A 55,052-nucleotide genomic window follows, 5' to 3' on the forward strand; every position below is an offset into this window, starting at 1 on the left:
GATCGCGGGCCTGAAGGTGGACCGCATCATCAACGAGCCCACCGCCGCCGCGCTGGCCTACGGCCTCGACAAGGGCGACACTGAGCAGACCGTGCTCGTCTTCGACCTCGGTGGTGGCACGTTCGACGTGTCGCTGCTCGAGATCGCCGACGGCGTCTTCGAGGTCAAGGCCACCAAGGGCGATAACCGCCTGGGTGGCGACGACTGGGATTCCATCGTCGTGGACTGGCTCGTCACGCAGTTCAAGAACAAGAACGGCGTGGACCTGTCCAAGGACAAGATGGCCCGCCAGCGTCTGCAGGAGGCCGCCGAGCGCGCCAAGATCGAGCTGAGCTCCGCGTCGGAGACCGCCATCAACCTGCCCTACATCACCGCCTCGGCGGAGGGCCCGCTGCACCTCGACGAGAAGCTGACCCGCTCGGAGTTCCAGCGCATGACCCAGCCGCTGCTGGACCGCTGCCGCGCCCCGTTCAACGCCGTCATCTCCGACGCCAAGACCTCCGTCGACAAGATCGACACGGTCCTCCTCGTCGGTGGCTCCACCCGCATGCCGGCCGTCGCGGACCTGGTCAAGGAACTGACCGGTGGCAAGGAGCCCAACAAGGGCGTCAACCCGGACGAGGTCGTCGCACTGGGCGCCTCGCTGCAGGCCGGCGTGCTGAAGGGCGAGGTCAAGGACGTGCTGCTCCTCGACGTGACCCCGCTGTCGCTGGGCATCGAGACCAAGGGTGGCGTGATGACCAAGATCATCGAGCGCAACACCACCATCCCCACCAAGCGCTCCGAGGTGTTCACCACCGCTGAGGACAGCCAGCCGTCGGTGATGATCCAGGTCTACCAGGGCGAGCGTGAGTTCGCCCGCGACAACAAGTCGCTCGGCAACTTCGAACTGACCGGCATCCTGCCCGCACCGCGGTCCGTGCCCCAGATCGAGGTCACCTTCGACATCGACGCCAACGGCATCGTGCACGTCAACGCCAAGGACCTCGCCACCAGCAAGGAGCAGTCCATGACGGTGACCGGCGGTTCCGCCCTGGCCAAGGACGACATCGAGCGCATGGTCAAGGACGCCGAGTCGCACGCCGAAGAGGACCGCAAGCGCCGCGAGGCCGTCGACATGCGCAACGAGGGCGACGCCCTGGTGTTCCGCACCGAGAAGCTCCTCACCGAGCACGACGAGACCATCGGCGAGGACGTGAAGGCGCCGGTCGTGGAGGCCACCAACGCGCTGAAGGAGGCCCTGAAGGGCGAGGACGACGACGTGGTCAAGGCCGCGATCGACGACCTCAACACGAAGGCCGCCGCGATGGGTCAGGCGATCTACGCCGCCGCCCAGGCCAAGGCGCAGGAGTCCGCTCCGGCCGACGGCGGGGCCGCTGACGCCACGCCCGAGGGCGAAGAGGACGTCGTCGAGGCGGAGATCGTCGACGAGGAGAACGACAAGTGACCGATTCGCAGTTCACTCCGGACAGCGACGCAGTGGGCGAGGCCGTCGAGGAGACGGCCTCGCCCACGGGCGCACCTGAAGCCCCCGTCGAGTTCGAAGCCGTTGACGCTCCTGACCGTGTCGCCGAGCTCGAGGAACTCGTGGCGGAGCGCACGACGGATCTTCAGCGCCTCGGCGCCGAGTACGTCAACTACAAGAAGCGCGTGGACCGCGACCGCGACCTGGCCCGCCAGGCCGGCATCGAATCAGTCCTGACGGACTTCATGCCCGTGCTGGACTCGATCGCCCTCGCCAGGGAGCACGGCGACATCGACGGCGGTTTCCGCATGGTCGCCGACGAGCTGGAGAAGGTCATGGCCAAGCACGGCCTGGTGTCGTTCGGTGAGGTGGGCGAGGAGTTCGACCCCAACCGCCACGACGCCCTCATGGCGGTCCAGCTGGACGAGCCGGTCACGGTCACCACCGTGTCGCAGGTCATGCAGCAGGGCTATCAGCTCAAGGGGCGGGTCGTGCGCCCGGCACGCGTCGCCGTCGCCAACCCGTAATGCCGTGCATGGGCCTGCCCTCGCGACGACGTCGCAGGGCAGGCCACCCGGCCCGTGGAGGAACAACCATGCACCCTCATTCAGAAAGGAGATGATCGGGAAGTGAGTACCAAGGACTGGCTCGAGAAGGACTACTACAAGGTTCTCGGCGTCTCCAAGAACGCGTCGCCGGACGAGATCAAGAAGGCCTTCCGTCAGATCGCCCGCGACAACCACCCTGACCAGAACCCGGGCGACAGCGCCGCCCTGGCCCGGTTCAAGGAGGCCTCTGAGGCCAACGCGGTGCTGTCGGACACGGAGAAGCGCAAGGAATACGACGAGGCCCGCAGCCTGTTCGGCGGCGGCTTCCGGTTCAACCGGCCCGGGCAGCCCGGCGGCGGTGCGTCGCCGTCGTTCGAGGACCTGTTCCGCAACGCGGGCCAGGGTACCGGGCAGCAGGGCTTCGGTGACCTGTTCGGCGGCCTGTTCAGCGGAGGCGCCGGGGCCACCCGTCGCGCCACGCAGCGCGGCCCCCGTCGCGGCGCCGACATCGAGGGCGACGTGACCATCAGCTTCGAGCAGGCCGTCGAGGGCGCCACGGTGACCATGCGGACGGTCTCGGATCAGCCGTGTCCGTCGTGCCGGGGTACCGGCGCGAAGGCCGGCACCCTGCCGCGGGTGTGCCCGTCCTGTGAGGGTTCGGGCATGCAGTCGTCGCAGGCCGGCGGCGTGTTCCACATGAGCGAACCGTGCACCGACTGCCTCGGTCGCGGCCTCATCGTCGACACCCCCTGCCCGGACTGCGCCGGTTCCGGCCGTGGGAAGTCCACCAAGACGATGAACGTGCGGATCCCCGCCGGCGTCGAGGACGGGCAGCGCATCCGGCTCAAGGGCAAGGGCGCGGCCGGTGAGAACGGCGGCGCGCCGGGAGACCTGTACGTCAGCGTGCACGTCACCCCGCACAAGTTGTTCGGACGCAGCGGCCCCAACCTCACACTGGACGTGCCGGTGACGTTCACCGAGGCGTCGCTGGGCGCCGACATCCAGATCCCCACCATGCAGGGGCAGCGCGTGAAGCTGCGGATCCCGCCGTCGACGCCCAACGGGCGCACGATGCGGGTGCGTGGCCGCGGCGCGCGGAAGCCGGACGGCTCGCAGGGTGACCTGCTGGTGACCATCAAGGTCGAGGTGCCGGACGACCTGAGCGCGGAGGCCAAGGCCGCACTGCTGGAATACGCCGAGAAGGCCCACGAGGTCAACCCTCGCGAGTCGCTGTTCGGAGGGTGATGACCGATGAGCCAGCATCTGCAGCCCTTTGACCCCGACGCGGCGGTCTTCCCCGTTTCGGTGGCCGCGTCGCTGGCCGACATGCACGCGCAGACCCTGCGCGGCTACGACCGGCTCGGCCTCGTCGTCCCCCAGCGGGCGCGGGGCCGTGGCCGGCGTTATTCGTTGCGCGACATCGCGAAACTGCGGCACGTGCAGTACCTGTCGCAGACCGAGGGCATCAACCTTGAGGGCATCCGTCGCATCCTCGCGCTGGAGGAGCAGGTTGACGGCATGCGTGACCAGGTGGAGCGCCTGAGCGAACTGGTCCGGCGCATCCAGAGCGACGAACTCGCCGCGCGGGTGTTCACCGCGGAGTCGTCGGGGCGCGTGCACCAGGGCCGGTACCGGCCGCAGCGTCGGCTGGCGCTGCCGCCGTCCGCCACCTGACGACGCGGCGGTGGCAGAACCGCCGGATTGGCTCGGGCCGCCGTCGTTGTGGCGGTTGTGGCCAGCCCGCCCGTAGCGCCGAACTCTCGCCCACCTCCGCGTCGGGTGCCCTGCCGAGCGCAGCCATCCAGCGCCTGGGCCTCCAGCGGGTGACCGACGCCGGCCCGAGGTCTCTGCGCGTCACCCGCTGACCGGCGTCCGGCTCAGAAGCCCAGCCGGCGCGCGACCTCACGAATGTGGTCCGCGCTGTCGCGCAGGCGCTGGAGTTCCCCGTCGGTGAGAGGCAGCTCAAGCGCCCGGCCCACACCCTTGCCGTCGACGATGTGCGGCACCGACATGCACACGTCCGAGATCCCCTGCCAGTTCTCGAGGTACGACGACACCGGCAGCACCCGGTGCTCGTCACGCAGCACGGCCTGGATGATGCGCGTGCCCGCCAACCCGATGGCGTAGTTGGTGGCGCCCTTCCCCTCGATCACCTCGTAGGCCGCGCCGACGACCTGCTCGGCGATGCGTTCGCGCACCTCGCGGCTCAACTGGCCGGTCTGCTCCTCCCACTGCTTCAGCGGCACGCCGCCGATGGTGGCGGTGCTCCACAGCGGGGTCTCGGTGTCCCCGTGTTCGCCAGCGATGTAGGCGTGCACATTGGTCACAGAGACGGCGCACTCGGCGGCGATGAGCCACCGCAGCCGCGACGAGTCGAGCACCGTGCCGGAGCCCATCAGCTGGTTGCGGGGGAGACCCGAGATCTTGAGCGCCGCCTGGGTGGTGACGTCGACGGGGTTGGTCACCATGATGAACACCGCGTCGGGCGACTGCTCCACCAGCGGCGGGATGAGCGACTTCATCATCCCGACGGTCTTCGCAGCGAGGTCCATCCGGGTCTCGCCGGGCTGCTGCTTCGCACCCGCCGCGACGACCACCACGTCGGACTTGGCCGTCACCGCGACATCGTCGGAGCCCTCGACGGTGACGTGGGGAGGCAGGAACTGGCTCCCGTGGGCGAGGTCCAGGGCCTCGGCCTTGACCTTGGTGGCACTCAGGTCGTGCAGCGCCACGTGCGTCGCCGCCCCCTTGATCAACGCCGCGTACGCCAGGGAGGTACCGACGGCGCCCGCGCCGACGACTGACAGTTTCGTGCCTCGCATCTTCATACCCACATCTTGCCCACAACTCCAAGACACCGCGTGCGGGACGGGCCCGAATCTGGATCTGGGTCGGTCAGGGACCCCACATCCAGATGTGGCGCCGTCGGCGCTCCGGAACGGCCCGCGGCCCATCCTCAGGGGTGAGTAGGGGGCTTTTGGGGGAGCTAACCCCTCGTGGCGGCGCCCTTTACGTTGCACACTAGATAAGGAACGCACGAGATCCAGGAGGGTCCCATGACCGAGCATTTCAACGACCGACCGGACGACCAGACCCAGGGCGAGCGCTTCGCCGACGAACCCACCTACACCTACGACGCCACTGAGGCCGCGTCCAGCCAGGAGTGGGGGGCCGAATACGGCACCACCGGCACCACCGGCACGACCGACGCCCCCGACGCGTCCACCAGCGACGCGTGGGGCCAGCAGCACACCGCCGTCGACGGCGCCGAGCAGCAGCACCGGAGCCCGGAGCAGTTGGGCGACAACCTGCGCAAGGCGGCCGAGGAGACGGCCTACGCCGCCGTCGGTTTCGTGGGCCTGATGGCCGACAAGGCCAAGGAGTTCTACGAGGAGCAGAAGAAGCAGTACGTCGAATCCCACCCCGAAGCCGATTCGGAGGCGGGTGCGAAGAACGTCCTGGCCCAGCTGCGCGAGCAGCTCGACAAGTTCATGGACGAGATCAACCGCGGCTTCCGCGACCTCGCCGAGCGCGGCCGCGCCTCCGGCAAAGAGCCGGGCACGCACGACGCGGCAGATCAGTCGGACGAGAACAACAAGGATTACACCATCTGATGCGGTGACAGCACCCGATCAGGCGACACCGAAGCGGCCGGCACCCCAGGGGTGCCGGCCGCTTGGCTGTGCAGTCAACTCATCCGCTGAAGGTTGCTGATGACAATTGGGTGTAGTCGGCGGACTCCAGGATGGCCGTCGTCACGCCGCCGTCGCGCTGCACTGCCAGGCGGGTGGCGAGGCTGGGATCAGGCAGGGAGCCGAGGAGTTCGTCGACGGCGGGGGCCAGATCCCCTGCCGGCGGGAGCGGTGCCGGCTCCGGCACTGGGCCGTCAGAGGGCAGCGGATGGGACGCGACGCTGGTGCTCGCCGCGTCCAGGCCGCGACTCCACTGGTAGATCCTGGCTGTGTCGACACCGCGCACGGAGACGACGGCCGAGCCTTCCTCCGCGTCGATCTCGACGGACAGGACTTCGTCGGTGAGGCCCGCGCGCCCGATCTCGGACCAGACCTGGGTGAGAGCGGCTCCGGAGATGGGTTCGGTGATCGGCTCCAACTGCTCGCCGTCGAGGAAGACGCTGCCCTGCCCGTCGCACTGGGCTTCGGCCACCGCGATGCCCGGTGACAGGGCCCGCACCGCGACGCGGGCAGCACCGTCGCACGCGTCGATCTGCGCCTCGGCCAGCTCGATGCTGTCGTCCAGGGGGAAGTCGTCCCTCGGCACCGTGATGGGCGCGGCGGGATCCGCGAGGCTGGATCCCTCAGTGGGGTAGAGCTTCTGCGTCTCGGGCGGCTGCCCGCCGACGACCTCGAGGCGCCACTCATCGGTCACCGTGAACCCGGCGGGCCTCGCGGTGGCGCCGATGTACTCCCGCAGCAGGTCTGTGGACTCCGCACGCTCGTCGGCGGCCAGGGTGCAGCCCGCGAGGGCCAACACGCCGACGGCGGCCCAGGCCGCCCGCCTAGCCGAAGTACTCATTGAAGAGGGAGTCTGCCTGGGAGGTGGAGGAGGCTTCGTTGTCCAGGTAGTTGCGCGCGGTCTGCCGCAGCGAATCGCGCATGGATTCAGCGGCGGCGCGGCCTCCGTCGATGGCAGTGGTGATGCTGTCTGCCAGCCCGTTGAGCGACGACGACTCGGCGGCCGAGAAGTGGGGCATGTCGATCATGATGACCGGCAGCCGCGACGCGCCTGAAGCGGTGCTGTGCAGCGTCGACATCTGGGTGGCCAGGTCGTCCCAGTAGGCGACCTGCGACTGGAACCACTCGGCGTTGGTGCGCACCTCGTCGTTGCCGGTGGAGCCCGGCTGGTCCAGGTCGCGCGACACGTTGCGGGGCGACGGCCAGGTGCCGCCCGGCCCGATGCCCGTCAGGTCGTTCTCCAGGAGCCCCACCTGGACGACGGAGGAGATGGCCGCCGACAACTGCCTGCCCTGCTCCTGCACGCGGTCGTAGAAGAGCTGTCGCTGGTCCATGACGAGCTGTGCGAAATCCTCCACCGCGCCGATGAAGCTACCGATCGTCGGCTCCATGATGGCGATCTTGATGGCGTCGAGGTAGAGCTGTTCCTGCTGCTGGGCCAGGTTCGTCAGGTTCGCGATGGAGTCTGTGACGTTGCCGAGATACGTCGTGGTGTTGGACACCAGCCCGCCGGCGACGCCGCGCGTGGTCTCCGCGGCGGTGCGCTGGCTGCCGATGGACGCGTCGTAGCCCGCCGCGTTCCCGCTCACCCACGGCTCACCGTTGGACGGGATCTCGTTGGTGTTGGCCGGGTAGTAGACGCCCTCGAACGAGGCGTCGATGCTGAACCAGTCGAGGAGGAAGCCGCCCACGTCTGTGGGGATGCTGACCAGCTTGTCCTTGCGGCTCGTCTGCGCGGTGCAGGTGGTGTCGTAGCCGGACTCGGCCTCGGCCAGCGCGTCCATCGCCTCGCCCTGGCGCTCGTGGTCACTGGTGCGGATGTTGTGCCAGAACAGGTTCCAGCCCGACGGGCGGGTCTCGCTGTAGTAGCCACCGGAGGGGCAGAACGGCCAGCTCTCGCAGCGGTACTCCTTGAACTCGCCGACGAGCGCCCTGGACGCCTCCATCTCGGCGAGGACGAGTTCGGCCTGCAGCTCGTAGGCGTCCTGCAGGTCTTCGGTCATCTGGGTGATCAGATCCAGCGTTGCCTGGGGGCTCATGGGATGTCTCCGTCCTATTTCTCGACGAGGTAGCGGCGCGCTGCCGCGTAGTGGGAATGGGCGTCTGCGATGTCGGCGTCCTCGGCGGCGGGCTGCACCAGCGGCTTCGGCAGGACCGCCAGGATCTCGTCGGCGAGGGCCTGCAGGCTGGCCTTCGCCGCCCACTCGGGGTTGATCTGGAGCCCGTGGAAGCGGCCGGCGGTCAGGAAGACCTCCACCCTGTCGTGCGGGGTGCCCAACACCTCTTCGCGGCGACGGTCCACCTCACCGGCGCGGAGCCGGGCGAGGTAGCGACGCATGGCTGCGCGGCCCGCGCGCATCTCGGCGAGATACGAGGGGATGGACGAGAGGGGGAGGTGCACCTCCGGCAGGGCCGACGGTGCTGCGGCCTCGAGGGGCGGCAGTGCCCGGCGGATGAGGGCCGAGATCGTCTCGGCCAACTCTCGGGGAATGAACCGGTCTCTCCATGAGGCGCTGATGCGGAGTGAGACCACCTCCAGCCCCTCCACGGTGATCTCGATGGCCCCGGACTCATCCGTGATGACGGTTTCCTGCACGCTACCTCCCCGATCTGCCTGTGCAGCCTACGGTCGCACGGGGTCATCAGAGCAGGCGCGCACCCAGGTGGACCCAGACGACGAAGCGGCCGGCACCCCGTGGGGGTACCGGCCGCTTCGTCGGGTGCGGATCAGATCATCGGGGTGGTGTGCCAGATGTGCTGCAGGTAGTCGCGCATCGAGCGGTCCGAGCTGAAGAAGCCGGTGCGCGCCACGTTCAGGATGGCGGAGCGGGTCCAGGCCTCCTGGTCGGCGTAACGCTCCTCGACGCGGGCCTGTGCATCCACGTAGCTCTGGAAATCTGCCAGCGCCATGAACCGGTCCTGGTTGATGAGGTTCAGCACCACGGAGTCGAAGATGTGCCCGTTGCCGCCGGAGAAGTGACCCGACAGGATCAGGTTCAGGGCGTCGCGCAGGTTGGCGTTGGCCTCGTAGTACTCCGTGGGGTTGTAGCCCTTGGCGCCCAGGTCTGCCACCTCCGGCTCGGACATGCCGAACAGGAAGAAGTGCTCGTCGCCGACCAGTTGGCGGATCTCGACGTTGGCGCCGTCGTCCGTGCCGATGGTGAGGGCGCCGTTGAGCGCGAACTTCATGTTGCCGGTACCCGAGGCCTCCATGCCGGCGAGCGAGATCTGCTCCGAGAGGTCTGCCGCCGGGATGAGCTTCTCCGCCAGGGTGACGTTGTAGTTGGCCGGGAAGGCGACCTTCAGGCGACCCTCGAGGCGCGCGTCGTTGTTGACGACCTCTGCCACCTTGTTGATCAGGTGGATGGTGTCCTTGGCCATGCGGTAGCCGGGGGCGGCCTTGGCGCCGAACAGGACGGTGCGCGGGGTCACCTCCGCGGCGGTGATCTTGCCGCTGATGACCTGCTCGTAGAGCGACACGATGTGCAGGACCTTGAGCGACTGGCGCTTGTACTCGTGCAGGCGCTTTACCATGACGTCGAGCATGTGGCCCTCGGGCAGGTCGATGCCGTCGCGCACCTTCAGCAGGCGCGTGAGGCGGCCCTTGTTCCACGCCTTGACCTCACGGAAGCGGGCCTTGAAGTCCTCGTCCTCCGCGTAGGGCTCCAGCTCGCGGAGCCGTTCGAGGTCCGTGACCCAGCCGCTGCCCAGGGTGTCGTTGAGCAGGTCGGCGAACTTGTAGTTGGCCATCCGCACGAAGCGACGGGGGGTCACGCCGTTGGTGACGTTGGTGAACTTGTCCGGCCACAGGTCCGCGAAATCCTTGAGCACCTTGTCGCGCAGCAGCTGCGAGTGCAGCGCGGCCACGCCGTTGATCTTGGTGGCGGCGACGGCGGCCAGGTGGGCCATCCGGACCCCGCGCTCGTCGCCCTCGACGATCAGCGACATGCGGCGGGCGCGGATCTCGTCATCCGGGAAGGCGGCGCGCACCTCGCCCATGAGGTTCTCGTTGATCTGGTAGATGATCTCCAGGTGACGGGGCAGCAGGCGGCCGAGCAACTCGGTGGACCACACCTCGAGCGCCTCGGGCAGCAGGGTGTGGCAGGTGTAGGCGAAGCACCTGCTGGCGATCTCCCACGCCTCGTCCCAGTCGAAGCCCTCTTCGTCGATGAGGATGCGCAGGAGTTCGGGCACCGCGATGACGGGGTGCGTGTCGTTGAGCTGGAAGATGATCCGCTCAGGCAGGTTGTGCAGGTCGAAGTCTTCTTCGAGGCCGTCCAGGAAGTCGCGCAGCGAGGCGGCGACGAAGAAGTACTGCTGCTGGAGGCGCAGTTCCTTGCCCTGGGGCGTGGAATCCTCGGGGTAGAGGACCTTCGAGATGTTCTCCGCGAGGGTCTGGGCGCGGACGGCCTGGGCGTAGTCGCCGGAGTTGAAGATCTGCAGGTCGAACGCCTTGGTGGCCGACGCGCTCCACAGGCGCAGCGTGTTGACGCGGCCGTTGAGGTAGCCGGGCACCATGTAGTTGTACGGCACGGCGAGCACGTTCCAGGCCGGCACCCAGCGGCACCGCTCCTCGCCGTCGTCGTCCGTGTAGCGCTCGGTGTGGCCACCGAAGTTGACCACGACGGAGGCCTCGGGGTGCGGGAACTCCCACGGCGCGCCCAGCGCGAGCCAGGTGTCGGGCTGCTCCACCTGGCGGCCGTCGACGAAGGTCTGGCGGAAGATGCCGTACTCGTAGCGGATGCCGTAACCGACGCAGGGCACGTTCATGGTGGCGAGGGAGTCGATGAAGCAGGCGGCGAGGCGGCCGAGGCCACCGTTGCCCAGCCCAGGCTCGATCTCCTGCGCGCGCAGCGTGGGCAGGTCCAGGCCGCACTGGGCCAGGCCCTCCAAGGCGATGTCGTGCAGGTCCGAGGCGAGCAGCGCGTTGTTGAGCTGGCTGCCCAGCAGGTACTCGGCGGACAGGTAACCGATGGTCTTGACCTTGGCGGCATGCGTCTTGCGGTTGGTCTCGAGCCACCGCGCCATGAGGTAGTTCTTCACGGTGCTGGCGAGAGCGAGGTACTGGTCATTGACCGTCGAACGTGAGAGCGTGACGCCCTGGTTCGTGTTCAGTTCGTGGAGGAACTCGCGCACGAAACCGTCGACCGAATAGGTCGGCGCGCCCACCGGAGCGGTGGCGAGAGGGTGCGTCGGCGTCGATGTGGGCCCGACGCGGCGAACGTCGGTGTTGGGGGATTCATCGGCCCGCATGGGGCCCCCGTTGTGCTGCGGAAACTCAGGCATGGCACCACAGTAGTTTGAACGTGCATATTTTTCACATCGGGCGTGTCCCGCGCGCTCAGATACCCGGTACCGGGCGTTCCAATCACCTCCCTCAGGGTGTTTTTCCCGCCCCTTTTGTGAGAGAGGCTGGAACGTACCCCCGGTTACACGGATCGGCCAGATTCTGGCCGGGAACGAAGGGAGCACACCATGCACCACGACGAGAACATCGACCAACTGCTCGGGGCCACGGCCTACGACCGTAGCGGCGAGAAGATCGGCGGCGTCAGCGGCGTCTACCTCGACGACCAGACCAGCCAGCCCATGTGGGTCACGGTCAATACCGGTCTCTTCGGCCTGCGCACCAGTTTCGCGCCGCTCGCGGGATCCTCGCTGGAGGGTGACCGCCTGACGCTGGCGCACGACAAGGACACCGTCAAGGACGCCCCGAACGTGGACGAGGACGGACACATCACCAGGTCCCAGGAAGACGACCTGTACCGCTACTACCAGGTGGACAGCAGCGTCATCGAGGAAGACCGCCTCCGCACGCGCCGCTGGGACCGCGACCATGACCTGTCCGGCGAGGAGCGCTCGGATGGACCGCTGCTGGACAGCGACCGCGACGGGCGCGGCCCCGTCGGTGAAGTGCTGGACGGCCCGGACCACACCCACGACCCGGCCCGTTCCTTCGGGGACGGCCGCACCGGCGACAACGCAGGCGTCCACACCGGCAGCCTCGGCTCGCCCGGCGTCGGCAACGAGCGCGTCGTCGAGAGCGGCAGCCTCGGCTCGCCCGGGATGGGCAACGAGAACGTCCGCAGCCGTCAGGACGACCTCATCAGTGACCCGGCCTACCGCAACGACCCCTCGTTCGTGGACGACCAGGCCGCAGTGGGGGGCGAACGCTACGTCGACGACGAGCGACTCCGCGACGATCGCCTGCGCGACGTCGGCCCGGACGGTGAACTGGTGGACGACGAGGCGTACCCCGGGGACGACGTCTCCGGTTACCCCGACGCCGCCGAAGGCCCCCTGGGCGAACGCACCCGTGGACAGCGCCCCATCGACAACATCTTCGACGCGCCAGACCAGGGCAACCCCCGCCCCAACTGAGTGATCTGACGAGGAACGGCCGGCCCATCACGGGCCGGCCGTTTCCGTGTCTGGGAACAGACGCCGGCCGAGTGCAACCAGATTGAGCACCGCGACGTATTCACATTGATTCCCCGAAGAACGAGGATGACATCATCCACGGGGCTCTGCCCCAGGCACAGTTAGGAACAGCAATGTCGCTTCTCCGCAGAACCGCCATCGCCACCGCAGCAGCGGGACTGGCTATCTCAGGGTTGGTGACCCAGCCCTCCAACGCCGCCGACACCACCGACGTCTACTCGACGCCGGGCGGCCACATCCAGAGCGGCAGGCTCTGGGACACCGAGTGCGAGATGTACTCGTCCAACGTCGTGCGGTGCGAGACCAAGATCTGGTCGACGCAGGTCGTGTACAAGAACGGCAGATTCGTCCAGGACACCGACTGGCACTTCAACAACCTCTCCTACCTGCCGTCGCCGCGCTCCAGTTGGGCCGGCAACCCGCTCGCGGCCAACGGCACCTTCACCAGCGCCGGTCACAGGTGGCGCACCGAATGTGACACGCCGGCCACCGGCCGTGGCGGCTGCCGCTCGTACATCGAGACCAACTTCATCGCCAAGGAGGGCAACTCCTACGTGCGGAAGACGGGCTTCGTCTTCAACAACCTGGTGCGCTTCTCGGGTGGCTCGGTCGCCCCTGTCACCAGCATCCCGGCGCACGTGCTCGACCAGAGCAAGCTAACCTTCGACGGCCTCGGCCCGTTGACCTACGCCCCCTACACCCAGGCGGCCTACAACAACGCGCAGCTGAACTACCTGCGGCTGGGCTACATCGTCCCGTCGCCGGTCGAGGACTGCGACGCCTACCGCAACGGGCCCGAGCTGGTGGACCGCGGCATCTCTGTGGTGGACCTGGCCGACGTGGCCGTGCGTGAGCCCGGCATCCAGACAGAGGACGGCGCTGAGGTCGGCATGACCGTGGCCCAGATCAAGGCGATCTACGGGGCGGACTTCAAGCAGGTGCGCAAGCAGAACCATGGCGAGCTGCAGTACCTGGGCTCCGTCAGGCTCGGCGACCGCGAACTGCAGTTCCGCGTCGAGGGTGAGCCCTACCCGGGCGGCGGGGCGCGCTACGCACCGCTGACTCCGATGAAGGACACCGACGTGATCGTGGAGATCTCGGCCCAGAAGTACACCGAAGACGTGAGCTTCGGCGGCTGCTGACCACCCACCCCGCAATCAAGTTTGCTCCCGCGCCCTCTGAGGGCGTGGGAGCGAACTTCGTCAGGGGGCGTCGGCGGGATCAGAGCGTCCAGGTCTCCTGGGCGTAGGACTTCGCCCAGAACTGCTCCTCGTAATAGGTGGCGTCGACGAAGGCGGTGAGCATCTGCCCGCGCGTCGTCTCGTCCGCCGACGTAGCCGCCTCGTCCAGCAGTTCGATCGCGCGTCGGGTGGCGTCCTGGAAGGCGGGGTCCGCGTAGGAGGCCGCCCAGTGGCCGAAGGGGTGGTCCCGCACGGCCGAGGCGGTCTCGGCGAGCCGGGCGCCGACGTCGGCGTAGACCCAGAAGCACGGGAGCACCGCGGCGACTCCCACCTCGTAGCGTTCGTAGGCCGTCATGGTCTGCAGCATGTTGACGTAGGCGCGGGTGGTGGGGGACGCGACGGTGGGGCGGGGCGCGCCGGCCAGCGCCGGGTCGCTGAACAGCCCGGCGTGCATCTCCACCTCAGCGGCGACGGCGCCACCGGCGCTCGTCGCCCAGAAGCCTGCGGCCTCCGGGGAGGGAGCGCGGGTGGCGAGCATCGCGAGGGCGCGGGTGTAGCCGCGCAGGTAGAAGTCGTCCTGCACGAGGTATTCCACGAAGCGGTTGACGTCGAGGGTGCCGTCCGCGAGTTCGGTCAGCAGGGGGAGGTCGTCGATGCGGCGGCGGATCTCCGCCGTGGCCTCCCAGGCCCTGTCGCTGAATTCGCCGGTGTTCCAGGTGATGGTCATCGCGTGCTTTCTACGAAGTGGTCCACGGGTCCGTGGCCCAGGTCGGGCGTTCGGGAGAGCGTCCAGCCGGCGCCGGACGCGATGGCGCGCATGAGGTAGTCGCGGGCCTGTTCGATGCTGGGCAGCCGCACGCCGGTGCGCAGAGTGTCGCCGTTGCGTGCCGCGTGGGCGGCGATCGCCGACGACAGCGTGCAGCCGGTGCCATGAGTGTGCCGCGACCTGATCCGGGGACCGCTGAGGATGGCCACGCCGTCGGAGGTGGCGAACGCGTCGGTGACCTCGTCGTCGGACAGGTGGCCGCCCTTGACCAGCGCGGCCCTCGCGCCGGCCTCGACGAGCGCCTTGGCCTGCGCGATGACACCCTCGCTGTCCGTGGCCGCGGAGATGCCCAGCAGCACCGCAGCCTCAGGCACGTTGGGCGTGACCACGTCCGCCAGGCGCATGAGCCGCTCGCGGACGACGGCGACGGCGTCGTCCTGGAGGAGTTTGTCGCCGGAGGTGGCGACCATGACGGGGTCGAGGACCACGACGCCGAAATCGGCGCGCCGCTCCTCGATCAGGTCCGCAACGACGCCCGCGACCTCGGCGTTCGAGAGCATGCCGAGCTTGGTCGCGGCGACGGGGAGGTCATCGAGCACCGCCTCGATCTGGCTCCGCACGAAGGCGGGGTCGACGGCGCGGGCCTCGCGCACGCCCTGCGTGTTCTGGGCGGTCAGGCCGGCCAGCGCGGCGGTGCCGTAGACGCCCAGCGCGTGGAAGGTCTTGAGGTCGGCCTGGATGCCGGCGCCGCCGCTGGGGTCCGAGCCGGCGATGCTGAGCGCGATCCTGGGTGTGGTCATCGGGTCCTCCAGAGCGACATGAGGTCCTTGGCTGCGGCCAGCGGGTCCGGGGCGGTCATGATGGCGGACACGACGCAGATGCCATCCACCCCCGTGTCGATCACCCAGCGGGCGTTGACCTGGTTGATGCCGCCGATGGCGACGGTCTTCGCACGGCCGGCCGTCTCGCGCACGATCTGTTCGGCGCCCTGCAGCTCCAGCGGCGGTTCGGTGTCGGTCTTGGTGCTGGTGTTCCAGATGGGCGACAGGCCCAACACGTCGGCGGTCTGGTGGCGCAGTTCGGTGCGCAGTTGCTCGCTGTTGGAGATGGACAGGCCGATCATCAGGTCCTGCCCGAGCCGCCGTCGGGCCTCCGCGATGTCGCCGTCGCTCTGCCCCATGTGGAAGTGGAGGCCGAGGTCCGCGGCGATGTCGAGGCGGTCGTTGACGAAGATGGCGGCGCGGTGGCCCGTGGCGTCGAACACGCGCTGGGTGGCGTCGACGCAGGCCTGCGTGAGGTGGAGGAACTCGACCTCCGACATGTGCTTGTCGCGCACCTGGACGACTCCGGCGCCGCCCAGCACCGCCTGCTCGATGATTCGCGGCACCCTGTCCGGGCCGCCCGCGAGCTCCGTGTCCGTGACGACGTAGAGGCGCCAGTCCACCTGTTTGGCCAGTTTCTTGTGGGCCTGCATCAGTCCTCCTCGACTGTGACGAGTCCTTCCACATCTGCCGGCGTCAGCGCGTGCAACGCGTCGAGCCAGAGGGTGCGGAAGGTGCCGGGGGCCGAAGCCCCCCGGGCAGCGGCGACTCCTGCCGCGCCGAAGATGGCGTGTGCGGCGACCACGGCGTCGTGCCGGTCCGCTTGGGTCTCGGCGACGGCGAGGCAGGCCGCGACGGTGGCGCCCAGCGCGCAGCCGGTGCCGATCACCAGCGGCATGAGGGCGTCGCCGCCCGTGACCCGGGTGACTCGGCCGGCCGAGACGATCACGTCGACCGGGCCGGAGATGGCGACGACGGCGCCGGTGGTGGCGTTGAGTTCGCGGGCGGTGCCGACGGCGGCCTCCACCTCGTCGGTGGCGTCCACGCCGCGGCCCCCGGCCGACGTACCGGCCAGGCCGAGGATCTCGGAGGCGTTGGCGCGGATGGCGGTGGGGCGGTGGGCGAGGAGGTCGCGGGCCAGTTGGGTGCGCACCGGGAGGCCGCCGACGGCGACCGGGTCCAGCACCCACGGTTTGCCCGCGGTTGCGGCGGCGGGGGCGGCCAGGCGCATGCCGGCGTGCTGCTCCGCTGAGCCGTTGCCCACGTTGATCAGCAGCGCCGACGCGAGGCCGGCGAAGATCTCCGCCTCCTCGGGCAGGTCGATCATGGCGGGTGCCGCGCCGACGGCGAGCAGCACGTTGGCGGTGATCTCGGGCACCACGGTGTTGGTCATGCAGTGCACCAACGGGGTGGTGGCGCGGACGGCGCCGAGGATGCGGGCAATGCCGGTCATGGATTGCTCCCTTCGCTAGAACGACCTAGATCAGGTGACTACGGGTGTGTTCTCAGCCCCTCCTGCGGGGCACCCCGGCTTCGCCCCGACCCTACCAGTGTCGCCTGACGGTCAGCGGGCCACGGCGTCCCGGGCGGCGACGAACGCCGCCACCGCCGCGTCCAGGTCCTCCCGGGTCAGGGCCGCGGACAACTGGGTGCGGATCCGCGCCTTGCCGCGGGGCACCACGGGGAACGAGAAAGCGCGCACGTAGACGCCCCGGGCGAGGATCTCGTCGGCCATCTGGGCGGCCAGCGCCGCGTCGCCGATCATCACGGGGACGATGGGGTGGTCAGACTCGGGCACCTCGAAGCCCTCCTCGACGATCCGGCGGCGGAAGTAGGCCGTGTTCTCGCGGAGCCGGTCGAGCAACTCGGGCCGGGAGGCGATGAGGTCGATCACCGCGATCGCCGAGGCCGTGATGGCGGGGGCGAGCGAGTTGCTGAACAGGTACGGCCGCGACTTCTGGCGCAGCAACTCGACGATGGGCCCACGCGCGCAGGTGAAGCCACCCGACGCGCCGCCCAAAGCCTTGCCCAGCGTGCCCGTGAGGATGTCGACCCGCTCGGTCACGCCGAACAGTTCCGGCGTGCCGGCGCCTGTGTCGCCGATGAAGCCGACGGCGTGGGAGTCGTCGACCATCACCAACGCGCCGTAATCATCGGCGAGCGTGCAGATGTCGTCGAGGGGCGCCACGTAGCCATCCATCGAGAAGACGCCGTCGGTGGCGATCACCCGGTGGCGCGCGCCCTTGGCGGCCTCCAGCTGGGCGCGCAGGTCGTCGAGGTCGCGGTTGCGGTACCGCAGGCGCTGCGACTTCGTCAGCCGCACGCCGTCGATGATCGACGCGTGGTTGAGCTCGTCGGAGATGATGGCGTCCTCGGGCCCGAAGACGGTCTCGAACAGGCCCGTGTTCGCGTCGAAGCACGACGAGTAGAGGATCGTGTCGAAGCCCTCGGCGCCCTTCCGGAGGAAGCCGGTGAGCTTCGCCTCCAGGTCCTGGTGCTGCGTCTGGGTGCCGCAGATGAACCGCACCGACGCCATGCCGAAGCCCCAGCGGTCGAGCGCCTCCTTCGCGGCGGCGATCAGCTCGGGGGAGTCCGCCAGGCCCAGGTAGTTGTTGGCGCACAGGTTGATGACCTCGCCGCCGAGCGTGCCGACGTGCGCGGCCTGCGCCGTCGTGAGCGGGGCCTCCTCCTTGTACAGCCCCTCGTCGCGGAGGGCCTGGATCTGCTGGTTGATGTCATCGAGGAAGGTCATGGTGCTCCTGTTCGGAAAAGTAACTGGCGGGGATCCCATGCGACGTGGTCAGTCCCACGTGAGGATGACCTTGCCGGACCGGCCATCCGAGGCGACCTCGAAGGCTTCAGCGAAAGACTCGGCCGGGAACCGGTGCGTGATCACGCCGGAGATGTCCAGACCGGAGCGGATCAGCGCGTTCATGGCGTACCAGGTCTCGAAGATCTCGCGCCCGGTCACGCCCTGGATGGTGAGCATGTTGAAGATGATGGTGGCGAAGTCGACGGTGAGTTCCTGCGTCGGCGACCCGAGCAGTGCGATCCGCCCACCGTGCGTCATGTTGTCGATCATCGAGCGCAACGCCGGCCCGGAGCCGGACATCTCGAGGCCGATGTCGAAGCCCTCCACCATGCCGAAACGCTCGTAGACGTCCTCCAACCGCTCCACCCCGGTGTTCACGGTCGACGTGAGCCCCAGCGAGCGGGCCAGCTCCAGCCTCTCGTCGGACAGGTCCGTGATCACCACGTTGCGGGCGCCCTGGAACTTGGCCACCAGCGCGGACATGATGCCGATGGGCCCGGCTCCGGTGACCAGCACGTCCTCCGCCAGTGCGGGGAACTGGAGCGCGGCGTGGACGGCGTTGCCGAACGGGTCGAAGATGGCGGCCACGTCCGGATTCATGCCGTCGGGATGCACCCACACGTTGCGGGCGGGCATCACGAAGTACTCGCAGAACACGCCGTCGACGTGGTAGCCGATGCCCTTGTAGTTGCGGCAAAGGTGCCGCTTGCCGGCCAGGCAGGCCCGGCACCGCCCACAGACATAGTGCCCCTCGCCGGAGACGAACTGGCCCACCTCGAGGTTGGTCACCGACGAGCCCAGCTCCACGATGTCGCCGCAGAACTCGTGCCCGATGATGCGCGGGCACTTCACGTTCTTCTCGGCCCAGCCGTCCCAGCGGTCGATGTGCACGTCGGTCCCGCAGATGCCGGTGCGCCGGATCTTGATGAGCACGTCGTTGGGGCCGGGGACGGGGATGGGCATGTCCATGAGCTCCAGCCCGGGGCCGGGAGCTGTCTTCACCAGGGCCAACATGTCAACCATCGTGGCACGCCGCCCGCGCCGCCTGCGGGCGCCCTGCCGCAACGAGCGTCCACCTTCACCGGCCCGCCCGCGATTCCGCCTCTGCGGGTGCGGAAACCCCTGGCACTGGACCGCGGCCCGGCTTAGGCTGGTGGCAACCGAGTGTGAAGGAGGCTCCCGTGGCCCACGGCGACATCACCCACATCGACATTCCGGTCTCGGACCTCAAGCGGTCGCAGGACTTCTACTCCGCCCTGTTCGGGTGGGACATCCAGGAGTACCCGGGCTTCGAGGGCTACCCGATGTGGCGCGCCCCCAACCAGATCAGCGGCGGCGGCCTCGCCCCGCGGGGCGACGGCTTCACCCAGCCCCGCTCCTACGTCGAGGTGGATTCCATCGACGACACCCTCAGCGTCGCGAAGGACCGCGGCGCCACGGTCGTGATGGAGAAGACCGAGATCACCCCCACCAGTTGGTTCGCCGTGTTCGAGGACCCGGACGGCAACCCCATCGGCCTCTACGAGGGCACCACGTAGGAGATCTGGGTATGTGCCGCAACATCCGCCCGTTGAACAACTTCGAACCGCCCGCCACGCACGACGAGGTGCACGCCGCCGCGCTGCAGTTCGTCCGCAAGGTCTCCGGCACCACGAAGCCGAGCAAGGCCAACGAGGAGGCGTTCAACCACGCCGTCGAGGAGGTCGCGCACATCACGCGCCACCTCCTGGAGGACCTCGTGACCGTAGCGCCGCCGAAGAACCGGCAGGAGGAGGCGGTGAAGGCGAAGGCCCGCTCCGCGAAGCGCTTCGCCGCCACCGGCTAGACCCCTCCCCAGCTACTCTGCAGGAATGCCGCGCACCCAGCCCCCGAAGCACAGCGCCGGATCGCTCCTGTGGCTGGGCGCGGGACTGGCCTACCTGTCCATCCTCGTCCCCGCCCTGGTTGGCGGCGTCGGGGCGGCGCTGGTCCCGTGCAGCGGTTTCCTCTGCAACGTCGGCTACGCCTTCCTGGGCGCCCTCGCCGGCGCTGCGCTGGGCGTGGTCGTCGTGGTCTTCCTGGCCGCGAGGCTGGGGCTGCGCTGGTGGTTCGTGCCGATCCTGCTCGCTGTGGCCGCGGCGGGCGTCGCGCTCTTCACGACATTCGACGGCGTGCCCGAACGCACCGGTCTGCTGTTGGCATTCTTTGCGCCGGTGGCGGCGGCGTTGACCGCCTCCGGGCTGAAACCCCGGCGGCTCCTCGTCGGCGCCGTCGCACTGCTGGCGGCGATCGCGGTGGGGGTGGCGCTCCTCACGCTCGGCGACCACCTGGACCGCCGGAGCCAGTTGCAGCAGCGCGCCGAGAAGTTCCGGACGACCACTCTGCCCCTCGTCGCGCCCACCAGCATCGAGGCGCCCGAACTCCGCCTGGTCCAGGCGACGCCGGACCAGGTCATCTACGACCTGCGCACACCGGAGCACACGGGTTGGCTGCGCATCGTGCTGGACCCCTCGGGGGCCAGGGACTGCGGCGAGGGCAACGTCACGGACCTGGGGGACGACATCTTCGCTTCCGGGGAGGACCAGTCGTTCCGGCGGGTCTGCAGGCAACTGGGCGACGTCGACGCGGAACTCTGGCCCGACGGCGGCGACAGCGACTGGGGGTCAGGCGAGATGGTGGAGGTCGCCAGAGCGCTCGAGCCCGCCGGGGCGCAGTGGTTCGCCGACCATCAGCAGTCGTGAACCGGGCCCGGCGGGCTCGAACGGTAGGGCTGGCTAGTAGCTCAACCCGTGCCCGAAGGCATAGGCCACGCCGCCCGACGGCGAAGGTACGTCGACGGGGAGCTTTCCGGTGGGGTTGACTTCACCGGTGATGACCCTCACGAGCGCGCCCGGCATGACGGGCGCATAGGAGTACGTGCAGATCTCCGCCGGGGCTTCGTAGGTGCCCACGTCGTACGGGTTGCGGACGGCAATGGCCACCACAGGCTTGCCCGTGCCCACCAGGGCGTTCACCAGCCTCACCAGCGAGGACGTGGGGCCCGCGTTGTGGGTGAGCACCACGATCAGGTCATGGTCCGCGGCTGCCGCCACCGCCGTGGCGATGTTCCCGGCGGTCGGGCTGTTGTAGTTCAACCTGGTCGCCGTCGCGCCGGCCGCCGTGAACGCGGCCTGCACGTTCGTCGTCGTCCCCGAGCCCCAACCGGTGACCAGCACCCGCTTGCCGCTGACCGGCATGGGCAGCACGCCGTCGTTGCGGACCAGGGTGACGGTGCGGTCCGTGACGGCGTCGGCGATGGAAAGGTGCTCGGGGATCCCCACCACGCTGCTGATGAGGGCCGGGTCGCACGTGGGCGCGGAGATGATGCCGCGACGGTGCTTCATGCGCAGCACCCGTTCCACCTTGCGGTCGATCTCCGCCTCGTCGATGCGGCCGGAGCGCACCGCGTCGAGTACGGCGTCGCGCGCCTCGATGGGCGACGGCGACATCAGCAGGATGTCGACGCCGGCCTCCAGTGCCCGGACGGCCACCTCGGGGTCGCCGTACATCTCCCGCACGCCCTCCATGTTGAGTGCGTCGGTGATGACCACGCCGTCGTAGCCCAGCTTGTCGCGCAGCAGGCCGGTGAGGATGGGCTTGGAGAGGGTGGCCGGGTCGCCGGAGTCGTCGAAGGCGGGCAGCAGCAGGTGGGCCGTCATGATCATGTCGATCCCGGCCGCGATCGCCGCACGGAACGGCGGTGCGTCGAGCCGCTCCCATTCCTCACGCGTGTGGGTGATGAGCGGGAGGCCGTAGTGGGAGTCGACGGCGGTGTCGCCGTGGCCGGGGAAGTGCTTGGCCGACGCGGATACGCCGCCCTCTCGCTGGTACCCCTCCACCTGCGCGGCCACCATCTGCGAGACCAGCGCGGGGTCAGAACTGAACGAGCGCACGCCGATCACGGGGTTGTCCGGGTTGACGTTCACGTCGGCGACCGGGGCGAAGTTCGTGTTGATGCCGACGGCGCGCAACTCCTTGCCGGTGATGGCAGCGGCCACCCGGGCGTCGTCCGCCGAGCGGCCGGCGCCCAGCGCCATCGCGCCCGGGAACTGCGTGGCCGGCGGGCCGAAGCGGGTGACGAGGCCCTGCTCCTGGTCTGTGGCGATCAGCAGCGGCACGGCCACCTTGTTGCCCTGGGGACGACCCTTGGTGGCGGTCACCCGCGTCTCGAGGGCCGTGGCCTGCAGCGCGTTGCTCAGCGCGGCCACACCCTCAGGCCCGCGCGTGAAGCTGTCGGTCCAGGCGAAGTAGATGACGCCACCGAGGTGGAGTTCGCGCACGACGTCGACACCCTTGCCGATGCCGAAGCGGGTGATGTTGCCGGAGTGTTCGAGGGTGGGGTCGATCCCGTAGACCTCGCAGACCATGAGCTGGCCCACCTTCTGGGGCAGGGTCATACGGGAAACGATGGACTGGACGTAGCCGGTGACGTTGTCGGCGGCGGCCGGCAGGCGGCCCGCCACGGCGCTCGCGGCGAGCGCTCCCACGCCGAGGCCGAGCATCTGTCGGCGGTTGAAGGTCAGCATCTTTGCTCCTTTCACATCGCCCTTGACGGGGCGATCTTCGTCACTCTGCCACCGGGAAGGGTCACTGACAAGGGGCTGATGGCGCTGCAGCCCGAACTCCGCTGGGGCTGCCCCACGGACCGCCTAAGGTTGTGAATGACCCGAGGAGGCACCATGAGCGGCGCAGCTGAAGTCCACGTCGGAGCAGAGCTCCGCCCCACCAAGATCGAGCTGTTGCAGGACTGGCTGCCCGGCCAGCACTGGTTCTTCGGCGACGCGGGCAAGCTCGAACGCGTCGCCAACTTCCGCCTGGTGGACCCTGATGGTGAGGTGGGGCTGGATTCCATGGTGATCTCAGACGGCGTGCACGCCTACTTCGTACCGGTCACCTGGCGGGCAGCCCCGCTGGACGGCGCGGACCTCATCGGCACCCTCGAGCACTCCGTGCTGGGCACCCGCTACTGCTACGACGCGGCCACGGACCCGGTGTTCATGGGCGAGTTGGAGCGCGTCATCCGGGAGGCGGACGGACAGGCGGATGTGCACGACCACGACGGCAACGTGCTGCCGCTGGTCATGGACGTCCAGGGCAGCGGCGTGGTGCCCGGCGAGGGGTCAGACGCGGAACTGGAACTGGTGCGGGTGCTCGAACGCTCGGCCGACGTGCCCGGCGACGCGCTCGGCACGCTCATCGCGGACTGGACAGACGACGCCGGCCCGCGCCACGACCTGCTCGCGCTCCTGCGCTGAGCTTCGCCCCTGGATCACGGGCGCACCGACCAGCTGTCGTCCGCCGGGCGCCCGGCGGCGATGACGGTGCCGTTGCCTTCGGCGACGGCGCCCCAGTTGGGGAGTTCGAGGACCGCCACGGCCGACGTCCGCATGGGGACGGAATGTCCGGTGGCCAGCCCGATCAGTTCCTCCAGCGCGGGGTTGTGCCCCACGAGGATCACCGTCGACGCAGAGCCCGGTAGCGCGGAGACAGCTTCTGCCAGTTCCTCCCCGTCGAAGGTGTAGGCGTCTTCCGAGTCGATTGTTCCTGAGGCGGGGTGGAGATGTGCGGACAAGATCCCCCACGTCTGTTGGGCCCGCGTCGCCACAGAGACGAGGGCGAGGTCCACCCGGGTGAAGGTCTCGTCCAGCCACTGGGCGGTGGCCGTTGCCTGGCGAACGCCCCTGTCAGAGAGTGGACGGAGGCGGTCCGGGACGTCCGTGTGCCAGTCGGATTTCGCGTGCCGGACGAGAATCAGCGTCACTGCCATGCCTCCACCCTAAGCACGCGGAGGGGATAGTGGAAAAGTTAGCGAAAAGAGACATTTGTTAGCGTGATCAGGCATGGACGGGTGGCTAGGTTGGAAGAGTTCACCGGCTAGACGACGACGCTGTCGCGAGGAGCGACGTTGAGAAGTGTCGTCGCAAACGAAGGAGACACATGTTCAATCGATCCCGTCAACACGTAGCGGCCCTCGCCGCCCTCGGCATGGCGAGCGTCGCCCTGCTCAGCGCCTGCGGAAACGGCGACCCCGAACCCACCGCCGGCACAGACGGCGGAACCACCGCCGCCAGCCCCAGCGCGGCGGGCGAAAGCCCCATGGGTAGCGAGAGCCCGTCCGGCAGCGATAGCGCCTCCACGGACGTCGATCTGTCCGGTACCACCCTCAACGTCGTCGCCGCCTGGTCCGGCGCGGAGCAGGCCAACTTCGAGGCCGTCCTCCAGCAGTTCGAGGACGCCACCGGCGCCAGCGTGACCTACACCAGCTTCGGCGACAACGGCCCCACCTACATCTCCGGCCAGCTCGAGGGCGGCACGCCGCCCAACGTCGCCGTCGTGGGCCAGCCGGCCCTCATGCAGCAGCTCGCCGCCGACGGCAGCATCATGCCGCTGTCCGATGACGTCAAGGCCACCGTCGAGGAGAACTACTCGCAGTCCTGGCTCGACCTCGGCAGCGTCGACGGTGAGCTCTACGGCGTCTGGTTCAAGGCGGCCAACAAATCCACCATGTGGTACAACGCCGACCTCTGGAGTGAGGCCGGGGCAGATCCCGCCGCCGCCGAAGACTGGGAGGGCTTCCTCGAGCAGCTCGGCCTGATCCGCGACGCGGGTTATGCCGGCATCTCCGTGGGCGCCGACGTCGGTTGGCCGCTGACGGACTGGTTCGAGAACGTCTACCTGCGCACCGCCGGCCCCGAGATGTACGACCAGCTCGCCAACCACGAGATCCCCTGGACGGATCCGTCGGTCAAGGAGGCTCTCGACGTGCTGGCCCAGCTGTGGGGCACGGATCTGGTGCAGGAGGGCGGCGCCCAGCGCGGCTTCCCCGAGTCCATCACCGAGGTCTTCGGGGCTGACCCGCAGGCCGGCACCGTCTACGAGGGCGACTTCGTGGCCGGCGTCATCACCGAGGACGGCAACTCCACCGTCGGCGAGAACGCCCTGTTCTTCGACTTCCCGTCCGTCAACGGCTCCGAAGCGGCAGTGGTCGGCGGCGGCGACGTCGCCATCCAGTTCACCGACGACGAGGCCACCAATGCCCTCATGGCCTACCTCGCCTCGCCCGAAGCCGCTTCGGTGTGGGTGCCCCTGGGCGGCCTGACCTCGCCGAACAACGGTGTCGACACTTCGCTGTACCCGGACGACACCTCCCGCCAGATCGCCGAAGCCCTCGTGGGTGCGGAGGCGTTCCGCTTCGACATGTCCGACCTGACGCCCAGCGCGTTCGGCGGCACGCAGGGCCAGGGCTTCTGGCAGGAAATGATCACCTTCTACGAGAACCCGTCTGATGTCGACGGCACCATGCAGCGCCTCGAGGCTGCTGCCGCGTCGGCATACGGCGGCTGACAAGGCCTCCGGTGACTGCTGTAGTCACCGCGCCAGAGCGTCCGAGGACCGGGGATCACAAGCCCCGGTCCTCGGGCCGCTTGAAGCGCGGGTTGATCATCGCTTCCTTCCTGGCGCCGGCCCTCCTGGTGCTCGGCGCCCTCGTCGCCTACCCCATCGTGTTCACCCTGGTGCGCTCGCTCTACGACAGGAGCGGGGACAACTTCACCGGCTGGCAGAACTACGTGACGATGTTCACCAACGAGACCACGTTCACCGCCATCCGCAACAACATCATGTGGGTGCTCGTGGCCCCGGTGATCTGCACCGTCCTGGGCCTGATCTTCGCGGTGCTGTTGCAGCGGTTGAAGTGGAAGACGGCCTTCCGGTTGATCATCTTCATGCCGATGGCCATCTCCATGCTCGCCGCCGGCGTCATCTTCCGCGGCCTCTTCCAGGAGAACCCCCAGCTGGGGGCCGTGAACGCCGCCATCGTCGGCGTCCAGAACACGTTCACGGACACGGCCAACTATCCCGGCGCCAACCCGCGCAAGGACGTGGGCCTCACCGCTGAGGGCGGCATCATCAGCACGGAGTCGACGGTGGGCACAGGCACCGTGGTGGACCTGCCGCTGATCGGCATCCGGCAGAACAACCTGCCGGAGACGGCGGAGGGGGCCGTCGCAGCTCCCGAGGCCGGCGACGACCAGATCTCCGGCACCGTGTTCCTGGACGTGATTCCCGGGGGCGGTGGCACGCAGGGCGCCCTCGAGGAGGGCAAGTCCGGCCTGCCCGGCATCCGCGTCGACGCGGTGGCCGAGGACGGCTCCATCGCCGGCAACGCCACCACGGAACCCAACGGCACCTACGTGATCGAAGGGCTGGATCCAGGGGGCAACTACCGGGTGGCGCTCCCGGCGTCGAACTTCGGCGAGGGCGCCCAAGGAGTCTCCTGGTTGAGTTCCACGTTCATCAACGCCGTGGTGATCCTGTCCTACGTGTGGATCTGGGCGGGCTTCGCGATGGTGATGATCTCGTCGGGCCTGTCAGCCATGGACCCGTCGCTGCAGGAGGCGGCCCGCATCGACGGCGCCAACGAGTGGCGGGTGTTCACCCGCATCACGGCGCCGCTGCTCGCCCCCGTACTGGTGGTGGTGTTCGTGACGCTGATCATCAACGTGTTGAAGATCTTCGACCTCGTCTACGTCATCCCGCCAGGCGCCTCGAAACCCGCGGCGAACGTGATCGCGGTGGAGATGTGGACGGTGTCGTTCGGTGGCGGTAACGACTACGGCCTCGGCTCGGCACTGGCCATCCTGCTGTTGGTGCTGGTGCTGCCGTCGATGATCCTGAACATCCGCCGCTTCCGAGAGGAGCGCGGACGATGACCGTCGAACTCAGCATCGTGAAACCGAAGCTCACACCGGCACAGAAGGTGTTGCGCGTCTTCAACAACTCCATAGTCAACGTGGTGTTGGCGGTGGTGGCGATCTTCTGGCTCGTGCCCACGGTCGGGCTGCTGCTGACGTCGCTGCGCAGCTCCGGCGACAACTCGGCGTCGGGCTGGTGGAACGTGTTCACCGCGCCGGCGCAGCTCACGCTGGACAACTACGCCAACCTGCTGTCGAACCCCACCATCACGGGCTCCTTCTGGAACACCGTCGTGATCGCGGTGCCGACGACCGCGCTGGTCGTGATGATCGGGGCCCTGGCCGGCTACGCGTTCGCGTGGCTGCAGTTCCCCGGCCGCGACTGGCTGCTGATCGCCGTCATCGTGCTGCTCGCGGTGCCCATCCAGGTGGCGCTGATCCCGCTGGCCCGCCTGTTCGGGCAGTTGGGGATCTTCGGCAGCGTCCTGGGCGTGATCCTGTTCCACGTGGCGTTCGGCCTGCCGTTCGCCATCTTCCTGCTGCGCAACTTCTTCACGCAGTTCCCCTCGGAACTGCTGGAGGCGGCGAGGGTGGACGGCGCGTCGGAGTGGCAGATCTTCTTCCGGATGATCCTGCCGCTGGGCCTGCCGGCCATCGCGTCGTTGGCGATCTTCCAGTTCCTGTGGACCTGGAACGACATGTTGGTGGCGCTGATCTTCACCAACGCGCAGTCCATGCCGTTGACCGTGGCGATCCAGTCTCAACTGAGGCAGTACGGCTCGAACATCGACGTGCTCTCGGCAGGTGCCTTCCTGTCGATGATCGTGCCGCTGATCGTGTTCTTCGCCTTCCAGCGCTACTTCGTGCAGGCCCTGTTGGCCGGTTCGCAGAAGTAGTCACACAGCACACGTCCCCTGCGCCTGATCCGGGCGCAGGGGACGTTGCTGTTGAGTCAGTCGCGGATGATCATCGCCTGGCCGCCGTAGGCGGGCAGTTCGACGGTGAACCCGCCGAGGTCGTCCACGGTGCCCACCTTGCGTCGGGTGGACAGGTCGAACACGCGGCCGCTGGGCAGCTTGTCGGACTGCACGCGGGCGCTCAGCTTCTCGCCGCCGAAGTTCAGGGCGGTGATCTGCGTGGTGCCGGTCTCCAGTTCGTTGACCATCACGAGCAGCGCCTTGTCGCCCACTTCCGGCACATCCACCAGGGCGCCGGTGGGCAGGCCGTTGCGCTTGCGCACCTTGAGGACGGCGGCGAGCCGGCTCGCGAACGACGTCTCGCGCTTCAACTGGTCCGGCACCGAGCCGTACAGCGCGCGGGCCCGCGGCATGCCGCTCGCCGACTTCTTCGCGTCCGGGGCCACTCCCAGCAGGTCGTAGGCGCCGCGCTCGATCCACCGGGTGTCGCCCATGGCGGTGAGGGCCTTGACCTCTTCGCGGTCCAGCGGCAGCGCGCCGACGAGGTCCCACCCGGAGAGGGCGAACACCCCCGGCTGCCACGCGTTGAACATGCACAGCAGCAGGTGGGCGTTCGAGATGCGCCGCGCCTCGCTGTCGGAGATCGCGTCGAGGTCCGTGAACCCCAGCGAGGCCGCGACGATCGACGCGGTGGTGCTCGCGATGCCGTTGGTGGTGAACAGGGAGTTGTACGGGGCCGCCGGTCCCGTCAGCTTCTCCCGCATCGTCTCGCGCACGTGCTCGGCCAGCTCGCCGCCCGTGTAGGTCTGGCCGCCGAGGGTGTACTCGTCGTCGCGGTGCGTGGTGGTGAAGTGGACCAGCTCGTAGGTGAGCTCGTCGTGGTTCTGCATGGCGTGCACCAGCGACGCCTGGTCGATGCCCAGGCGCATGGCTTCGCGCAGCACGAGCCGCAGGAACTCAGTGTCGCCCGTCGCCAGCGAGAACTGGGCGGCGGGGCGCGTGATGAAGTCGTAGGAGAGGTCAGGGCCGACGGTGCCGGTGCGGGCGATGTCGTCGATGGAGAGGTTCAGCTCCTGGAAGGTGAACCCCCCCACCTTGCGCACGAGTGATCCGATCAGCTGGTTGGCGGCCAGCGACAGCGGGTGGCCCTCGGACCAGGCGGGCGAGCCGAACGTCTTCTCGACACCCAGGAACCCGTTGGCGTCCAGCCGGAGGCCGCGGGAGCCGAGGTCCAGCTGCGAGTGCAGCGCGTCGCCCATCACCAACCGCATGCCGGCGCACGTGGGGTCGAGCCAGTTGATGGTGGGCTGGCCCTCCTTGAAGTAGTGGAGGTAGACCCAGCGCCGCTCGACGCCCTTGTAGTCGACGATGGGCGGGGTGCAGGACCAGTTGGTCTCCTTGACTCCGGGCTCGTAGAAGATCACCCGCTGGAGAGCGCCGATGATGAGCCCCTCGTCGGAGAGTGCCTTTTCGGCCTCGGGGGAGAGGTTGACCGAATCGCGGCCCTCGGGCACGTCGGGCAGGAGGGACCAGTGCTCCGGCGGGATGTCGACCATGTGGAACACCCCCGGGTAGTCACGGTAGTTCAGCTCCGCCAGCCGGAAGTCGGCGCCCTTGCCCGTGTGGCCGGGGACGATGTCGTCGATGATGGTGCCGTGGTACTTCTGGGCGGTCTCGCACATCTCGCGGAACTCGGCCTCGTTGCCGAACAACGGGTCGATGGCCATCGAGATCCGGTCGAAGTGGCCGTCCACCGACGGCGTGGGCTCCCAGCCGTGCAGGCCGCCGGCCAGCTTCACCGGGCCGGTGTGGACGGCCTCGATGCCGATGCTCGAGAAGGCCTCCCACAACCCCTGGCTGCCGAGGGAGCCGAGGAAGGACTCGGCCCGGTCCGTGATGTGCGACAGCGGGTACGCGGTGAACCACACCGAGGCCCGCTGCACAGCCGCCCGCGGGTCCGGGTGCGCGTAGGGATGGGCCCACATCAGGTGCTTGCCGGCCACCTGGCGCGAGATCTGGTTGGCGTCGTTGAGCATGGACTGCTCCTCGAGCCACTCGACGTAGGCCCGGTTCGCGCCGGAGGCGGTGAACGGTGGGGCGATGGGCCCCTGGTCGTCGGCGCGGCGGCGGGCGCGGGGCCGCAGCCGGGCCGGGCGGGCCGCGAACCGCTGCTGGTCGAAGCTTGCCTCGAGCAGTTCGTCGTCGTCGATCTGCTCGGGCACCGGGTTCTCAGGTGTCGTGGTCACCTGCCTTACGCTACCGGTCGCTCTGGCCGCCCAGCGCAGGTACGCATGTGCCGCCGCTTGCAGCAACGCTGCCACGAGGGCGCTGTCAGGGGAATAGACTGGTCGGAGACAAGGTTGAGTGATGTAGACTCAACTTTGAATTCAGTGCGCGCGACAGCGCTTTCTGAGAACTGAACGAGGAGATCCAGCTACATGAACACGGAACGGCTCACGACGAAGTCGCGGGACGCCGTCACGGCGGCGGTCCGGCAGGCTCTCACCAACGGCAACCCGAACACGGAGCCCGTGCACCTGCTGCACGGACTCCTCCTGACCCCTGACAACACCGTCGGCCCCCTGCTCGAGGCCGTCGGCGCCGGCGCCGACCGGGTGGACGCGGCCGCAGTCGCCGCCATCAAGAAGTTGCCCTCCACGTCGGGCAGCTCGGTCAGCCAGCCAGCCCTCAGCGGGCCGTTCGCGCGCGTGCTCGCGGCTGCTGAGACGCTGGCGGATTCCCTCGGCGACGACTTCGTCGCCACCGAACACCTCCTCATCGGGCTGGCCACCATCGCCTCCGATGCCAAGACCATCCTGGACAACGCCGGCGTGACGGCAGACGCCCTGAAGGCCTCGTTCGAGGCCTCCCGCGGCGGCAAGCGCGTCACCTCCGCCGAATCCGAGGGCGGCGAATCCGTCCTCGAGAAGTACTCGATCGACCTCACGGAGCGGGCGCGCTCCGGAAAGCTCGATCCGGTCATCGGCCGCGACCAGGAGATCCGCCGCGTGGTCCAGGTGCTGGCCAGGCGCACCAAGAACAACCCGGTGCTGATCGGTGAGCCCGGCGTCGGCAAGACCGCCGTCGTCGAGGGCCTCGCCCAGCGACTGGTCGCCGGTGACGTGCCGGATTCGCTGAAGGGCAGGCGGCTGGTGTCGCTCGACCTCGCGTCGATGGTGGCCGGCGCCAAGTACCGCGGCGAGTTCGAGGAGCGGCTCAAGGCCGTGCTGAACGAGATCAAGGAGGCCGAGGGCCAGATCGTCACGTTCATCGACGAACTCCACACCGTCGTCGGCGCCGGCGCGTCCGGTGAGGGCGCCATGGACGCGGGCAACATGCTCAAGCCCATGCTCGCCCGCGGCGAACTGCGGATGATCGGCGCCACCACGCTCGACGAGTACCGCGAGCGCATCGAGAAGGACCCCGCGCTGGAGCGCCGCTTCCAGCAGGTCTACGTGGGGGAGCCCTCCGTCGACGACACCGTGGCCATCCTGCGCGGCCTCCGCGAGCGGTACGAGGCGCACCACAAGGTACGCATCACCGATTCCGCGCTGGTCGCGGCGGCCGAGCTGTCGAACCGCTACATCACCAGCCGGCAGCTGCCGGACAAGGCCATCGACCTGGTGGACGAGGCCGCGTCGCGCCTGCGGATGGAGATCGACTCCTCACCGGAGGAGATCGACATGCTCCGCCGCGACGTGGACCGCATGACCATGCAGAAGTTCCATCTGGAGAAGGAGGACGACGAGGCCTCGCGCGAGCGCCTCGCCGCGCTGAACGCCGAGCTCGCCGACGCGCAGGAGAAGCTGCGCGGACTCGAGACCCGGTGGGAGTCGGAGAAGTCCGGCCTCAACCGGGTGGGCGACCTGAAGGAGCGCATCGACCAGCTGCGCATGGAGGCCGATCGCGCCCAGCGTGAAGGCGACCTCACCAAGGCCTCCACCATCCTCTACGGGGAGATCCCGGCCGCGGAGAAGGAGTTGGCGGAGGCGGAGGCCTCCGACGCCACGCCGTCGATGGTCTCCGAAGAGGTCAGCGCCGCCGACATCGCGGAGGTCGTCGCCGCCTGGACGGGCGTGCCCGTCGGGCGGCTGCTGCAGGGCGAATCCGAGAAGCTGCTCCAGATGGAGGAGCGCCTCGGCGAGCGCCTCATCGGCCAGCGGTCCGCCGTCGTGGCCGTGTCCGACGCGGTGCGCCGCTCGCGCGCCGGCATCTCGGACCCGAACCGGCCCACCGGCTCGTTCCTGTTCCTCGGCCCCACCGGTGTCGGCAAGACCGAGCTGGCCAAGGCCCTGGCGGATTTCCTGTTCGACGACGAGACCGCGCTGGTGCGCATCGACATGAGCGAGTACTCCGAGAAGCACTCGGTGGCCCGTCTCGTCGGTGCCCCTCCGGGCTACGTCGGCTACGAGGAGGGCGGCCAGCTCACCGAAGCGGTGCGTCGCCGGCCCTACTCGGTGATCCTGCTCGACGAGGTGGAGAAGGCGCACCCGGATCTGTTCAACATCCTGCTGCAGGTGCTCGACGACGGCAGGCTGACGGACGGCCAGGGCCGCACCGTCGACTTCCGCAACACGCTGCTGATCATGACCTCGAACCTTGGTTCGCAGTTCATGGCGGATCCGCTCCTCGACCGCGAGGAGAAGGAGAAGTCGGTCATGTCCGTGGTGCGGCAGGCGTTCCGGCCGGAGTTCCTCAACCGCCTCGACGAGGTGGTGCTGTTCGATGCCCTGACCCGGGAGCAGCTCAGCCTGATCGTCGACATCCAGCTGCGGCGCCTCAACGCGCGGCTGGCCAGCCGTCGGATCGCCGTCGAGGTGTCCGACGCGGCGAAGCTGTGGCTGGGTGAGGCCGGCTTCGACCCCGTCTACGGGGCGCGGCCGCTGCGTCGCCTGGTGCAGTCCACCATCGAAGACGACCTGGCCCGCGGCCTGCTGTCCGGCGCGATCAACGACGGCCAGACCGTGCGCTTCGACAGGGTGGACGACGGCATCGCCATCGTCGCCTGAGTTCGTCGGCGCCGGTCAGGCCCCGTCGTCGATCATTCGCACCAGCCGTACCCGCCGTACCACTTCTCCCCGGCGGTGATCAGGTCGACCACGGCAGGGTCGCCGGTCTCGTCGAAGGTGTTGGCGCTGAAGGAGAGCCACGAGTCGCCCTCGCGGAGGTAGAACAGGCTGTTCTCCTCGGTGAGGGCGGCTCCGTAGGCAGCCTTCAGCTGGTCCACAGTCTGGCCCAGGCGGAAGGTTGAGACGCCGCCCGCGCCGTCGGTGATCTTGACCTGCGGCGATCGCACGATGAGTTGGTCCATCACCGGGCTCGACCAGACGCCGTAGCGGTTCACGAACGAGTCCGGCGTCTCGACGGTGGAGCAGGTGCTCCCGTCCTCCCGCACGTAGCTCTTGTCCACCTTGAACCCCAGCGTCTTGGCGTCGAAGTCCGAGATGTCGGCTTGGAGGGGGCCGAAGCCGGTGGGGGTCAGGACCGCCCGGTCCAACACGATGCGCGGTACGGCGGTGACGGGTGGCACGGTGGGCGTGGCGAACAGGACCTGGTTGTTGAACACCCAGCCCTGACGCAGCCAGGGGGTGCCCCCCTCCGTGGAGACGTACCGGGTCCAGATGTAGCTGCGGCACGCCCCACGCCCGGTGGCGGCGGTGTCGCATTCGGTCCGCCATGGGCGGCCGGCGCTGACGAACTGCCCGGTGGTGGCCAGCGGGTTGCCCGCCCAGGCCGCGCGGTGGGAGGGCAGGTACGTGAGGTTGTTGAAGTGCCAACCGGTCTCATTGACGTACTGGGTGCCCTGTTGGACCACGATGGTGGACCACAGGTTCGTGGTGCAGCGCACGACGGTGGAGCTGTACCTGGCGCACGCGGTGCTCCAGAGCCGTCCGTTGACCCTCTGGTTGCCCGGCGTGTTGTAGACCGTCACGACCGGTCCGTTGGTGTCGTAGACGGGCGCGGCATGCGCCGGTGAGGCGGTGAATCCGGTCATTGCTGTGGCCGCCGCGACTGCTGTGAGGGCGACGCGTCTGATGAATCCCATGGCTCCCCCAAGGAGTTGATTCGGTGCTTTCAGCGTAGTCCTGCCGCCGACATTTCTGGGGGTTGGTGGGAAGGTACGCTGGTCCCCATGGCTGGGGACTTCATGCGCATCGGGGATGCTGAACGCGACGACGCTGTCGGGATGCTCCGCGAGCACCACGCCACCGGCCGGTTGAGCTCAGAGGAATTCGACGACCGGATGTCGCGCGCGCTGAGCGCCCGCACGGAGAGCGACCTGACGTCGCTGTTCCTGGACCTCCCCAACCCCAAGCCGGGTAGCCCGTACCCCGCCTCGGCGCCGTCGCCGCAGCCCGTGGTGCCGCCGGTCTACGGCTACGACCTCAACACGCAGGGCTACGGCTACGAGCAGCAGCCCATGCCGTACGCCGAGCCCAATGCGCCTGTCCAGCTGGGGAAGCCTCCGCGGCCCTGGTACGCGCAGTGGTGGATGATCTTCGTGGGCATCGCGCTGGCCGGGGCACTGGACTGGGGCTTCCTCGTGGTGCTCATGGCGCTGTGGATCTGGCTGATCTACCCCATGGTGTTCGAGAACCGACGCGGCCTCAGCGCGGCGCCGAGCATGGAGCCGCCTCGCCCCCTGACCTACTCGGAGCGCGAGTACGTCATGGACGAGGTGCGCGCCGGCCGCAAGATCAACGCGATCAAGCGCTACCGCGAACTCACCGGGGCGGATCTCCGCACGGCGAAGAACACCGTCGACTCCTGGGGCCGGCAGATCGGCCGCTAGCTGGTTCCGCCGCCGGGCAGGAACAGTCGTTCATCACCTGAGTTGGCGTTGTAGAACCCGACGCCGTGCTTTGCCGCCAGCGAACGACCGGTCCTGGCCGCCTTCTCGGCCTCGCCGTCGGGGCAGCTCGCCAACGTGGCGGTGCGGCCGAAGCGATACGTGGTGGTGCCGTCGTCGTCGGCGTAGGGGCCGTTGAGGGCGGGGAAGTGGCCCGAGAAATCAGAGAACCAGTTGCGGAGGGCGACGGTGCCCGAGTCGGGGTCGTCGTCGGGGGTGCTCTGCTGCTGGAACCAGGCGACGAAGGCGTCGTCGTCGGTGGGAGCGCCCACGGGATTGAACACGGCGATGTCGTAGCTCATGTGCCGACGTTAGTCCCCCCTGTCTGGGCCCGTGGGGGGAATGGTTGGATGGGTCCATGGCCAACCTCCACGATGTGCGCCGCGACTACACCGGCGCGCCCCTGCCCGACGATGTCGCCTCGGTCGAACCCTGGGGCCTGCTCGACGACTGGGTCAACGACGCGCTCGCCGTCGGGGAACCGGAGCCCACGGCAGTGACGCTGGCCACCGTTGACGCCGACGGTCGTCCGCAGGCGCGGATCGTGCTGCTGAAGGAGATCTCGCCGGACGGGCTGGTGGTCTTCACCAGCTACGAGTCGGCCAAGGGTCGGGAGTTGGCTGAGCACCCCGTCGCCTCCGTGTCGTTCTGGTGGCCGCTGCAGATGCGGCAGGTCCGGGCGGTCGGCTCGGTGACCAGGCTGGCGCGGGACAGGTCCGAGGAGTACTTCGCCAAGCGCCCCCGCGAGAGCCAGTTGGAGGCGTGGGCCTCGCACCAGTCGTCACCGATCGGCTCCCGTGACGACCTGGTCGCCGCGGTGGAGGAGGCCAGGCGGCGTTTCGAGGGCGGGGACGTGCCGTGCCCGCCGCACTGGGGCGGGTACGTGCTCAGCGTCGACACCTTCGAGTTCTGGCAGGGGCTGCCGGGCCGCCTGCACGACCGGGTGGTCTGCCGCCGCGCCGCCGACGGGTGGACGAACGAGCGCCTGCAACCCTGAGGGCCTTTCCTCCAGCTATGTGGGTGTGCGGGCCTCGCTCCATGGGGGAGGCCTGCACCCCCACATAGGTGGAGAAATGTGACCTCGGTCAGTCTGCTGCTGCGAGACCCGCGATGACCCGCAGTTCTGAGACCTCGGGCAGCGACCAGTCCACGTCGGCGTCGTCCTCGGGGTACGGCTCCATCATGTGCGAAAGGTACGAGAGCTGCCCGTCCTCGATGTCGAGCATGAGCACGTGGGTGGCGCCGTCGCGCGTGAACGTGGCGCTGGCCGGGAACGTGTAGCTGTCCAGCAGCGTGGGGGGAGCCTCCGGGTCCGGCACCAGGAGGAAGTGGCCGTCCTCGTCGCGGCACACGGCGTCCTCGAGTTGGACGCGCAGCTCCTCGCTGCCGTAATCGTCGACGGCGTCGAGCAGCGCGGTGATGACCGCCCGCGCCTCGGCCGGGAGCGGCTCCAGCGTTTCCGGGAGGGGCTGGCCGAACTCGTCGAACCCGTCAGCATCCTCCTCCGCGGGCTCGGAACCCTGCGCCAGGGAGACCGCCATCATCGAGGCGAAGACACCGGCAGCGGCCCAGATGCGGGGGCGCTTGATGCCCAGTCGCTGCAGCTGCTTGATGGACCAGGCGTCGCTGCGGGCCAGGAGATCCTGCGCACCGTAGGTCACGCCGGCCGTGCCGAGCGCCAGGCCGGTGCTCAGGCCGGCGGGGCGGTAGGTGCCGTCGTCGGGCAGCGCCACCTCGGCGGCGGTGCCCCCGGCCATGGCCAGCCAGTAGGCGTGCTTCTTCCAGCCGCTGAGGCGGTTGGGGTCGATCAGGGTGATGCCCGCCCACGCGGCGGACTTCAGAACTGCAGTGGCGAGAGCGGAGCGACTGATGCGTCGGGTCATGCCCGCCACACTAGTCCCCACCGCAGGGGGCTCGTTCTCCCAGATAGCACTCGGGGCGTGACCGGCCGCAGCCGCCAGGGCATCAGGCCGGGCGCAACTCCAACAGCAGCGCGCTCTCGCCGTCCTGCAGCAGCCAGATAGCGCCCTCGGGGCCCTCCTCGACGGCCCGGATGCGGGCGCCCATCGGCCAGGTCTCCTGTTCGGTGGCGGTCTCGCCGTCCAGCTTCACCCGCACCAACGCCTCGCCGGAGAGGGCGCCGAGGAAGGCGTCCCCCGTCCAGCCGGGGAACAGGCTGCCCTGGTAGATCATCAGCGAACCGGGCGAGATCGACGGGGTCCAGAACACCTTCGGCGGCTCGAAACCGTCGCCGGAAGCGTGGTCCGGGATGGGCCCGCCGCCGTAGTGGGAACCGTTGGAGGCGGCCGGCCAGCCGTAGTTGAGGCCAGGCATGATCAGGTTGAGTTCGTCGCCGCCCTCGGGCCCCATCTCCGACGCCCACAGGCGGCCGTCGGCGTCGAACGCCAGGCCCAGGGGGTTGCGGTGCCCCATGGACCAGAACTGCTGCGCTGCGGGCGCATCCTCCTGGAAGGGGTTGTCGGGGGCCGGTTGTCCGTCGAGGGTGAGGCGCAGGATCTTGCCGAGCGTGTTGTCCATCTCCTGCGCCGGGTCCATCTTCTGGCGGTCGCCGGAGCTGACGAAGAGGTGGTCGCCCTGGATGGCCATGCGGTGGGAGAAGTGGCCGTCGCCGTCCACCTTCGGGGTCTGGGCCCAGATCTTGGTCACGTTGCTCAGCGTGGCGGCGTCGACGTCGAGCGTGGCCGTGCCGATCACCGCGCCCGACCCGCCGTCACCACGCTCCACCCAGGAGAGGTAGACGGTGCCGTCGGTCTCGAACGTCGGCCCGGCGACGATGTCGCCGAAGCCGCCCTGGCCCGCGACGGCGACCTCAGGAACGCCGCTCACCTCGCGCACGGTGCCGTCCGGCGAGCGCAGCTTCAGCGCCCCGGTGCGCTCGGTGATGGCCAGGAGATCCGTGCCCGGCAGGAACTCCAACGCCCACGGGTTGGTGTAGGCCTCATGCTCCGTGACGGCGAACTCGTGGGTCTCGGGCACCGGCTCCGTCGACTCCGCGGTGGGCGATTCCGCGACGGTGGGCTCCGCCGCCGTGGACGACGCCTCGGGGGCGGCCGGTGACGGCGCGGACGGTGCGGAGGTGGTGAAGTTGGGGGAGGTGGCGGGAGTGGGCGCCGGGTCTCCCGGCCTGGGCTGCTCACCCGGGCCGGTGCAGGCGGCCAGCGTCAGTGCGGCAGTGAGGACAAGCGGTGCAAGTACTCGCATGTCACGACGCTACCAGCCGGTCCGGCGGGCGCGTCACACCCGCTGGGTCAGCTTGCGCCCAGCCGCATCCAGTGGTCGCCGCGGGCGCGCAGACCCAGCGTGAGAGCCCGCAACCCCATGAACCCGACGGCGAACGCGAGCCACAACCACGTGAGACCCGGCACTCCGGCGTCGACGGTGAGCGCACCGAACGCCAGGGGAGCGTAGCCCAGCAGCGTGATCACCCCGGCGATGGCCAGGTAGCGGCCGTCCCCGGCGCCGATCAGCACGCCGTCGAGGAGGAACACGTAACCGGCCAGCGGGAGCGTGACGGCGATCAGGACCAGCAGCCAGGCGACGAGCGTGCGGACCGCGTTGTCGGGTGCGAAGAACGCCGCCACCGGTTCCCGGACGAGCACCACGAGCACGCCGATCACTGCGCCGCCGCCCACGGACCACCAGGTCATGAGGCGGGTGGAGTCGCGGGCCTCCTTCGGGTTGGCCGCCCCCAGCGCCGTGCCGATGATGGTCTGCCCGGCGATGGCGAGCGCGTCGAGGGCGTAGGAGAGCAGACCCCACACCTGCATCACGACGTGGTGCGCGGCCAGTCCGGCCGTGCCCTGCCGGGCGGCGATGTAGGTGGTGATGAGGAGCGCGATGCGCAGGGTGACGGTGCGCAGCAACAGCGGGACGCCGACAGCGAGGCTGCTCATCATCTCCGTCCACGACGGGCGGAGCCTCGCCCCTGCGGCGCGGGCCTTGCGCGCGACGAGCAGGGCCGCCGTCGCGCCCAGCGCGGTTTCTGCCAGCGCGGTGCCGAGGCCTGCGCCGCCGATGCCCATCTGGAGGCCGACGACGAGCGCCACGTTGAGCACCAGGTTGAGCGCGGCGCTGCTGATGGACAGCACCAGCGGGGTGCGGGCGTCCGCGAGCCCGCGGAAGGTGCCGGTGGCGGCGAGCATCACGAGCATGCCCGGCAACCCGGGGAGGGACCAGCGCAGGTACTCCACCGCCTGGGTGTGCACGTCGCCCGTCGCCCCCAGCGCGGTGGCCAGCAACGGCGAGGCGATCCAGACGAGTGCGCCCACCGTCGCCCCGATGAGGCCGGCCAGCCACATGGCCTGGACGCCCAGCTCGATGCCCCGGCCGCGGTGACCGGCGCCGATCTGGCGCGCCACCACGGACGTCGAGCCGTAGGCGAGGAAGATCATCAGGCCGGTGGCAGTGGTGAGCAGGCCGGAACCGATGCCGAGGCCGGCGAGCGGAACGGTGCCGAGGTGGCCCACGATCCAGGTGTCCGCCAGCATCATCAACGGCTGGGCGACCAGCGCGGCGAAGGCGGGCACCGCTAGGGCGAGGACACGTCGGCTCAAACTCATGGCGGGGGCGAGTCTATGCCCCTGTCGCGGCGCCTCATCTCCGACGCCTGCCCGTTGGGACCGGCGGTTCAGTACCCGCGTTTGGTGTTCCAGTCCCAGATGTACCAGGCGTAGATGATGTTGCCGATGCCGCCGGTGAGGAAGAACAGGAGCAGGTGCACCCAGAACGAGTTGTACTTGCGGTATATCGCGACGGGCCCGCTCTGGTTGACGAACACCTGCTGGACCGGGGCCATGGGTTGGTGTGCGTACATGGGCGGCGGGTAGGGCGGCGGCATCTGCGGCGGGCCGTAGGGCGAGGGCGCCAGGTGGGGCGCGGCGTAGGGAGGCGGTGGGGGAGTCTGCAGCGGGGCCGGCGACGGGACCGCGGGCAGGCTGGACGCGGGGCCGGGCTTGGGTGCGGGCAGATCCGAGAAGAGCGAGGCCAGTTCCCCGAGCGTGCGGGCCGTCAGCGCGTTGCCGATCCGTTCGTTGAACTCCTCGGAGCTGAGCCTGCCCTGCTCGGCATGGGTCTGGAGGAACCCGACGGCCTCGTTGCGTTCCAGGTCTCCGATGCGGAGCTGCAGGTTGTCCATGACCTCAGGCTAGCTGCGTAGGGCGACAAAATCCCCGCGCCCCACGGAACGCTCACCATCCCCGGCCCCGGGGGCCGGGCGAGTCCTCCATGGTGTCGTCGGTGAAGGGCAGCGCCCCGCCGGGCCAGCGCTGCGCCGCGTGCCCCGTGACCCAGCGGTAGCCGAAGAGCCGGCGCCCGGATTCACGCTCGATCGGCCCGGTGTCGGGCTTGGTGTCGGACGCCCACATCAGCAGGTTCCCGAAGCGTCGGCCCTTGTAGACGTCGTTCTCCATCCCGATCATCGAATGCTTCCACCGTTGGTTGAGCCCGCCGGCGAGCTTCCGGGCCCACTCGAAGGGCGCCTTGTCGGTGATGTTGAAGATGACGACGGCGTCGCCCCTGCCGATGCGCCGCAGGTCGTCCAGCGCCTGTTGGGTCACCAGGTCTCCCGGCACCACGAGTTCCTTGAAGGCATCGACGATGATGACGTCGGCCCACTGCGAGGGCATCGCGGCCAACCCCGTGCGGCCGTCGACGTCGCGGACCTTGATCCCGGAACGGCTGGGCAGCGGGATCTTGCGCCGCACCTCCTCGGTGAGCTCGACGTCGGGCTCGCACACCACCTGGGCAGTCTCCGGCCGGCGGTGGGCCACCCAACGCGGGATGGTCATGCCGGCGCCGCCGATGTGGACGACGCGGAGCCGCTGGTCCGCAGGTGCCCGAAAGGCCGAGTGTTCCAGCAGCAGGGAGATGTGCGCCACGTACTCGAACAGGAGCAGATCCGGCTGGTACGGATCCACGTAGGACTGCGACGTGGGGCCGAACCGGACGTAGTACGCCCCCATCGTTTCGGGGTCGGGAAAGAGTCGGTCAGCCACCTGGAGAGCCTAGCCAAACCTCAGCGGCGGCGCTCGGGGAGCGCCTCGGGCGGGGCCCGGGGAGCCGGTTCCTGTCCACCGGTATACCGTTTTCCCCGCCCCTTACCTACGGTGCCGTAGGCTTGTATGCATGACCACAACGGGGGTCATCGCCCCTCAGCCCCAGACCACGTCGGTCGCGAAGCGCGTTCTCGGCGGTGTCCGGAAGGGCGCCCGCAGGGTTGCGGAGGCCATCGCCACCCCGCTTCTCCCCGAAGACTTCCTCGACCTCATCAGCCCACTGGGCTCCGGTGCCGAACTCCGCGGCCGGGTGCTGGGCGTGCGCGCCGAAGGCCCCAACGCCACCACCGTCACCATCCGTCCCGGCAGGGGTTGGCGCCCCCACACGCCCGGCCAGTACGTCCGCATCGGCTTCGACGTGGACGGCGTGCGCCTGTGGCGCGCGTACTCCCTGACCAGCCCGGTGAATGCGGACACCTTCACCATCACGGCACGCGCCATCCCGGACGGCAAGGTCAGCAACTTCGTCCGCAGCCTCGCCCCGGGCACGTTGCTCCACCTGGACCAGGCCGAAGGCCTCTTCACGCTGCCCACGCCCACCCCGCCCGCCGCGCTGTTCCTGACGGCGGGCTCCGGCATCACGCCCATCATGGGCATGCTGCGCAACGACCCCCTGCCGGCGGATGTGGTCATCGTCCACTCCGCCCCCAGCGAGGCCGAGGCGCTGTTCCTCCCTGAGTTGCGTCGCCTCGAGGCGGCTGGCCGCCTGCGGCTGGTCACCCGCTTCACCGCCGTCGACGGCATCCTCACGCCCGACCAACTCGACTCGGTGGTCCCTGACTGGCGCAGCCGCGACACCTGGGCCTGCGGCCCGGCCGCCATGCTCGACGACGCGGAGGCCCATTGGGCCGCCGCGGGCTTGGGGGAGCGGTTGCACACCGAACGCTTCCGCGCGGCCATCATCGCCGTCGGCGACGGTGGCGCGGTGACCTTCGACACCTCCGGCGTGACGGTGGACGCCGACGCCGCCACCACCCTGCTCGACGCCGGCGAGGATGCCGGTGTCCTGATGCCCTCCGGATGCCGGATGGGCATCTGCTTCAACTGTGTGTTGCCGCTCACCGGGGGCAGCATCCGCGACCTACGCACCGGGGAAGTCACCACGGCTGATCCCCAAGACCCTGTACTCGTCCAGACCTGCGTATCGGCTGCTGCCGGGCCCTGTCACCTCACCGTTTAGGACATGCCATGACTGCCACCACGGAAGTTCGCTCCAACCGCATCACCGCCAGCACACCGCAACAGCGCGCCGAGACCTCGTCGACGGGGCGGCGCAACCCCATCGCCCACCTCAGCCCGGCAGACATCGAGGCCATCGGCCGCGAGCTCGACGAGCTCCGCGACGAGGTGCTCAACAGCCGCGGCGCCAACGACGCCGACTACATCCGCGGCGTCATCCGCCTCCAGCGCATGCTGGAGGCGGGCAGCCGCGTCATGCTGCTGTTCTCGAAGTTCCCGCCGGCGTTCATCGCGGGCACCGCGGGGCTGACGTTCGCCAAGATCATCGAGAACACCGAGATCGGCCACAACATCCTCCACGGCCAGTGGGACTGGATGCGCGACAAGAAGATCCACTCCAGCACGTGGGAATGGGATTTCGCGTCGCCGGCGGAGCAGTGGAAGCGCTCGCACAACGTCGAGCACCACACCTACACCAACGTCGTCGGCATGGACAACGACCTGGGCTACAACATCATGCGCGTGGACTCCGGCCAGGAATGGGAGCTCAAGCACCTGTTCCAGTCCGTGACGAACTTCTTCACCATGCTGTTCTTCGAGTACGGCATCGCCGCCTACGACATGCAGATCAAGGAGTGGAAGGACGGCAAGCGGTCCACGGCCGAGTTCAAGGCAGACCTGACCGCCACGCTGAAGAAGATCGGCAAGCAGTTCAGCAAGGACTACGTCGTGCACCCGCTGCTGTCGGGCCCGTCGGCGTTGCCCACGCTGGCCGCCAACGTGATCGCCAACACCCTGCGCAACATCTGGACCCACTCGGTGATCCTGTGCGGGCACCTGCCTGAGGGCGTCGAGACGTTCGAGACGGAATCCATCGAGGGCGAGACCCGGGGCGAGTGGTACCTGCGGCAGATGCTCGGCTCCGCCAACATCACAGGCTCGAGGGTGATGCACCTGATGACCGGGCACCTCTCGCACCAGATCGAGCACCACCTGTTCCCGGACATGCCCAGCAACCGGTACCCGCAGATCGCGCCGCGGATCCAGGAACTGATGGAGCGCCACAACCTGCGCTACGTCTCCGGCCCCCTGTACAAGCAGGTGTTCTCCGCCTGGCGCACGGTGCTGCGCCACTCGCTGCCGGACAAGCGCGAGGGCTCCAGCCGCCTGCGCGAGGTGGCCGGCGCCGCACGCGACGCCGTCGGTGAGGTCGTGCGCAACACGCGCGGCATGTGGCTGCCCCGTCGGGCCGCCGTCGCGTCGTAGGCGACTATCCTGTGCTCCGACCGCCGTTGAGGGCATAGGAGGTGCGCGTCGTGCGCGAAGACCGGCCGAGTAGCCATCAGCAGTTGGGGCGAACCTTCATCACGCAGCAACGCGTGATCGCCCTGCTGAGCTTCTTCCTGCCGGTGTCGCTCATCGGCTGGAGCCTGATCAGCGGTGAAGGCCTCCGCGGCAGCATCTCGGAGTACTACTACACGCCCATGCGCGACGTGTTCGTCGGCACGCTGTGCGCGCTGGCGCTGTTCCTCTGGTCCTACCGCGGCTACCACCCCACCAACCCGGAGCTGCGGGCCGATCGGATCGTGGCCAAGGTGGCCTCGATCGCCGCGGCCCTCGTCGCGCTGGCCCCGCTCCAGCCGCGGCAGGCGGAGTGGGACTGCACGGTGCTGCAATGCGTGATCGGGGTGAGCACCACCTACTGGCTGCACAATGTCGCCGCTTCGGTGTTCCTGCTGGCGCTGGCGACCTTCTGCCTGATCCTGTTCCCCCTGAGCGCCATCCCGGAGCATGACCTGGGGCCCCGCCTGGTGGCCTACGGCATCAGCGGCGCCACCATCGTGATCTCGGTGCTCCTGATGGTGCTGTGGACGTTCCTGCCCGTGGAGATCTACTTCATGCTGGGCCGCTACAAGCCCATCCTGATGTTGGAGACGATCGCGCTGGTGGCCTTCGCGTGGAGCTGGTTCCTGCGGAGCCGCGCCGTCGAGCACGCCGCGCTCGCCCGGTTCCGGCCGCCCGAAGAGGTGGCGGCCTGACCCGTCGTCGTCGCGGCGCGAACGGGGCGGCGTCAGTCGCCCTCGGCGTCCTGCCTCGGCACGAAGCTGAGCACGCCGCAGTCGTGGCACTGGACGGCGTCGCCGTCGAGCAGCGCCTGCACGCCCACCTGCTTCTTCCACTCCAGGTACCGCGCGCGGTCCAGGTGCGCCACCTGGGCGGGGTCGATGACCTCCACCTGGTAGCTGTCGCACTCCGGGCATTGGGGCGTGGCGTCGAGCCACTGCACCTCGAAGTCGTCTCCCATGAGGCTGAAGTTGCCGCATTCCGGGCAGTCCCAGCACATGAGGATGGTTTCCGGGTCGATGTCGTAGCGATTCACCAGATCATCGAACGACTGGGGGTCCACCGCCCGAAGGTCCGTCGGGTCCATCCAGGTGACCGGTGCCTCGCAGTAGTCGCAGACCTTCTCCGACATCAGCTGCAGGATCTTCTGCGCCTCTTCGTCGTCCTCCAGGGAGCGCAGGAATTCCTCGTCGACGACGACCTCCTCGTCGGCGACCGGGGGATCTGTGGGTTCAATCGTGGCCATGGGTCAGTCCTCTCAGTGCTGGTCGCGCTGACGGGCCTGTTCCTTCAGCACCTTCTGGTGCGTCTCGCGCTCGTCGACGAGCCAGCCCGGCGGGTTGGCCAGCAGCTCGCCGATCTCATCGCTGGTCAGCGCCTCCTTCACGCCGGAGCGGGCTAGGCCCGACTTCGAGACCCCCAGCTTCTGCGCGACGACGTCGCGGGGGAACGGGCCGTTGCGGCGCAGCTCCACCAACCACTCCGGGGGGTCGTCGCGCAGCGCGTCGACCTCTTCGCGGGTGATGGGGGTGGTGCGGAAGTCCTCGGGCGCGGCGGGCAGGTAGATGCCCAGTTTGGCCGCTGCGGTGATCGGCTTCATCGTCTGGCTCATGCCCGAAGCGTAGCCCTGCAGTAGCCTCAACGCATGACAGCAGCAGACGACGGCGGCCTGCGCATCGGCTTCGTGCCGGGCGTCACGCTCACCAAATGGCGCCGCATCTGGGGCGAGCGGTTCCGCGAACCGCTGGAGGTGACGGAGATCACCGAGGCGGAGCAGCGGCGCGCCGTGGTCGCCGGCGACGTCGACCTGTGTTTCGTGCGGCTGCCCATCGACAAGAACGGGCTGCACGTCATCCCGCTCTACGAGGAACAGCCCGTGCTGTGGTTGAGCAAGGACCACCTCCTGGCGGGGCTGGACGAGGTCACCGCCGAGGACCTGGCGGAGGACGGCACGCGGGTGATTCACGACGCGGAGCCGGAGAGCGTCGACCTCGCCGCCTACTCCGCCGCCGTGCTCCGGGTGCCGATGTCGATCGCGCGCTCCGGTAGCCGGAAGGACATGGTCTATCTCCCGGTCGTCGATGCGGAGCCGACCACGGTCGGGCTGGCCTGGCGGGTGGACAACGAGCACCCCCGGATCGAGGACTTCATCGGCGTGGTGCGCGGCCGCACGGTCAACAGCACGCGGACGGCCCAGGCCAAGGGGGAGAAGCCCCCGAAGGAGCAGCCGCGCGCGGCGAAGCCTCCGCAGCCGAAGGGTCGACGGAGCCCACGCCGCCGTTGACCGCGGAGGCTCGCCGCCCAGTGGTGTCCGCTGGGACGGGCTCAGGGACCGCGAGGCGGGGGCATCCTGCAAGAATGGGTCCGTGGCGACTCGGGTGATCAGGGAGAAGCGGGGCATCTCCCCGTTCCTGCTGCTCCTCGTGACCCTGCTCGTCGTGATCCTCGCGGTGGGCGGGTACGTCGGCTGGCAGGTCTGGGGGACCACTGCGTTCGCCCGTGACCGTGCCGTCGACGAGATCACCCGGCTCCGCACGGAATGGGACGCGCCGCTCCCTCCCGAATTGCAGCAGGAGGATCCCGCCGCCCCGCCGCTCATCGCGGAGCCCGGCATGCATGAAGCCAACTGGCTGCTGCGCATTCCGGCGTTCAGCGCGGAGTGGCCGATCATCGCCGGGGTCGAGCCCACGGATCTCAACCGGGGGGTCGGCTGGTACCCCGGCAGCGCGTTGCCCGGCCAGTTGGGCAACTTCGCACTGGCGGGCAACTGCGTGACGGAGGGGGAGCCCTTCCGCCGCCTTCTCGAGTTGCGGCAGGGCGACGAGATCGTCGTCGAGACCCGCACCGCCACCTTCACCTACGAGATCGTCTCGGCCCCCGCCGAGCTCACCGTCGGGGCTGACGACAACTGGGTCCTGGAGCCGGTCCCCGGCCACCCCGACGTCGTGCCCCACCAGGCGCTCATCACCCTCACCACCTGCGAGGATCTGTTCCCCACCCCGGACCGGGCCGTCGGCTTCGGCACCCTCAGCGACACGGAGAAGAAGACATCATGACCGACCGCACCGAACTCATCGAGCACGTCCAGAACCTCGCCGTCGTGCACGGCAAGGTCACCCTCGCCTCCGGCAAGGAGGCCGACTACTACGTCGACATGCGACGCGTGACGCTCGACGGCGCGGCCGCCCCCGTCGTCGGCCGCGTGATGAACGACCTGGTGGCGGACCTCGACTTCGACGCCGTGGGCGGCCTCACGCTGGGCGCCGACCCTGTCGCCACCGCCATGCTGCACTCGAAGGCCGCAGCCGGCGGACGCCTGGACGTGTTCGTGGTGCGCAAGGAGAGCAAGTCGCATGGCATGCAGCGCCGGATCGAGGGCACCGAGGTCTCGGGCCGCCGGGTGCTGGTCGTCGAGGACACCTCCACGACGGGCGGCTCGGCCCTCACCGCCGTCGAGGCCGTGCGGGAGGCGGGCGCCGAGGTGGTGGCCGTGGCGGTGGTCGTCGACCGCGGCACCGGTGCGGCCGAGGCTGTCGCCGAAGCCGGGCTCGAGTACCGCTACGCCCTCAACCTGGCCGACCTCGGCCTCTGACCCCCTTTTCGGGACCCCATCCAATTGCTCCGGTGAGACCCTGCCCGTGGCTTCGCGCCTGCGGTAGCGTGATTCCCGAAGATAGGAGAACTTCGTGGACACACTGCTGATCATCCTGGCCGTGCTGGTCGTCCTCGCCCTCGGCGTGGTCCTCTGGGGCGTTGCGGCCTACAACGGTTTCGTCAAGAGCCGCAACCTCATCCAGGAATCCTGGCGCCAGATCGACGTCGAACTCAACCGGCGCTACGAGCTGATCCCCAACCTGGTGGAGACGGTCCGCGGCTACGCGGCGCACGAGCGCAACACGCTCGAGCAGATCACCGCGCTGCGCAACCAGGCCCGTGCGCTCGCCGGCCAGAGCGGCGGCCAGCCCAGCCAAGAGCGCGCCGCCGTCGAATCCGAACTGACCCAGGCGGTGCACAACCTGCTGGTGTCGGTGGAGGCCTACCCGGATCTGAAGTCCAACCAGAACTTCATGCAGCTCCAGCGCGAACTGACGGACACGGAGGATCGCATCGCCGCCTCGCGTCGCTTCTACAACGCCAACGTGCGTGACTACAACACGCGCATCGAATCGGTGCCCAGCAACATCATCGCCGGGTTCGCGAAGTTCGAGAAGGCCACGTACTTCGAGGTCAACGACCCGATGGTCCGCCAGGCCCCCGACGTGAACTTCGGCGAGATCTCCCAGCGCCCCGCTGCCGCCCCCGAGCAGCAGCAGCAGCAGATCGCGCCGCAGCAGCAGTACCAGCAGCCGGTCCAGCCGCCGCAGCAGCAGATCCAGCAGCCGCAGCAGCAGCCCGCGGATCGGCCCCCGTTCGAGAACTGAGCCGCCCGTGAGCAGGCAGACGCCCCTTCGTCGTAGCGACGGAGGGGCGTCTTCCGCTTTCGGCTCTCCCGCCGTCGGCCCCGACCCACGTCGCGCCCGGCCGTCGGCCCCGAATCTGGATTCAGCGTCGTGCGCGACCTCAGATCTAGATTCGGCCCCCACGCCACCCCACCCCAAATCTGGATTCAGCGTCGTCAACCACCCCAGATCTTGATTTGGCGCCATCGCCCCAAACCAGACCCCCTCGCACCCCAGGCGACACGCCGCTCCCACAAGGGACTTTGGTGAAAACCGTCAGACATAGTTGAAACCTCAATCAAAGACTGTTAGAGTTTCAACTACCACCCCGGAAAGGAAACACTATGTCCCTCAACGAACTCCACGGCACCTTCGTCCTCGACCCCGCCCACACCACCTTCTCCTTCGTGACCCGCCACGCGATGGTCACCAAGGTCCGCGGCTCCTTCGAGAAGTTCGAGGGCCAGGCCGTCATCAACGCCGACGATGTGAAGGCCAGCACCCTCGAGGTCACCATCGACGCCGCGTCGATCAACACCCGCAACGCGGACCGCGACGGCCACGTCCGCTCCGCCGACTTCTTCGATGTCGAGAACTACCCCACCTGGACCTTCAAGGGCACCGACTTCTCCATCGAAGGCGACACCGTCAACGTGACCGGCGACCTCACCATCAAGGACGTCACCAAGTCCATCACCATCCCGCTGGAGTACCAGGGCTCGGCCCTCGACCCCTTCGGCAACACCCGCGTGGGCTTCGAAGGCTCCAAGCAGATCCAGCGCTCCGACTTCGGCCTGACCTGGAACGCAGCCCTCGAGACCGGTGGCTTCCTCGTCTCCGACAAGGTCGTCCTCGAGTTCGAGATCTCGGCCATCAAGCAGGCCTGATCTCCCCAGATCACCACAGGAACGCCCCGGTGACCACACCGGGGCGTTCTTCTGTCTCTGCTCAGGGGAGCGGGTCAGGAACCGTAGCCGAGCGACTCGTATTCGGGGTGCTTGGCCATCCAACTCTTGACGAACGGGCAGATCGGCAACACCTTGCGGTCGCCGGCCCCGCGCACGTCGTCGAGGGCGCCGCGGACGAGGGTGGAGCCCAAGCCCTTGCCCTCGAAGGCGGGGTCGATCTCCGTGTGGGTGAACGTGATGAGCTCGTTGCTCAGAATGTAGTCGGCGAAACCGGCGAGGTCGTCGCCCAGCCGGATCTCGTAGCGGTTCTGCTCGGGATTGTTGGTGACGGTGGCTTTTTCGGTCATGTGTCGACGATACGTCCACCTGACATACTGGAGTGCATGCCATGCTGTGACACATCGGAGGGGTCCCAACGTCTGCCTCTCAGAGGTAAACCGAGATGACCCCTGTTGTATCCCTGCTCGTAGGCGTCCTGGTCGTGCTCCTGATCACGGTCGCCACCGGCTATTTCGTGGCGCAGGAGTTCGCCTACGTCGCCGTTGACCGGTCCAAGTTGGGCAGCCGCGCCAAGGCCGGCGACGACCGCGCGGCCCGCACCCTCGAGATCACCCGCCGCACCTCGTTCATGCTCTCCGGCGCCCAGCTGGGCATCACCGTCACGGGACTGCTCGTCGGGTACGTCGCGGAGCCGCTGATCGGCCAGGCCATCGGCTCCCTGCTCGACGGCGGGGCGCTCACCGCGGTCAGCGTGGCCATCGGCGGATTCGTGGCCATCGGGTTCTCCACGTTCGTGCAGATGCTGATCGGCGAGCTGTTCCCCAAGAACTACGCCATCGCCCGCTCGACGGTGGTGGCGGACGCGCTGACGCCGTCGACGCGCATCTACCTGGCCGTGTTCGGCCCTATCATCTGGGTCTTCGATAAGGCGGCCGAACTGCTGCTCCGCGCGCTGCGGATCGAGCCGGTGCACGACGTCGAGTCGGCCGCCTCGGCCACAGATCTCGAGCGCGTCGTCGCCGCCTCGCGCGAATCCGGGACGCTGTCGCCTCAGCTGGCGCACATCCTGGACCGGATCCTCGACTTCCCCCGCCGCGACCTCGACCACGCCATGAACCCCCGCGTGCACGTCGACGTGGTGCGCGCCGACGCCACCATCGGCGAGGTGCGCAACCTCATGGCCACCGGCCACACCCGCTACCCCGTGGTGGACGAGCATGATTCGGTGATCGGGGTGGTCCAGTTGGCAGATGTGCTGCGCACCGGCCGCGCCCTCGACGAGCCCGTGCTGCGCATCGCCCGCGAGCCCTTCCGGCTGCCGGACCTCACCAAGCTGCCGGACGCCGAGAACCAGCTGCGCGCCGCCGGCGAGCAGATGGCCTGCATCATCGACGAGTTCGGCGTCTTCGTGGGCGTCGTGACCCTCGAGGACCTGGCCGAGGAGGTCATCGGCGAGCTGACCGACGAGCACGACCCCGACAACCCCGATTACCTCCCGCAGTCCGACGACGGCGTCTGGGTCATGCCCGGCGACGTCCACGTGGACGAGGTGGAGCGCGCCATCGGACTCAAGCTCCCCGGCGGCGACTTCGAGACCATCTCCGGCCTCATCATCCACTCCCTGGGGGACCTGCCGGAGGAGGGCGCCGTCGTGAACCTCGTGCTGGAGCCGACGGCGGCGCAGCGTGCCATCGACTCCCACTCCCCGGCGCACCTCGTGCGCATCGAGGTGCTGGCCGTGGAGCGCCACGTGGCCTCCCGCGTGCGGATCTCGCTGCCTGAACTGGGGGAGCAGAAATGACGTTGCTCGAGACAGGCATGAGCGGCTGGACCGTCACCCTCTGGACCGTGCTGATCATCGTGCTGAGCGCGTTCTTCGTCGCCGTCGAATTTGCGCTGATGGCCGCCAAGCCGCACCGGCTGGAGGAGCGGGCGGGCACATTCGCCGGCCGCGCCGCCATCAAGAGTTCGCATGAACTCACCCTGGTGCTGGCCGGCTCCCAACTGGGCATCACGGTGTGCACGCTGGCGCTCGGCGCCATCACCAAGCCCGCCGTGCACCACGCGCTGACCCCGCTGTTGGAGGTCACCGGGCTGCCCGCCGCCGTCGCCGACGTCGCGTCGTTCGTGCTGGCGCTGATCATCGTCACGTTCCTCCACCTGGTGGTCGGGGAGATGGCCCCCAAGTCCTGGGCCATCGCGCACCCCGAGGAATCCTCGGTGCTGCTGGCGGTGCCGATGCGGGCCTTCATGTTCGTGGTCCGCCCCATCCTCAAGGCGATGAACGCGATGGCCAACTGGCTGGTCCGCAAGGCCGGCGCGGAGCCCGTCGACGGGCTGTCGGCCACGCAGGACGTCGCCGGCCTGCGTCACCTGGTGGAGCATTCCGCCAACGTCGGCGCCCTGGAGGCCAGCTTCCAGTCGTCGATCACGTCCGTGCTGACCCTGCGCGAGCGCCAGGTGCGCGAACTGGTGCCGGAGGGGCAGGAACTGGCCGCCATCCCGGTGACCGGCACCCTGGCGGACGTGCAGATGGTGACGCGCAACCACGGCCACATGCGGGTGCTCGTCCGCGACGGTGGAACCACCGTCGGCATCGTGCACGTCCGCGACACCCTGGACGAGCCGGACCTGTCGCGCCCCGCGATGGACCTGGCCCGCCCGCCCGTACGGCTGCCCGCGGACACCGGTGTCGCCACCGCGCTCAACCAGCTGCGCCTGGCCCGCACCCAGATCGCCGTGGTGACCGACGGCGACCTCGAGATCGGCATCGTCACCCTCAGCGACGTGCTGCCCGGGCTGATGCCCACGGGCATCGTCCAATCCGTCGATGCGGGCTGAGCCGCTATCCTGCCGGGCATGACCGACGAGCCCCACGACCCCACTGCGCCAACCGTGGGAGTGGGGCCGCACCCGGAGCCGTGGCCGGACGACGAGCGCCTCGACGCGGAACTGCTGCGCGACGGCGACCGCCGCAACGTCATCGACCGGTACCGGTACTGGAAGCTCGAGGCCATCGTCGCCGATCTTGACCGCACCCGCTCCCGGCTGCACGTGGCCATTCAGAACTGGGAGCACGACTTCAATATCGGCTCAATCGTGCGCACCGCCAACGCGTTCAACGTGGCGGCCGTCCACATCGTCGGGAAGCGACGGTGGAACCGACGCGGCGCGATGGTCACGGACCGCTACCTCCACGTCCACCACCACGAGGACGAGGCGTCGCTGCTGGCCTTCCTCGCGGAGCGCGGCGTCACGGCTGTGGGCGTCGACAACCTGCCCGGTTCCGTGCCCCTGGAGACGGCGGAACTCCCCGCCGACTGCTGCCTCGTCTTCGGCTCCGAGGGCCCCGGCCTGACCGACGCGATGGTGGCGGGCTGCGAGCAGTTGGTGGCCATCACGCAGCACGGCTCCACCCGCTCGATGAACGCCGGGGCGGCCGCGGCGATCGCGATGTACCACTGGCAGTTGCAGCACGGGCCGGCCTCAACCGGGGTGGCGCTAGCATGACCTCCATGCAGCAGCAGGGACAGCGATTCGCGGCCGGGCTGACGCCACTGCCCACGGCGGCACGCGTCACGAGAGCGCGGAGCACCATGCGGTGGCGCGTGATCTCGACGGTGGTTTCGCTCGTTCTGCTGGTGGTGTTCTGGTTCTTCTTCGGCCGCGACTGGTCGCTGGGCTGGACCATCGGCATCGCCGCCCTGTGGCTTGTGTCGACGGTGTTCTGGCTCGTGCTGTCGGCCGTCGGGCTGAGCAACGCCAAGAAGGATCTGGCCGCCATCACCGACGGAGTGGCCTTCTATCTGGACCCCAAGGGCGTCGAATTCGTCCACCCCACCGCAGTGACGGTGCCGTGGGCCGAGGTGACGGCGCTGAAGCTCGCAGGCCACAACTTCGGCGCCGGGCCCAACCTCGTCGTCGAGGCCAACGGCCAACTGGCGGCCAAGGTGCCCGTGGCGTTCCTCGACGCCGCCCCGGCGGTCATCGACTCCGCCGCCCAGGCGTACTCGCTGGGCCGGGTGCGCCTCGACACCACGGCGCTCGACAACCTGCTCTGACCCTCCGACACGATCCCAGCGCCCCGGGAATGTCCGGGGCTACAACCCGGACCCAGACGGTGTGGTATTCAGCCGACGCGATAGGCTGGGCGGGAACCAGCTTTCATCGAGAAAAAAGGGGCTCCCATGCCAGTTGCAACTCCTGAGGTCTACACGGAGATGCTCGACCGGGCCAAGGCGGGCAAGTTCGCCTACCCGGCCATCAACGTCTCCTCTTCGCAGACCCTCAACGCCGCTCTCCAGGGCTTCGCCGAAGCAGGCTCGGACGGCATTCTGCAGGTCTCCACCGGCGGCGCCGAGTACTTCTCCGGCCCCACCATCAAGGACAAGATCGCCGGCGCAGCCGCTTTCGCGGCCTACGCCCAGGAAGTCGCCAAGAACTACCCTGTCAACGTGGCTCTCCACACGGACCACTGCCCGAAGGACAAGCTGGACAGCTTCGTGCGTCCGCTGCTCGCCATCTCGGAAGAGCGCGTCGCCCGCGGCGAACTGCCGCTGTTCCAGTCGCACATGTGGGACGGTTCCGCTGTTCCCATGGAGGAGAACCTGCAGATCGCTGCTGAGCTCCTCGAGCGTTGCGCCAAGGCCAACATCGTCCTCGAGATCGAGGTCGGCGTCGTCGGCGGCGAAGAGGACGGCGTCGAAGCCGCCATCAACGAGAAGCTCTACACCACCGTTGAAGACGGCCTGCGCACCATCGAGGTCCTCGGCCTCGGCGAGAAGGGCCGCTACATGACGGCCCTCACCTTCGGCAACGTGCACGGCGTGTACAAGCCGGGTGCCGTCAAGCTGCGCCCGGAGCTCCTCAAGGAGATCCAGGACGCCGTCGGCGCCAAGTACGGCAAGGAGAAGCCGTTCGACCTCGTGTTCCACGGCGGTTCCGGCTCCACCGCGCAGGAGATTTCCGACGCGGTTGACCACGGTGTCATCAAGATGAACATCGACACCGACACCCAGTACGCCTTCACCCGCCCGGTCGTCACGCACATGTTCAAGAACTACGACGGTGTGCTGAAGATCGACGGTGAGGTCGGCAACAAGAAGCTGTACGACCCCCGCGCCTGGGGCAAGGCAGCCGAGGCCGGCATGGCCGCCCGCGTGCTCGAGGCCTGCCAGCAGCTCCGCTCCGCCGGCCAGTCGTCCAAGTGACGCCTCGCTGACGCACTGAACAGAACTGCGGCCGGTCCCCTCGGGGGCCGGCCGCAGTTGTTTTCCGTCAGATCAGCGGAACCGGACGATGTTGTTGAGGATCTCCTTCGTCACCCAGGTGTACTGGGTGCCGCCGGCCGCCGTGGGCAGTGCCGCGATCACGCTGGCGCTCAGGTAGGTGCGGCAGCCGCCGCGGCCCGTGGCGGCGGTGTCGCACTCGGTGCGCCACCTGCGGCCGTCGGCCGATGTCCAGGCGCCGTTGCGGGCCAACGGGTTCGTGCCCCACTGGGCGCGCGTCATCCGCGGCAGGTAGGTGAGGTTGTTGAACACCCAGCCGTTCGTCTGGGTGAACACACCCGCCTTGGCGGTGACGGTGGTGGCCATGATCATCGTGCGGCAGCGCACCGTCTGCGAGTACGGCTCGCAGGCCGTGAACCATTGGCGCCCGTTGACCATGTGCAGCCCGGGCGTGTTGTACACGTCCCGCACCTCGGGCTTCGGGGCCGCGGTGGTGGGCTTCTTCGTGGGCGTGGGGCTGGGCTCCGGCTCCTCGGTGGGCTCGTCGAGCCACTGGAACGCGGGCGAGGTCCACACCTCGGTCCTGGCCGGGAGGTCCGAGTTGGTCACCCGGATCCGCAGCACGTACTGGCCCTGCGGGGCCGGCACGAGTTCGCCGTCGGCATCGATCAGCAGGCCGTCCCACGCCGCGGAGTTGCCGTCGGGGGAGCGCCACGGCGTGAGCTCGGTGTACACCTCCTGGGCGCTGGCCTCGATCGGCGCTCCGGTAGCATCCGCCTCGAGCACCGACAGTGTCACCGACGACGCCGGGGTGGCCAGCAGGAAACCGACCGCGGGCAGCGCCCATTCGTTGTAGGGCATGGGTTCCTCCACCGGGCTGAACGACGGCGTCATGTCGACGCACAGTCGCCCCTCCCGCTGGAGGCAGTCCCACAGCACGCCCAGGAAGGGCGGGGACTGGCTGTCGTCGCCCAGCACCAGCGGCGCGGCGCTGTAGTCGCCCTTCATGCCGGCGAAGGGGACCTGGATGGAGTGGCCCTCCGTCGTGAACCGGAGGTAGCCGCTGTAGATGGCGGTCTCGGCCGCGGCCTCCGGGGCGTCGATGGTCACGTCCACGGTGGCGCTGCCGCCCGCCGGCACGGTGATCGTCGGCGACGAGAAGGTCACCTGGGCCTGTTCCTGCGTGAAGTCCGGCCGGTTCTGCAACCTGGATTCCCCCCAGGCGACAGACGTGGTCACGGCGTCCTGATGCGTGGCGGTCCACGTCACCGCGGCGTCCGTGGCGTTGGTCAGGGTGAGCGTCTGGCGGAACGGGCCGTCGGCCGACTGACCGGTGGCGAGCTTCGACGGCGTGACCAGGTGTTGCTGCGTGATCGCCCGGTCCACATGGATCAGGCCCGCCCCCTGCCGGTGCGCGCCGTCGAGCACGCCGGATTCCGGCATGAAGGAGAAGGCGGCAGGGGTCGCGGTGTTCTGCAGCCTCGTGCGGACCTCGGCGGGAGTGGCGGCGGGGTCGCCCTGCAGTAGCAGCGCGGCAGCGCCCGCCACGTGCGGCGACGCCATCGACGTGCCGGACATCAGGGCGTGGCCGCCCATCGCCAACGGCATCGTCGAGTAGACGTTGCCGCCCGGCGCCCCGAGATCCGGCTTGAGGCCGAGTTCGGCATCGAGGCCCC

55 protein-coding genes (2 of these 55 running past the window's edge) are annotated in these 55,052 nt (G+C 68.9%); 30 read left to right on the plus strand and 25 right to left on the minus strand.

Annotated elements, in window-relative coordinates:
- From dnaK to ACZK4S_RS10935, 4 genes are all read left to right on the plus strand, one after another.
- Positions 1–1,447: the 3' portion of a molecular chaperone DnaK gene (dnaK, locus tag ACZK4S_RS10920; protein WP_076063116.1), read on the plus strand. 404 nt of this gene lie to the left of the window's left edge; only the last 1,447 of its 1,851 coding nucleotides appear in the window; its start codon lies off the left edge, out of view; the stop codon is at positions 1,445–1,447.
- Positions 1,444–1,992 carry a nucleotide exchange factor GrpE gene (locus tag ACZK4S_RS10925; RefSeq protein WP_182762706.1) on the plus strand — a complete coding sequence of 183 codons (549 nt, stop codon included), beginning with the start codon at positions 1,444–1,446 and terminating at the stop codon, positions 1,990–1,992. Before dnaK ends, ACZK4S_RS10925 begins: the two co-directional genes overlap by 4 nt.
- A gap of 102 nt (positions 1,993–2,094) precedes the next feature.
- Entirely contained in the window at positions 2,095–3,258 is a 1,164-nt protein-coding gene (dnaJ, locus tag ACZK4S_RS10930; RefSeq protein WP_463644270.1) for a molecular chaperone DnaJ, read from the plus strand.
- Positions 3,259–3,264: 6 nt separating this feature from the next.
- Positions 3,265–3,687: a heat shock protein transcriptional repressor HspR gene (locus tag ACZK4S_RS10935; RefSeq protein WP_076063120.1), complete on the plus strand. Its 423-nt coding sequence runs from the start codon at positions 3,265–3,267 to the stop codon at positions 3,685–3,687.
- Positions 3,688–3,890: 203 nt separating this feature from the next.
- Here ACZK4S_RS10935 and ACZK4S_RS10940 read toward each other — a convergent pair whose 3' ends face one another.
- Positions 3,891–4,841 (minus strand): L-lactate dehydrogenase, encoded by a 951-nt coding sequence (locus tag ACZK4S_RS10940; protein ID WP_076063123.1) that lies wholly within the window; start codon positions 4,839–4,841, stop codon positions 3,891–3,893.
- 228 nt (positions 4,842–5,069) lie between these two features.
- On the opposite strand from ACZK4S_RS10940, the gene ACZK4S_RS10945 reads away from it, so the two are divergent.
- The gene (locus ACZK4S_RS10945; protein ID WP_463644271.1) at positions 5,070–5,627 is read left to right on the plus strand and encodes a hypothetical protein; all 558 of its coding nucleotides are present in this window, start codon (positions 5,070–5,072) and stop codon (positions 5,625–5,627) included.
- A gap of 79 nt (positions 5,628–5,706) precedes the next feature.
- On the opposite strand, the gene ACZK4S_RS10950 is transcribed toward ACZK4S_RS10945, so the two are convergent.
- The 4 genes from ACZK4S_RS10950 to ACZK4S_RS10965 all read right to left on the minus strand — a co-directional run bounded on the left by ACZK4S_RS10950 (position 5,707) and on the right by ACZK4S_RS10965 (position 10,991).
- Positions 5,707–6,546 carry a hypothetical protein gene (locus ACZK4S_RS10950; protein ID WP_463644272.1) on the minus strand — a complete coding sequence of 280 codons (840 nt, stop codon included), beginning with the start codon at positions 6,544–6,546 and terminating at the stop codon, positions 5,707–5,709.
- Entirely contained in the window at positions 6,530–7,744 is a 1,215-nt protein-coding gene (locus ACZK4S_RS10955; RefSeq protein WP_463644273.1) for a hypothetical protein, read from the minus strand. Before ACZK4S_RS10955 ends, ACZK4S_RS10950 begins: the two co-directional genes overlap by 17 nt.
- A 14-nt stretch (positions 7,745–7,758) precedes the next feature.
- The gene (locus ACZK4S_RS10960; RefSeq protein WP_463644274.1) at positions 7,759–8,301 is read right to left on the minus strand and encodes a hypothetical protein; all 543 of its coding nucleotides are present in this window, start codon (positions 8,299–8,301) and stop codon (positions 7,759–7,761) included.
- Positions 8,302–8,432: 131 nt separating this feature from the next.
- A complete protein-coding gene (locus ACZK4S_RS10965; protein ID WP_463644275.1) occupies positions 8,433–10,991 on the minus strand; it encodes a glycogen/starch/alpha-glucan phosphorylase in 2,559 nt (852 codons plus the stop codon).
- A gap of 189 nt (positions 10,992–11,180) precedes the next feature.
- On the opposite strand from ACZK4S_RS10965, the gene ACZK4S_RS10970 reads away from it, so the two are divergent.
- Together ACZK4S_RS10970 and ACZK4S_RS10975 are read left to right on the plus strand one after the other, a co-directional pair.
- Entirely contained in the window at positions 11,181–12,086 is a 906-nt protein-coding gene (locus ACZK4S_RS10970) for a PRC-barrel domain-containing protein (RefSeq protein ID WP_182762688.1), read from the plus strand.
- 173 nt (positions 12,087–12,259) lie between these two features.
- Positions 12,260–13,288: a hypothetical protein gene (locus ACZK4S_RS10975; RefSeq protein ID WP_463644276.1), complete on the plus strand. Its 1,029-nt coding sequence runs from the start codon at positions 12,260–12,262 to the stop codon at positions 13,286–13,288.
- Positions 13,289–13,367: 79 nt separating this feature from the next.
- Here ACZK4S_RS10975 and ACZK4S_RS10980 read toward each other — a convergent pair whose 3' ends face one another.
- From ACZK4S_RS10980 to tdh, 6 genes are all read right to left on the minus strand, one after another.
- On the minus strand, positions 13,368–14,054 hold the full coding sequence (locus tag ACZK4S_RS10980; RefSeq protein WP_463644277.1) for a TenA family protein: 687 nt from the start codon (positions 14,052–14,054) through the stop codon (positions 13,368–13,370).
- Positions 14,051–14,893, minus strand: a complete 843-nt coding sequence (gene thiD, locus ACZK4S_RS10985) for a bifunctional hydroxymethylpyrimidine kinase/phosphomethylpyrimidine kinase (RefSeq protein ID WP_463644278.1) — start codon at positions 14,891–14,893, stop codon at positions 14,051–14,053. The genes ACZK4S_RS10980 and thiD overlap by 4 nt, the downstream gene beginning before the upstream one ends.
- The gene (thiE, locus tag ACZK4S_RS10990; RefSeq protein WP_463644279.1) at positions 14,890–15,567 is read right to left on the minus strand and encodes a thiamine phosphate synthase; all 678 of its coding nucleotides are present in this window, start codon (positions 15,565–15,567) and stop codon (positions 14,890–14,892) included. The genes thiD and thiE overlap by 4 nt, the downstream gene beginning before the upstream one ends.
- On the minus strand, positions 15,567–16,367 hold the full coding sequence (thiM, locus tag ACZK4S_RS10995) for a hydroxyethylthiazole kinase (protein ID WP_463644280.1): 801 nt from the start codon (positions 16,365–16,367) through the stop codon (positions 15,567–15,569). Before thiM ends, thiE begins: the two co-directional genes overlap by 1 nt.
- A gap of 111 nt (positions 16,368–16,478) precedes the next feature.
- Positions 16,479–17,666, minus strand: coding sequence for a glycine C-acetyltransferase (gene kbl / locus ACZK4S_RS11000; protein ID WP_463644281.1), 1,188 nt, complete (start codon positions 17,664–17,666; stop codon positions 16,479–16,481).
- Positions 17,667–17,714: 48 nt separating this feature from the next.
- On the minus strand, positions 17,715–18,740 hold the full coding sequence (tdh, locus tag ACZK4S_RS11005; RefSeq protein ID WP_076063151.1) for an L-threonine 3-dehydrogenase, zinc-binding type: 1,026 nt from the start codon (positions 18,738–18,740) through the stop codon (positions 17,715–17,717).
- A 167-nt stretch (positions 18,741–18,907) separates the two neighbouring features.
- Here tdh and ACZK4S_RS11010 point away from each other — a divergent pair, with 167 nt between their 5' ends.
- The 3 genes from ACZK4S_RS11010 to ACZK4S_RS11020 are packed head-to-tail and all read left to right on the plus strand — an operon-like array spanning position 18,908 to position 20,446.
- The gene (locus ACZK4S_RS11010) at positions 18,908–19,264 is read left to right on the plus strand and encodes a VOC family protein (protein WP_076063153.1); all 357 of its coding nucleotides are present in this window, start codon (positions 18,908–18,910) and stop codon (positions 19,262–19,264) included.
- Between the two features lie 11 nt (positions 19,265–19,275).
- Positions 19,276–19,551 (plus strand): DUF2277 domain-containing protein, encoded by a 276-nt coding sequence (locus ACZK4S_RS11015; RefSeq protein WP_076063155.1) that lies wholly within the window; start codon positions 19,276–19,278, stop codon positions 19,549–19,551.
- A 25-nt stretch (positions 19,552–19,576) separates the two neighbouring features.
- Complete coding sequence (locus tag ACZK4S_RS11020) at positions 19,577–20,446, plus strand: hypothetical protein (RefSeq protein WP_463644282.1); 870 nt, start codon at positions 19,577–19,579, stop codon at positions 20,444–20,446.
- A 33-nt stretch (positions 20,447–20,479) separates the two neighbouring features.
- Here the strand turns inward: ACZK4S_RS11020 and ACZK4S_RS11025 are convergent, their stop codons facing one another.
- Positions 20,480–22,270: a glycoside hydrolase family 3 protein gene (locus tag ACZK4S_RS11025; RefSeq protein WP_463644283.1), complete on the minus strand. Its 1,791-nt coding sequence runs from the start codon at positions 22,268–22,270 to the stop codon at positions 20,480–20,482.
- A gap of 153 nt (positions 22,271–22,423) precedes the next feature.
- Here ACZK4S_RS11025 and ACZK4S_RS11030 point away from each other — a divergent pair, with 153 nt between their 5' ends.
- Positions 22,424–22,999: a maltokinase N-terminal cap-like domain-containing protein gene (locus ACZK4S_RS11030; protein WP_463644284.1), complete on the plus strand. Its 576-nt coding sequence runs from the start codon at positions 22,424–22,426 to the stop codon at positions 22,997–22,999.
- A 14-nt stretch (positions 23,000–23,013) separates the two neighbouring features.
- Here ACZK4S_RS11030 and ACZK4S_RS11035 read toward each other — a convergent pair whose 3' ends face one another.
- Entirely contained in the window at positions 23,014–23,511 is a 498-nt protein-coding gene (locus ACZK4S_RS11035; protein WP_463644285.1) for a SixA phosphatase family protein, read from the minus strand.
- A gap of 170 nt (positions 23,512–23,681) precedes the next feature.
- On the opposite strand from ACZK4S_RS11035, the gene ACZK4S_RS11040 reads away from it, so the two are divergent.
- The 3 genes from ACZK4S_RS11040 (at position 23,682) to ACZK4S_RS11050 (ending at position 27,333) form a co-directional block, all read left to right on the plus strand.
- Positions 23,682–25,088, plus strand: a complete 1,407-nt coding sequence (locus ACZK4S_RS11040) for an ABC transporter substrate-binding protein (RefSeq protein ID WP_463644286.1) — start codon at positions 23,682–23,684, stop codon at positions 25,086–25,088.
- Positions 25,089–25,180: 92 nt separating this feature from the next.
- The gene (locus ACZK4S_RS11045) at positions 25,181–26,455 is read left to right on the plus strand and encodes a carbohydrate ABC transporter permease (protein ID WP_143571025.1); all 1,275 of its coding nucleotides are present in this window, start codon (positions 25,181–25,183) and stop codon (positions 26,453–26,455) included.
- Positions 26,452–27,333 (plus strand): carbohydrate ABC transporter permease, encoded by an 882-nt coding sequence (locus tag ACZK4S_RS11050; RefSeq protein WP_076063170.1) that lies wholly within the window; start codon positions 26,452–26,454, stop codon positions 27,331–27,333. The genes ACZK4S_RS11045 and ACZK4S_RS11050 overlap by 4 nt, the downstream gene beginning before the upstream one ends.
- Positions 27,334–27,389: 56 nt before the next feature.
- Here ACZK4S_RS11050 and treS read toward each other — a convergent pair whose 3' ends face one another.
- Positions 27,390–29,600, minus strand: coding sequence for a maltose alpha-D-glucosyltransferase (treS, locus tag ACZK4S_RS11055; RefSeq protein ID WP_463644287.1), 2,211 nt, complete (start codon positions 29,598–29,600; stop codon positions 27,390–27,392).
- Between the two features lie 192 nt (positions 29,601–29,792).
- Here treS and clpB point away from each other — a divergent pair, with 192 nt between their 5' ends.
- Positions 29,793–32,363 (plus strand): ATP-dependent chaperone ClpB, encoded by a 2,571-nt coding sequence (gene clpB / locus ACZK4S_RS11060; protein WP_463644288.1) that lies wholly within the window; start codon positions 29,793–29,795, stop codon positions 32,361–32,363.
- Positions 32,364–32,395: 32 nt separating this feature from the next.
- Here clpB and ACZK4S_RS11065 read toward each other — a convergent pair whose 3' ends face one another.
- Positions 32,396–33,400 carry a hypothetical protein gene (locus tag ACZK4S_RS11065; protein WP_463644289.1) on the minus strand — a complete coding sequence of 335 codons (1,005 nt, stop codon included), beginning with the start codon at positions 33,398–33,400 and terminating at the stop codon, positions 32,396–32,398.
- 87 nt (positions 33,401–33,487) lie between these two features.
- Between ACZK4S_RS11065 and ACZK4S_RS11070 the strand changes: the two genes are divergently transcribed.
- Positions 33,488–34,147 (plus strand): DUF1707 SHOCT-like domain-containing protein, encoded by a 660-nt coding sequence (locus ACZK4S_RS11070; RefSeq protein ID WP_076063177.1) that lies wholly within the window; start codon positions 33,488–33,490, stop codon positions 34,145–34,147.
- Here the strand turns inward: ACZK4S_RS11070 and ACZK4S_RS11075 are convergent.
- Entirely contained in the window at positions 34,144–34,506 is a 363-nt protein-coding gene (locus tag ACZK4S_RS11075; RefSeq protein ID WP_076063179.1) for a hypothetical protein, read from the minus strand. The genes ACZK4S_RS11070 and ACZK4S_RS11075 overlap by 4 nt on opposite strands.
- 56 nt (positions 34,507–34,562) lie before the next feature.
- Between ACZK4S_RS11075 and pdxH the strand changes: the two genes are divergently transcribed.
- Entirely contained in the window at positions 34,563–35,201 is a 639-nt protein-coding gene (pdxH, locus tag ACZK4S_RS11080) for a pyridoxamine 5'-phosphate oxidase (RefSeq protein ID WP_463644290.1), read from the plus strand.
- A gap of 88 nt (positions 35,202–35,289) precedes the next feature.
- On the opposite strand, the gene ACZK4S_RS11085 is transcribed toward pdxH, so the two are convergent.
- From ACZK4S_RS11085 to ACZK4S_RS11105, 5 genes are all read right to left on the minus strand, one after another.
- On the minus strand, positions 35,290–36,087 hold the full coding sequence (locus ACZK4S_RS11085) for a hypothetical protein (protein ID WP_463644291.1): 798 nt from the start codon (positions 36,085–36,087) through the stop codon (positions 35,290–35,292).
- An 82-nt stretch (positions 36,088–36,169) separates the two neighbouring features.
- Positions 36,170–37,426, minus strand: a complete 1,257-nt coding sequence (locus tag ACZK4S_RS11090; protein ID WP_463644292.1) for a PQQ-dependent sugar dehydrogenase — start codon at positions 37,424–37,426, stop codon at positions 36,170–36,172.
- Positions 37,427–37,473: 47 nt separating this feature from the next.
- Positions 37,474–38,784: an MATE family efflux transporter gene (locus ACZK4S_RS11095; protein ID WP_463644293.1), complete on the minus strand. Its 1,311-nt coding sequence runs from the start codon at positions 38,782–38,784 to the stop codon at positions 37,474–37,476.
- 68 nt (positions 38,785–38,852) lie between these two features.
- Positions 38,853–39,359 (minus strand): DUF1707 SHOCT-like domain-containing protein, encoded by a 507-nt coding sequence (locus ACZK4S_RS11100; protein WP_463644294.1) that lies wholly within the window; start codon positions 39,357–39,359, stop codon positions 38,853–38,855.
- A 52-nt stretch (positions 39,360–39,411) separates the two neighbouring features.
- On the minus strand, positions 39,412–40,218 hold the full coding sequence (locus ACZK4S_RS11105) for a spermidine synthase (RefSeq protein ID WP_463644295.1): 807 nt from the start codon (positions 40,216–40,218) through the stop codon (positions 39,412–39,414).
- 130 nt (positions 40,219–40,348) lie between these two features.
- Here ACZK4S_RS11105 and ACZK4S_RS11110 point away from each other — a divergent pair, with 130 nt between their 5' ends.
- From ACZK4S_RS11110 to ACZK4S_RS11120, 3 genes are read left to right on the plus strand one after another with little or no spacing between them, the layout of a single operon-like run.
- Positions 40,349–41,458, plus strand: coding sequence for a ferredoxin reductase (locus tag ACZK4S_RS11110; protein WP_463644296.1), 1,110 nt, complete (start codon positions 40,349–40,351; stop codon positions 41,456–41,458).
- An 8-nt stretch (positions 41,459–41,466) separates the two neighbouring features.
- A complete protein-coding gene (locus ACZK4S_RS11115) occupies positions 41,467–42,723 on the plus strand; it encodes a fatty acid desaturase family protein (protein WP_463644297.1) in 1,257 nt (418 codons plus the stop codon).
- 50 nt (positions 42,724–42,773) lie between these two features.
- Positions 42,774–43,496 carry a hypothetical protein gene (locus ACZK4S_RS11120; protein WP_463644298.1) on the plus strand — a complete coding sequence of 241 codons (723 nt, stop codon included), beginning with the start codon at positions 42,774–42,776 and terminating at the stop codon, positions 43,494–43,496.
- 32 nt (positions 43,497–43,528) lie between these two features.
- Here ACZK4S_RS11120 and ACZK4S_RS11125 read toward each other — a convergent pair whose 3' ends face one another.
- The gene (locus ACZK4S_RS11125; RefSeq protein WP_463644299.1) at positions 43,529–44,047 is read right to left on the minus strand and encodes a hypothetical protein; all 519 of its coding nucleotides are present in this window, start codon (positions 44,045–44,047) and stop codon (positions 43,529–43,531) included.
- A gap of 12 nt (positions 44,048–44,059) precedes the next feature.
- Entirely contained in the window at positions 44,060–44,413 is a 354-nt protein-coding gene (locus tag ACZK4S_RS11130; RefSeq protein ID WP_076063686.1) for a DUF5997 family protein, read from the minus strand.
- Between the two features lie 33 nt (positions 44,414–44,446).
- Between ACZK4S_RS11130 and ACZK4S_RS11135 the strand changes: the two genes are divergently transcribed.
- The 5 genes from ACZK4S_RS11135 to ACZK4S_RS11155 all read left to right on the plus strand — a co-directional run bounded on the left by ACZK4S_RS11135 (position 44,447) and on the right by ACZK4S_RS11155 (position 48,127).
- A complete protein-coding gene (locus ACZK4S_RS11135) occupies positions 44,447–45,085 on the plus strand; it encodes a LysR family transcriptional regulator substrate-binding protein (protein WP_463644300.1) in 639 nt (212 codons plus the stop codon).
- An 82-nt stretch (positions 45,086–45,167) separates the two neighbouring features.
- On the plus strand, positions 45,168–45,857 hold the full coding sequence (locus ACZK4S_RS11140) for a class E sortase (RefSeq protein WP_463644301.1): 690 nt from the start codon (positions 45,168–45,170) through the stop codon (positions 45,855–45,857).
- A complete protein-coding gene (gene pyrE / locus ACZK4S_RS11145; RefSeq protein WP_076063693.1) occupies positions 45,854–46,393 on the plus strand; it encodes an orotate phosphoribosyltransferase in 540 nt (179 codons plus the stop codon). The genes ACZK4S_RS11140 and pyrE overlap by 4 nt, the downstream gene beginning before the upstream one ends.
- Before the next feature lie 94 nt (positions 46,394–46,487).
- Entirely contained in the window at positions 46,488–47,222 is a 735-nt protein-coding gene (locus ACZK4S_RS11150; RefSeq protein ID WP_463644302.1) for a LemA family protein, read from the plus strand.
- A gap of 362 nt (positions 47,223–47,584) precedes the next feature.
- Positions 47,585–48,127, plus strand: coding sequence for a YceI family protein (locus ACZK4S_RS11155; RefSeq protein ID WP_076063695.1), 543 nt, complete (start codon positions 47,585–47,587; stop codon positions 48,125–48,127).
- 74 nt (positions 48,128–48,201) lie between these two features.
- Here the strand turns inward: ACZK4S_RS11155 and ACZK4S_RS11160 are convergent, their stop codons facing one another.
- The gene (locus ACZK4S_RS11160; RefSeq protein WP_459396918.1) at positions 48,202–48,564 is read right to left on the minus strand and encodes a GNAT family N-acetyltransferase; all 363 of its coding nucleotides are present in this window, start codon (positions 48,562–48,564) and stop codon (positions 48,202–48,204) included.
- A gap of 26 nt (positions 48,565–48,590) precedes the next feature.
- Here ACZK4S_RS11160 and ACZK4S_RS11165 point away from each other — a divergent pair, with 26 nt between their 5' ends.
- From ACZK4S_RS11165 to fbaA, 5 genes are all read left to right on the plus strand, one after another.
- Positions 48,591–49,949, plus strand: a complete 1,359-nt coding sequence (locus ACZK4S_RS11165) for a hemolysin family protein (protein ID WP_459396919.1) — start codon at positions 48,591–48,593, stop codon at positions 49,947–49,949.
- Entirely contained in the window at positions 49,946–50,989 is a 1,044-nt protein-coding gene (locus tag ACZK4S_RS11170) for a hemolysin family protein (RefSeq protein ID WP_463644303.1), read from the plus strand. The genes ACZK4S_RS11165 and ACZK4S_RS11170 overlap by 4 nt, the downstream gene beginning before the upstream one ends.
- Before the next feature lie 18 nt (positions 50,990–51,007).
- Complete coding sequence (locus ACZK4S_RS11175; protein WP_083665670.1) at positions 51,008–51,658, plus strand: TrmH family RNA methyltransferase; 651 nt, start codon at positions 51,008–51,010, stop codon at positions 51,656–51,658.
- Between the two features lie 5 nt (positions 51,659–51,663).
- Positions 51,664–52,209, plus strand: coding sequence for a hypothetical protein (locus ACZK4S_RS11180; RefSeq protein ID WP_463644304.1), 546 nt, complete (start codon positions 51,664–51,666; stop codon positions 52,207–52,209).
- A gap of 126 nt (positions 52,210–52,335) precedes the next feature.
- Positions 52,336–53,358, plus strand: coding sequence for a class II fructose-bisphosphate aldolase (fbaA, locus tag ACZK4S_RS11185; RefSeq protein ID WP_076063704.1), 1,023 nt, complete (start codon positions 52,336–52,338; stop codon positions 53,356–53,358).
- A gap of 72 nt (positions 53,359–53,430) precedes the next feature.
- Here fbaA and ACZK4S_RS11190 read toward each other — a convergent pair whose 3' ends face one another.
- On the minus strand, positions 53,431–55,052 hold the 3' portion of the coding sequence (locus ACZK4S_RS11190; RefSeq protein WP_463644305.1) for a S8 family serine peptidase. It continues 1,513 nt past the right edge of the window; the window shows 1,622 of its 3,135 coding nt (coding positions 1,514–3,135); its start codon lies off the right edge, out of view; the stop codon is at positions 53,431–53,433.

The sequence above is a fragment of the Tessaracoccus zhenghani genome, from assembly GCF_055326325.1.

What these genes read in the sequence shown, in the direction of transcription:
- ACZK4S_RS11165 (WP_459396919.1), top strand. Translation starts at nt 48,591, where the DNA reads ATGACCCCTGTTGTATCCCTGCTCGTAGGCGTCCTGGTCGTGCTCCTG.
- ACZK4S_RS10975 (WP_463644276.1), top strand. Translation starts at nt 12,260, where the DNA reads ATGTCGCTTCTCCGCAGAACCGCCATCGCCACCGCAGCAGCGGGACTG.
- ACZK4S_RS11110 (WP_463644296.1), top strand. Translation starts at nt 40,349, where the DNA reads ATGACCACAACGGGGGTCATCGCCCCTCAGCCCCAGACCACGTCGGTC.
- ACZK4S_RS11020 (WP_463644282.1), top strand. Translation starts at nt 19,577, where the DNA reads ATGCCGCGCACCCAGCCCCCGAAGCACAGCGCCGGATCGCTCCTGTGG.
- ACZK4S_RS11075 (WP_076063179.1), bottom strand. Translation starts at nt 34,506, where the DNA reads ATGAGCTACGACATCGCCGTGTTCAATCCCGTGGGCGCTCCCACCGAC.
- ACZK4S_RS11050 (WP_076063170.1), top strand. Translation starts at nt 26,452, where the DNA reads ATGACCGTCGAACTCAGCATCGTGAAACCGAAGCTCACACCGGCACAG.
- ACZK4S_RS11130 (WP_076063686.1), bottom strand. Translation starts at nt 44,413, where the DNA reads ATGAGCCAGACGATGAAGCCGATCACCGCAGCGGCCAAACTGGGCATC.
- ACZK4S_RS11170 (WP_463644303.1), top strand. Translation starts at nt 49,946, where the DNA reads ATGACGTTGCTCGAGACAGGCATGAGCGGCTGGACCGTCACCCTCTGG.
- thiE (WP_463644279.1), bottom strand. Translation starts at nt 15,567, where the DNA reads ATGCAGGCCCACAAGAAACTGGCCAAACAGGTGGACTGGCGCCTCTAC.
- ACZK4S_RS11090 (WP_463644292.1), bottom strand. Translation starts at nt 37,426, where the DNA reads ATGCGAGTACTTGCACCGCTTGTCCTCACTGCCGCACTGACGCTGGCC.
- ACZK4S_RS11175 (WP_083665670.1), top strand. Translation starts at nt 51,008, where the DNA reads ATGACCGACGAGCCCCACGACCCCACTGCGCCAACCGTGGGAGTGGGG.
- pdxH (WP_463644290.1), top strand. Translation starts at nt 34,563, where the DNA reads ATGGCCAACCTCCACGATGTGCGCCGCGACTACACCGGCGCGCCCCTG.
- thiM (WP_463644280.1), bottom strand. Translation starts at nt 16,367, where the DNA reads ATGACCGGCATTGCCCGCATCCTCGGCGCCGTCCGCGCCACCACCCCG.
- ACZK4S_RS10945 (WP_463644271.1), top strand. Translation starts at nt 5,070, where the DNA reads ATGACCGAGCATTTCAACGACCGACCGGACGACCAGACCCAGGGCGAG.
- kbl (WP_463644281.1), bottom strand. Translation starts at nt 17,666, where the DNA reads ATGACCTTCCTCGATGACATCAACCAGCAGATCCAGGCCCTCCGCGAC.
- ACZK4S_RS11015 (WP_076063155.1), top strand. Translation starts at nt 19,276, where the DNA reads ATGTGCCGCAACATCCGCCCGTTGAACAACTTCGAACCGCCCGCCACG.
- ACZK4S_RS11030 (WP_463644284.1), top strand. Translation starts at nt 22,424, where the DNA reads ATGAGCGGCGCAGCTGAAGTCCACGTCGGAGCAGAGCTCCGCCCCACC.
- ACZK4S_RS11180 (WP_463644304.1), top strand. Translation starts at nt 51,664, where the DNA reads ATGCAGCAGCAGGGACAGCGATTCGCGGCCGGGCTGACGCCACTGCCC.
- fbaA (WP_076063704.1), top strand. Translation starts at nt 52,336, where the DNA reads ATGCCAGTTGCAACTCCTGAGGTCTACACGGAGATGCTCGACCGGGCC.
- ACZK4S_RS10955 (WP_463644273.1), bottom strand. Translation starts at nt 7,744, where the DNA reads ATGAGCCCCCAGGCAACGCTGGATCTGATCACCCAGATGACCGAAGAC.
- ACZK4S_RS11115 (WP_463644297.1), top strand. Translation starts at nt 41,467, where the DNA reads ATGACTGCCACCACGGAAGTTCGCTCCAACCGCATCACCGCCAGCACA.
- ACZK4S_RS11065 (WP_463644289.1), bottom strand. Translation starts at nt 33,400, where the DNA reads ATGGGATTCATCAGACGCGTCGCCCTCACAGCAGTCGCGGCGGCCACA.
- ACZK4S_RS11040 (WP_463644286.1), top strand. Translation starts at nt 23,682, where the DNA reads ATGTTCAATCGATCCCGTCAACACGTAGCGGCCCTCGCCGCCCTCGGC.
- ACZK4S_RS11125 (WP_463644299.1), bottom strand. Translation starts at nt 44,047, where the DNA reads ATGGCCACGATTGAACCCACAGATCCCCCGGTCGCCGACGAGGAGGTC.
- ACZK4S_RS11095 (WP_463644293.1), bottom strand. Translation starts at nt 38,784, where the DNA reads ATGAGTTTGAGCCGACGTGTCCTCGCCCTAGCGGTGCCCGCCTTCGCC.
- ACZK4S_RS11035 (WP_463644285.1), bottom strand. Translation starts at nt 23,511, where the DNA reads ATGGCAGTGACGCTGATTCTCGTCCGGCACGCGAAATCCGACTGGCAC.
- ACZK4S_RS10950 (WP_463644272.1), bottom strand. Translation starts at nt 6,546, where the DNA reads ATGAGTACTTCGGCTAGGCGGGCGGCCTGGGCCGCCGTCGGCGTGTTG.
- ACZK4S_RS10940 (WP_076063123.1), bottom strand. Translation starts at nt 4,841, where the DNA reads ATGAAGATGCGAGGCACGAAACTGTCAGTCGTCGGCGCGGGCGCCGTC.
- ACZK4S_RS11070 (WP_076063177.1), top strand. Translation starts at nt 33,488, where the DNA reads ATGGCTGGGGACTTCATGCGCATCGGGGATGCTGAACGCGACGACGCT.
- tdh (WP_076063151.1), bottom strand. Translation starts at nt 18,740, where the DNA reads ATGTTGGCCCTGGTGAAGACAGCTCCCGGCCCCGGGCTGGAGCTCATG.
- pyrE (WP_076063693.1), top strand. Translation starts at nt 45,854, where the DNA reads ATGACCGACCGCACCGAACTCATCGAGCACGTCCAGAACCTCGCCGTC.
- ACZK4S_RS11100 (WP_463644294.1), bottom strand. Translation starts at nt 39,359, where the DNA reads ATGGACAACCTGCAGCTCCGCATCGGAGACCTGGAACGCAACGAGGCC.
- ACZK4S_RS11085 (WP_463644291.1), bottom strand. Translation starts at nt 36,087, where the DNA reads ATGACCCGACGCATCAGTCGCTCCGCTCTCGCCACTGCAGTTCTGAAG.
- ACZK4S_RS10935 (WP_076063120.1), top strand. Translation starts at nt 3,265, where the DNA reads ATGAGCCAGCATCTGCAGCCCTTTGACCCCGACGCGGCGGTCTTCCCC.
- ACZK4S_RS11135 (WP_463644300.1), top strand. Translation starts at nt 44,447, where the DNA reads ATGACAGCAGCAGACGACGGCGGCCTGCGCATCGGCTTCGTGCCGGGC.
- thiD (WP_463644278.1), bottom strand. Translation starts at nt 14,893, where the DNA reads ATGACCACACCCAGGATCGCGCTCAGCATCGCCGGCTCGGACCCCAGC.
- ACZK4S_RS10965 (WP_463644275.1), bottom strand. Translation starts at nt 10,991, where the DNA reads ATGCCTGAGTTTCCGCAGCACAACGGGGGCCCCATGCGGGCCGATGAA.
- clpB (WP_463644288.1), top strand. Translation starts at nt 29,793, where the DNA reads ATGAACACGGAACGGCTCACGACGAAGTCGCGGGACGCCGTCACGGCG.
- ACZK4S_RS10970 (WP_182762688.1), top strand. Translation starts at nt 11,181, where the DNA reads ATGCACCACGACGAGAACATCGACCAACTGCTCGGGGCCACGGCCTAC.
- ACZK4S_RS10980 (WP_463644277.1), bottom strand. Translation starts at nt 14,054, where the DNA reads ATGACCATCACCTGGAACACCGGCGAATTCAGCGACAGGGCCTGGGAG.
- ACZK4S_RS11025 (WP_463644283.1), bottom strand. Translation starts at nt 22,270, where the DNA reads ATGCTGACCTTCAACCGCCGACAGATGCTCGGCCTCGGCGTGGGAGCG.
- ACZK4S_RS11155 (WP_076063695.1), top strand. Translation starts at nt 47,585, where the DNA reads ATGTCCCTCAACGAACTCCACGGCACCTTCGTCCTCGACCCCGCCCAC.